Annotated in this window: 45 protein-coding genes, 1 tRNA gene and 1 pseudogene (2 of these 47 only partly in view); 21 read left to right on the top strand and 26 right to left on the bottom strand. The window is 64.9% G+C overall.

Translation table 11 applies throughout. The features are described from left to right. A protein-coding gene (gene tgt, locus AC05QJ_RS06200; protein WP_178392087.1) for a tRNA guanosine(34) transglycosylase Tgt crosses the window boundary here: on the bottom strand, positions 1-923 show its 5' portion. The gene continues 193 nt to the left of window position 1, outside the view; only the first 923 of its 1116 coding nucleotides appear in the window; the start codon lies at positions 921-923; its stop codon lies beyond the left edge, outside the window. A gap of 14 nt (positions 924-937) precedes the next feature. Then, positions 938-1987 (bottom strand): tRNA preQ1(34) S-adenosylmethionine ribosyltransferase-isomerase QueA, encoded by a 1050-nt coding sequence (gene queA / locus AC05QJ_RS06195; protein ID WP_476746083.1) that lies wholly within the window; start codon positions 1985-1987, stop codon positions 938-940. Positions 1988-2099: 112 nt separating this feature from the next. On the opposite strand from queA, the gene AC05QJ_RS06190 reads away from it, so the two are divergent. From AC05QJ_RS06190 to AC05QJ_RS06180, 3 genes are all read left to right on the top strand, one after another. Further along, positions 2100-2184, top strand: a tRNA-Leu gene (locus AC05QJ_RS06190). Between the two features lie 367 nt (positions 2185-2551). After that, positions 2552-2770 carry a hypothetical protein gene (locus AC05QJ_RS06185; RefSeq protein ID WP_476746082.1) on the top strand — a complete coding sequence of 73 codons (219 nt, stop codon included), beginning with the start codon at positions 2552-2554 and terminating at the stop codon, positions 2768-2770. 430 nt (positions 2771-3200) lie between these two features. Beyond that, positions 3201-3443 (top strand): hypothetical protein, encoded by a 243-nt coding sequence (locus tag AC05QJ_RS06180; RefSeq protein ID WP_476746081.1) that lies wholly within the window; start codon positions 3201-3203, stop codon positions 3441-3443. Positions 3444-3726: 283 nt separating this feature from the next. On the opposite strand, the gene AC05QJ_RS06175 is transcribed toward AC05QJ_RS06180, so the two are convergent. Then, positions 3727-3888, bottom strand: a complete 162-nt coding sequence (locus AC05QJ_RS06175) for a hypothetical protein (RefSeq protein ID WP_476748052.1) — start codon at positions 3886-3888, stop codon at positions 3727-3729. 77 nt (positions 3889-3965) lie between these two features. On the opposite strand from AC05QJ_RS06175, the gene AC05QJ_RS06170 reads away from it, so the two are divergent. Next, on the top strand, positions 3966-4685 hold the full coding sequence (locus AC05QJ_RS06170) for an SDR family NAD(P)-dependent oxidoreductase (protein WP_476746080.1): 720 nt from the start codon (positions 3966-3968) through the stop codon (positions 4683-4685). Here AC05QJ_RS06170 and AC05QJ_RS06165 read toward each other — a convergent pair. After that, positions 4626-5144, bottom strand: a complete 519-nt coding sequence (locus tag AC05QJ_RS06165; RefSeq protein WP_476746079.1) for a sterol desaturase family protein — start codon at positions 5142-5144, stop codon at positions 4626-4628. The genes AC05QJ_RS06170 and AC05QJ_RS06165 overlap by 60 nt on opposite strands. A gap of 171 nt (positions 5145-5315) precedes the next feature. On the opposite strand from AC05QJ_RS06165, the gene AC05QJ_RS06160 reads away from it, so the two are divergent. Continuing rightward, complete coding sequence (locus AC05QJ_RS06160) at positions 5316-5720, top strand: RidA family protein (RefSeq protein WP_476746078.1); 405 nt, start codon at positions 5316-5318, stop codon at positions 5718-5720. A gap of 54 nt (positions 5721-5774) precedes the next feature. On the opposite strand, the gene AC05QJ_RS06155 is transcribed toward AC05QJ_RS06160, so the two are convergent. Together AC05QJ_RS06155 and AC05QJ_RS06150 are read right to left on the bottom strand one after the other, a co-directional pair. Beyond that, complete coding sequence (locus AC05QJ_RS06155; RefSeq protein ID WP_476746077.1) at positions 5775-6146, bottom strand: lysozyme inhibitor LprI family protein; 372 nt, start codon at positions 6144-6146, stop codon at positions 5775-5777. A gap of 36 nt (positions 6147-6182) precedes the next feature. Further along, positions 6183-7085, bottom strand: a complete 903-nt coding sequence (locus AC05QJ_RS06150) for a LysR family transcriptional regulator (RefSeq protein WP_476746076.1) — start codon at positions 7083-7085, stop codon at positions 6183-6185. A gap of 95 nt (positions 7086-7180) precedes the next feature. Here AC05QJ_RS06150 and AC05QJ_RS06145 point away from each other — a divergent pair, with 95 nt between their 5' ends. After that, on the top strand, positions 7181-7660 hold the full coding sequence (locus AC05QJ_RS06145; protein ID WP_476746075.1) for a DMT family transporter: 480 nt from the start codon (positions 7181-7183) through the stop codon (positions 7658-7660). 91 nt (positions 7661-7751) lie between these two features. Here AC05QJ_RS06145 and AC05QJ_RS06140 read toward each other — a convergent pair whose 3' ends face one another. From AC05QJ_RS06140 to hmpA, 11 genes are all read right to left on the bottom strand, one after another. Further along, complete coding sequence (locus AC05QJ_RS06140; protein ID WP_476746074.1) at positions 7752-17984, bottom strand: autotransporter-associated beta strand repeat-containing protein; 10233 nt, start codon at positions 17982-17984, stop codon at positions 7752-7754. 250 nt (positions 17985-18234) lie between these two features. Beyond that, positions 18235-18594 (bottom strand): YkgJ family cysteine cluster protein, encoded by a 360-nt coding sequence (locus AC05QJ_RS06135; RefSeq protein ID WP_476746073.1) that lies wholly within the window; start codon positions 18592-18594, stop codon positions 18235-18237. A gap of 172 nt (positions 18595-18766) precedes the next feature. Continuing rightward, positions 18767-20002, bottom strand: a complete 1236-nt coding sequence (alaC, locus tag AC05QJ_RS06130; RefSeq protein ID WP_476746072.1) for an alanine transaminase — start codon at positions 20000-20002, stop codon at positions 18767-18769. A gap of 150 nt (positions 20003-20152) precedes the next feature. After that, entirely contained in the window at positions 20153-21280 is a 1128-nt protein-coding gene (locus AC05QJ_RS06125; protein ID WP_476746071.1) for a hypothetical protein, read from the bottom strand. A gap of 134 nt (positions 21281-21414) precedes the next feature. After that, positions 21415-22302: a heme o synthase gene (gene cyoE, locus AC05QJ_RS06120; RefSeq protein ID WP_476746070.1), complete on the bottom strand. Its 888-nt coding sequence runs from the start codon at positions 22300-22302 to the stop codon at positions 21415-21417. 11 nt (positions 22303-22313) lie between these two features. After that, entirely contained in the window at positions 22314-22652 is a 339-nt protein-coding gene (cyoD, locus tag AC05QJ_RS06115) for a cytochrome o ubiquinol oxidase subunit IV (RefSeq protein WP_476746069.1), read from the bottom strand. Continuing rightward, positions 22653-23276: a cytochrome o ubiquinol oxidase subunit III gene (gene cyoC, locus AC05QJ_RS06110; RefSeq protein WP_476746068.1), complete on the bottom strand. Its 624-nt coding sequence runs from the start codon at positions 23274-23276 to the stop codon at positions 22653-22655. Positions 23277-23279: 3 nt separating this feature from the next. Further along, positions 23280-25298: a cytochrome o ubiquinol oxidase subunit I gene (cyoB, locus tag AC05QJ_RS06105; protein WP_476746067.1), complete on the bottom strand. Its 2019-nt coding sequence runs from the start codon at positions 25296-25298 to the stop codon at positions 23280-23282. A gap of 3 nt (positions 25299-25301) precedes the next feature. Then, positions 25302-26258 (bottom strand): ubiquinol oxidase subunit II, encoded by a 957-nt coding sequence (gene cyoA, locus AC05QJ_RS06100; RefSeq protein ID WP_476746066.1) that lies wholly within the window; start codon positions 26256-26258, stop codon positions 25302-25304. A gap of 559 nt (positions 26259-26817) precedes the next feature. Further along, positions 26818-27324, bottom strand: coding sequence for a disulfide bond formation protein B (locus AC05QJ_RS06095; RefSeq protein ID WP_476746065.1), 507 nt, complete (start codon positions 27322-27324; stop codon positions 26818-26820). 227 nt (positions 27325-27551) lie between these two features. Beyond that, on the bottom strand, positions 27552-28733 hold the full coding sequence (gene hmpA, locus AC05QJ_RS06090) for an NO-inducible flavohemoprotein (protein WP_476746064.1): 1182 nt from the start codon (positions 28731-28733) through the stop codon (positions 27552-27554). 156 nt (positions 28734-28889) lie between these two features. Here hmpA and norR point away from each other — a divergent pair, with 156 nt between their 5' ends. The 4 genes from norR (at position 28890) to AC05QJ_RS06070 (ending at position 32693) form a co-directional block, all read left to right on the top strand. Beyond that, positions 28890-30422 (top strand): nitric oxide reductase transcriptional regulator NorR, encoded by a 1533-nt coding sequence (gene norR, locus AC05QJ_RS06085; RefSeq protein ID WP_476746063.1) that lies wholly within the window; start codon positions 28890-28892, stop codon positions 30420-30422. Between the two features lie 82 nt (positions 30423-30504). Next, on the top strand, positions 30505-31404 hold the full coding sequence (locus AC05QJ_RS06080) for a chemotaxis protein (RefSeq protein ID WP_476746062.1): 900 nt from the start codon (positions 30505-30507) through the stop codon (positions 31402-31404). 237 nt (positions 31405-31641) lie between these two features. Continuing rightward, positions 31642-31953: a hypothetical protein gene (locus tag AC05QJ_RS06075; protein WP_476746061.1), complete on the top strand. Its 312-nt coding sequence runs from the start codon at positions 31642-31644 to the stop codon at positions 31951-31953. Then, entirely contained in the window at positions 31950-32693 is a 744-nt protein-coding gene (locus AC05QJ_RS06070) for a YkgJ family cysteine cluster protein (RefSeq protein ID WP_476746060.1), read from the top strand. The genes AC05QJ_RS06075 and AC05QJ_RS06070 overlap by 4 nt, the downstream gene beginning before the upstream one ends. Before the next feature lie 9 nt (positions 32694-32702). On the opposite strand, the gene AC05QJ_RS06065 is transcribed toward AC05QJ_RS06070, so the two are convergent. After that, a complete protein-coding gene (locus AC05QJ_RS06065; RefSeq protein WP_476747880.1) occupies positions 32703-33731 on the bottom strand; it encodes a methyl-accepting chemotaxis protein in 1029 nt (342 codons plus the stop codon). Between the two features lie 273 nt (positions 33732-34004). Beyond that, positions 34005-34286: pseudogene (locus AC05QJ_RS06060) on the bottom strand (PAS domain-containing protein); the annotation flags it as partial. A 236-nt stretch (positions 34287-34522) separates the two neighbouring features. Here AC05QJ_RS06060 and AC05QJ_RS06055 point away from each other — a divergent pair. From AC05QJ_RS06055 to AC05QJ_RS06025, 7 genes are all read left to right on the top strand, one after another. Then, entirely contained in the window at positions 34523-35701 is a 1179-nt protein-coding gene (locus AC05QJ_RS06055) for an efflux RND transporter periplasmic adaptor subunit (protein ID WP_476746059.1), read from the top strand. Beyond that, entirely contained in the window at positions 35698-38814 is a 3117-nt protein-coding gene (locus AC05QJ_RS06050; protein WP_476746058.1) for a multidrug efflux RND transporter permease subunit, read from the top strand. The genes AC05QJ_RS06055 and AC05QJ_RS06050 overlap by 4 nt, the downstream gene beginning before the upstream one ends. 9 nt (positions 38815-38823) lie before the next feature. After that, positions 38824-39498 carry a heavy metal response regulator transcription factor gene (locus AC05QJ_RS06045; protein ID WP_476746057.1) on the top strand — a complete coding sequence of 225 codons (675 nt, stop codon included), beginning with the start codon at positions 38824-38826 and terminating at the stop codon, positions 39496-39498. Continuing rightward, a complete protein-coding gene (locus tag AC05QJ_RS06040; RefSeq protein WP_476746056.1) occupies positions 39473-40855 on the top strand; it encodes a heavy metal sensor histidine kinase in 1383 nt (460 codons plus the stop codon). Before AC05QJ_RS06045 ends, AC05QJ_RS06040 begins: the two co-directional genes overlap by 26 nt. Before the next feature lie 145 nt (positions 40856-41000). Continuing rightward, positions 41001-41225 (top strand): hypothetical protein, encoded by a 225-nt coding sequence (locus AC05QJ_RS06035; RefSeq protein ID WP_476746055.1) that lies wholly within the window; start codon positions 41001-41003, stop codon positions 41223-41225. Positions 41226-41480: 255 nt separating this feature from the next. Beyond that, positions 41481-42767 carry an OprD family porin gene (locus AC05QJ_RS06030; RefSeq protein WP_476747879.1) on the top strand — a complete coding sequence of 429 codons (1287 nt, stop codon included), beginning with the start codon at positions 41481-41483 and terminating at the stop codon, positions 42765-42767. A 380-nt stretch (positions 42768-43147) separates the two neighbouring features. Next, entirely contained in the window at positions 43148-44680 is a 1533-nt protein-coding gene (locus AC05QJ_RS06025) for a sensor domain-containing diguanylate cyclase (protein WP_476747878.1), read from the top strand. Positions 44681-44720: 40 nt separating this feature from the next. Here the strand turns inward: AC05QJ_RS06025 and AC05QJ_RS06020 are convergent, their stop codons facing one another. Further along, the gene (locus AC05QJ_RS06020; RefSeq protein WP_476746054.1) at positions 44721-45191 is read right to left on the bottom strand and encodes a ferritin-like domain-containing protein; all 471 of its coding nucleotides are present in this window, start codon (positions 45189-45191) and stop codon (positions 44721-44723) included. 202 nt (positions 45192-45393) lie between these two features. Between AC05QJ_RS06020 and AC05QJ_RS06015 the strand changes: the two genes are divergently transcribed. Together AC05QJ_RS06015 and AC05QJ_RS06010 are read left to right on the top strand one after the other, a co-directional pair. Continuing rightward, positions 45394-45624, top strand: a complete 231-nt coding sequence (locus tag AC05QJ_RS06015) for a DUF3820 family protein (protein ID WP_476746053.1) — start codon at positions 45394-45396, stop codon at positions 45622-45624. Positions 45625-45640: 16 nt separating this feature from the next. Then, a complete protein-coding gene (locus AC05QJ_RS06010) occupies positions 45641-46837 on the top strand; it encodes an aminotransferase class V-fold PLP-dependent enzyme (protein WP_476746052.1) in 1197 nt (398 codons plus the stop codon). A gap of 131 nt (positions 46838-46968) precedes the next feature. On the opposite strand, the gene AC05QJ_RS06005 is transcribed toward AC05QJ_RS06010, so the two are convergent. Genes AC05QJ_RS06005 through ptsP form a run of 3 tightly spaced genes read right to left on the bottom strand, consistent with a single transcriptional unit; the run spans position 46969 to position 52513 of the window. After that, entirely contained in the window at positions 46969-48702 is a 1734-nt protein-coding gene (locus AC05QJ_RS06005; protein ID WP_476746051.1) for a fructose-specific PTS transporter subunit EIIC, read from the bottom strand. Next, a complete protein-coding gene (gene pfkB, locus AC05QJ_RS06000) occupies positions 48699-49655 on the bottom strand; it encodes a 1-phosphofructokinase (RefSeq protein ID WP_476746050.1) in 957 nt (318 codons plus the stop codon). The genes AC05QJ_RS06005 and pfkB overlap by 4 nt, the downstream gene beginning before the upstream one ends. Next, positions 49655-52513: a phosphoenolpyruvate--protein phosphotransferase gene (gene ptsP / locus AC05QJ_RS05995; RefSeq protein WP_476746049.1), complete on the bottom strand. Its 2859-nt coding sequence runs from the start codon at positions 52511-52513 to the stop codon at positions 49655-49657. Before ptsP ends, pfkB begins: the two co-directional genes overlap by 1 nt. 288 nt (positions 52514-52801) lie before the next feature. Between ptsP and cra the strand changes: the two genes are divergently transcribed. Further along, a complete protein-coding gene (gene cra / locus AC05QJ_RS05990; protein ID WP_476746048.1) occupies positions 52802-53797 on the top strand; it encodes a catabolite repressor/activator in 996 nt (331 codons plus the stop codon). Between the two features lies 1 nt (position 53798). After that, positions 53799-54587, top strand: a complete 789-nt coding sequence (locus AC05QJ_RS05985) for a TatD family hydrolase (protein ID WP_476746047.1) — start codon at positions 53799-53801, stop codon at positions 54585-54587. Here AC05QJ_RS05985 and AC05QJ_RS05980 read toward each other — a convergent pair. The 3 genes from AC05QJ_RS05980 to ampD form a co-directional block, all read right to left on the bottom strand. Next, a complete protein-coding gene (locus tag AC05QJ_RS05980; RefSeq protein WP_476747877.1) occupies positions 54584-55288 on the bottom strand; it encodes a methyl-accepting chemotaxis protein in 705 nt (234 codons plus the stop codon). The two genes, AC05QJ_RS05985 and AC05QJ_RS05980, sit on opposite strands and share 4 nt — an antisense overlap. Positions 55289-56804: 1516 nt before the next feature. Beyond that, positions 56805-57638, bottom strand: coding sequence for a regulatory signaling modulator protein AmpE (ampE, locus tag AC05QJ_RS05975; protein WP_476746046.1), 834 nt, complete (start codon positions 57636-57638; stop codon positions 56805-56807). Between the two features lie 2 nt (positions 57639-57640). Next, a protein-coding gene (ampD, locus tag AC05QJ_RS05970; RefSeq protein ID WP_476746045.1) for a 1,6-anhydro-N-acetylmuramyl-L-alanine amidase AmpD crosses the window boundary here: on the bottom strand, positions 57641-57671 show its final stretch. It continues 530 nt past the right edge of the window; the window shows 31 of its 561 coding nt (coding positions 531-561); its start codon lies off the right edge, out of view — the gene reads right to left on this strand; its stop codon occupies positions 57641-57643.

The raw sequence follows: 57671 nt of genomic DNA, 5'->3' as shown, positions 1-57671 counted from the left end.
AAGTTCTGGCAGGTATAGCAATCGCAGGTCGGATCCAGGGGCGAGTCGTCGTGACGATGGAACGCATTGCGGATTTTCAGCACGCCGGTATCGATGAACAGATGACCATTTCGCGCATTGCGAGTGGGCATCACGCAATCGAACATGTCGACACCGCGGCGCACACCCTCAACAAGATCTTCCGGCTTGCCAACCCCCATAAGGTAACGAGGTTTGTCAGCGGGCATCTGGCCGGGCAGATAGTCCAGCACCTTGATCATTTCGTGCTTCGGCTCGCCCACCGACAGACCGCCGATGGCCAGGCCGTCGAAGCCGATCTTGTCCAGGCCTTCCAGCGAGCGCATGCGCAGGTCCTGGTGCATGCCGCCCTGGACGATGCCGAACAGCGCCGCGGTGTTGTCGCCGTGGGCGTTCTTCGAGCGCTGGGCCCAGCGCAGCGACAGCTCCATCGACACCCGCGCCACGTCTTCATCGGCCGGGTACGGGGTGCATTCGTCGAAGATCATCACCACGTCCGAGCCCAGGTCGCGCTGGACCTGCATCGACTCTTCCGGGCCCATGAACACCTTGGAGCCGTCCACCGGCGAGGCGAAGGTCACGCCCTCCTCCTTGATCTTGCGCATCGCGCCCAGGCTGAACACCTGGAAACCGCCGGAGTCGGTGAGGATCGGGCCTTTCCACTGCATGAAGTCGTGCAGGTCGCCGTGGGCCTTGATCACCTCGGTGCCCGGGCGCAGCCACAGGTGGAAGGTGTTGCCGAGGATCATCTCGGCGCCGATCGCCTCGATGTCCCGAGGCAGCATGCCCTTGACCGTGCCATAGGTGCCCACCGGCATGAACGCCGGGGTTTCCACGGTGCCACGGGGGAAGGTCAGGCGGCCGCGACGGGCCTTGCCGTCGGTGGCCAGCAACTCGAAGGACATACGACAGGTGCGACTCATGCTTGATCCTCGGGGCCGCGTGGCGCCGGATTGCGGGTGATGAACATGGCATCACCGTAACTGAAGAAGCGGTAGCCGTTTTCCACCGCCGCCGCGTAGGCCGCCATGGTTTCCGGGTAACCGGCGAAGGCCGAGACCAGCATCAGCAGCGTGGACTCGGGCAAATGGAAGTTGGTGACCAGGGCATCGACCACATGGAACGGCCGGCCCGGGAAAATGAAGATATCGGTATCACCACTGAACGGCTTGAGCACGCCATCGCGGGCCGCGCTTTCCAGCGAGCGCACGCTGGTGGTGCCCACCGCCACCACCCGGCCACCGCGAGCACGGCAGGCGGCCACGGCATCGACCACCTCCTGGCTCACTTCGAGCCATTCCTTGTGCATGTGGTGGTCTTCGATGCGCTCGACCCGCACCGGCTGGAAGGTGCCAGCGCCGACGTGCAGGGTGACGAAGGCGGTCTCGACGCCCTTCTCGGCGATCTTCGCCAGCAGCTCTTCATCGAAGTGCAGGCCGGCGGTGGGCGCGGCCACGGCGCCGGCGCGTTCGGCGTAGACCGTCTGATAGCGCTCGCGGTCGGCGCCCTCGTCGGGGCGGTCTATATAAGGAGGCAGCGGCATGTGCCCGACGCGGTCGAGCAGCGGCAGCACTTCTTCGGCGAAGCGCAGCTCGAACAGCGTGTCATGGCGCGCCACCATCTCGGCCTCGCCGCCGCCGTCCACCAGAATCTGCGTGCCTGGCTTGGGCGCCTTGCTCGAACGCACGTGGGCCAGCACGCGATGGCTGTCCAGCACCCGCTCCACCAGAATTTCCAGCTTGCCGCCGGACGCCTTCTGGCCGAACAGCCGCGCCGGGATCACCCGGGTGTTGTTGAATACCATCAGGTCGCCGGGGCGCAGGAAGCCCAGCAGATCGGTGAAATGCTGATGCGCCAGCGCGCCGCTCGGCCCATCGAGGACCAGCAGCCGGCTGCCGCGCCGCTCGGCCAGGGGATGGCGGGCGATCAGGGAATCGGGGAGTTCGAAGGAAAAATCGGCGACGCGCATGGCAGTGGGGTACGGGTTCGACAGGGCCGGGAAGTTTAGCCGAAAGCGGAAAAATTGACCATGAAAGCTGATTGACCAACGGTCAGGCCCTCTCTATACTCCGCCGCCACAAGCCCTGATGGCGGAATTGGTAGACGCGGCGGATTCAAAATCCGTTTTCGAAAGGAGTGGGAGTTCGAGTCTCCCTCGGGGCACCAAGATCCAGAAAAAACCGACTTTTTAGTCGGTTTTTTTGTGCCTGGGATTTGGTGTGCCGCTAGCCTCAACACGATCCCATGCCGTGCGAACAAGGCGGGCAACCATGGCCTGACAGGCATAGGTACGTTGCAAAAAATGTGGGAGCGAGCTTGTCGGTGCGCCGAACCGGCGCGATGCGCCGCGCGGGCGGCGCTCAATCTCATGCGCGACGCACAACCATCGACATGCCCCCAAGCCCCCACTCGCCATCCCGGCAGCCGCTCTACGACGCCTCGTCGTTCCTCTCGATCCTGAAAACCAATGTGCTAGCATCCGCCCCCCGGAACGGAATCACCCGATCATCACTACCTGGCAAGGAACTAGCTCGTGAAAGACTTCGTCATCAGCGTCAACAACATCGTCCTCTATATCTCCCTGGCCGTGATCTGGCTCTTCGCTCTTGTCGCCCTGTTTACCAGTGGCTTCCTGGCAGGCCTGGGTATCTTCGTGGTTGGCAGCCTGAGCTGGTGCATCGTTTCGGGGTTCTGGTTTGTTCAATCGGCTACTTATGAAGAGTTGCGCAAGCTGAACGCCAACAAGAACTGATCTGGCCAACCGCCCGTGTCAGGGGCCGCTTTGCGGCCCTTCGCAGGCTACGCCAGCTCCTACGGGCGGGTGGTGATCCGCAAGATGTGCGCCCGAAAAAACGGACGAAAGTTGTCGCAGAAAGCCATGCAACTTCCTCAATCTCCGACTTTCTTGTAGGCAATTTCCCAAGCATACTCCCGCACCCCGCCTGCTTGTTGCGCTACGTGGAAACGCTGCCTAGTCTGCCCGGGTCGTTGCCAAATCAACGACCGGATTAGCAGTCCGAACGGCTAGTGCACACCAGCGAACCTCTCAATGGCGGCTGTGCGTGTGGGCACCTTTATGGTGCGCCGGGTCACCTAGTCCTCGGTCTGCTAACCCGCGTACAGCTGCCACCCTTTCGTTTAGCGGCGAAGACGTGGCAGCTCCATTGACTAGGAGTTGCACCATGAAAAAGCTCGTCCCCGATCCGCCCCCGTCCTTCTCCATCCGCCCCGGCGTCACCCATGACGAAGCCATCCGCCAGGCGATGGAATTCATCAACAGCGCCCACAAGAAAACCTGGCTGCTGCCCCGACAACCCATCCCCGAACACCAGGAGTTGCTGAGCGCAGCGATGGTGGAAATGGAGATCAGCCGGGCCTATCTGAAGATTGCGCTGGCGGCTTCGACCTCGGCGATGCCTATCTGAAACCGTGAAACGGGAGCTGGCCTTGTCGGGGCGCCGAATCGCAGCGATGAGGCCCGACCAGGCAACGGTGTCGGCTGCAATGACGCCATCGCCGGCAAGCCGGCTCCCACCTGTCTGTGCCTGGCACAAAACGTCGTAGGAGCGGCTTCAGCCGCGATTGGCCGCGCAGCGGCCATAGAACCGGGATCCGAGGTGTATCAGTGCGACTGGGGACTCAGGTTTTACGACGGCTTCGCCGCCGTTCGCGGCTGAAGCCGCTCCCACAGGATCTGCCACAACCGCTTCAGTACTTCGCCCGCACCAGCACAAAGTTGCGCGGCTCGCCATAGAAGTTGCCGTTGTTCGACGTGCTCACCGTCTTGTCGAAGACGTTGTTGGCGTTGAGGGTAACGGGAAGTTGACGCTCTGGGCGGTCACGCCAGCACGGAACTTGAAATTCGGTCACACCCAGAAACACCCAGCCCTTTGCCATCACCCTGCGGCTCTGCTTGCATGCTCCCCCACCAACACAGGAGTGAGCCGATGAACATCATGGTAGTGGGCGCCAGCAAGGGGCTGGGCAAGGCATTCATGGAGGGATTGGGGGATCGCGGCGACCATCTGGTCGGCGTGTCACGCAGCCGCCCTGCGGCGTTGCTGGAGCGAGACGGCATCGCGCTGGACTGGATCGAGGCCGATCTTGGCAACCCGCTCGCAGGCATCGGGCAGATCGACGAGCACCTAGGCAACCGTGGCCTGGACACGCTGATCTACAACCTCGGTATCTGGGAAGACCGCGCCTTCGACGAACGCTACGACTTCCTCGCCGACAACGAAGACCAGTTGCAGGCCATCGTCAGTTGCAACGTCACCGCGCCGATCCTGCTGATCAAGCGCCTGCTGCCGAGGCTTTTGCGCAGTGAAAAACCGCGGATCATTCTCACCGGCTCTACCTCGGGGCTGCCCCAGAGCGGCCGCCCGGAAGTGACCTTCGGCGCCAGCAAGTTCGCCCTGCGCGGCATGGCCGATGCGCTGCGCGAAGGCTACCGCAAGCAGCGCCTGGGCGTGACCTGCCTGAATCTCGGTTATCTGAACACCGACGACCCGCTTGGCACGCCTCGCGCCGTGGCCGAACAGCATGGCGGCGGCGAGCTGATCCCGGTGCATGACGTGGTGCAGGTGGTGCGGATGGCGCTGAGCCTTTCAGCCGCGAGCTTCGTCAAGGAGATCACGTTGCCGGCGATCCTCGACGCGCGTTTCTGAGTCGCGCATCTCGCGCAGTTGGCGCTTGAGTTCGTGCACCGGCGGCGCGTACAGGAAACCGAACGACACGCTGTTGCGCCGGCCCTTCACCGCGTGGTGCATCAGGTGCGCCTGGTACAGCCGGCGCAGATAGGGATGGCGCGGCTTGGGCCTGGCCGGCCAGTGGCGGTGGACGATGCCATCGTGAATTACCACGTAGAGCACGCCGAAGGCCGCCACGCCTGCGCCGATCCATTGCAGCGGATCGTGGCCGGCATTGCCCAGCACGATCAGGGTGATCGCCACCAGCGCGAGCACCAGCAGATACACGTCGTTGGTCTCCACAGCGCCCAGGTGCGGTTCGTGGTGCGAACGGTGCAGGAACCAGCCCCAGCCGTGCATCACGTACTTGTGCGCAAGAAAACCGACACCCTCCATGGCGACCAGGGTGCTGAGGAAAATGGCGAAGTGGATAAGCATGGAGAGTCGGTGACGGTGACGAGGGTGGGCATCAGATTAGGGGAAGTGGCGGTGGGAATCCATGGTGGAATGGCTGAACGGCGGTGTTGACCGCCAGCCCGCGATAGCTGCTTGACCTCTACTTAACTCGAGGTCCGATACTCGCCCGCACGTTTCCCAAGGAGTGTCGCCATGACTGGAGTTTTTCAGCTTTCCAACCCCGAAGGCCTGTACGACCCGAGTGCCAATGCCTATTCCCATGTGGCCGAGGTGCGGGGTGGTTCGCGGTTGTTGTTCATTGCCGGGCAAGGTGGCGAGGATGCAACCGGGACGTTGTCACCCCTGTTCGCCGAGCAGGCACGCCAGGCCCTGGAGAATGTGAAGACGGCGCTGGCGTCGAAGGGGGCCGGGATCGAGCATGTGTTCAAGCTGACGCTGTTGATAGTCGATCATTCGGAGGCCCGCCTGCGGGAGTGGGTGGCCGAGGCGGACCGGGCGTGGGGCGGGCACATGAAGCCGGTGTGTACGTTGATTCCGGTGCCCCGGCTGGCGCTGGACGGGATGCTGGTGGAGGTGGAGGCCGTAGCGGCGGTTTGAGGCTCACAATCGCTGGCAAGCGGGGCGGCGCTCCGCTTGTCAGCGATAAGGCCCTCAGCTCTGCGGCATCTTCTCCAGCTCATCCGCCCGCTGCCGGGTCATGTCCACCTCGCAGCCACTGCCATTGAGCTGGTCGATCGTGCCGCCGGTAAGGCCGTAGTACAGGCCGCAATTGGCATCGCGGTACTTGACCCACTGACGCTGGGCCTCGCGCAGTTTGTCCTGCTGGGGCTTTTCGAGCGTGCCCATGGCGGCCTTGTAGGCCTGGTTCAGGCGGGTGTCCTGGCGCTTGTATTCGGCGCCGCTGCAGTCGCGCATGGCGACGGTGGTGTTGGCGGTCTTCATGCACTGGCTGTAGCTGTCGGCCTGGGCCATCTGGCTGCCCAGCAGCAAGACCACGGCGGTCGCGGCAATTCGAAGGTCCATCGGTAACTCCATGTCAGGGGAAACAGGCTGACTATCTTAGGCCATGCAAGCGTGCATCACCCTCCCCCGCAACCATCGATGCGCGGCATCGCCCTCGCGCCGTTCATGCCAGGCCTGCTGGAATTCGAACGCACGAATCGGCAATGGCGGCTCGAAGCAGCGCAATCCTTGCAACGACAAACGCCCTTCCAGACTGCGCCGGGCGACGGTGAGCAGCAGGTCGGTACCGGCGATGACTTCAGTGGCGGCGGTCCAGTGCGGCAGGGCCAGGGCCACACGGCGCTGTTGGCCCTGAGCGGCCAGAGCCAGGTCGATTTCGTTGTCGGCACCGGGCCGTACCGCGACCAATACATGGGGCCGTGCCAGCCACTCCTCCAGCGTCAGGCCGCCCCGGGCCGGCAGGGTGTCACGGTCGGCGAGGCAGGCGAAGCGCTCTTCGAAAAGGGTTTCGGCGCACAGCGGGGCGGCCAGGGTCGGGAACACTCCCAGCGCCAGGTCGATCTCGCCATCGAACAACTGGCTGAGCATGGCCTCGCGGCTGCCTTGGGTCACCACCAGGTCGATACCTGGCGCCTCTTCCCGCAGGCCTCGCATCAGCCGTGGCAACACCACCCGCGCACCATAATCCGACATCGCCAGGCGAAAGCTGCGGCGCGCCCGGGCGGGGTCAAAACCGGGGCGGCTGAGCAGCGCGTCCAGTTGTTGCAGTGCGTCCTGCAGCGGCTGGACCAGTTCCAGCGCACGGGCGGTGGGCTGCAGACGCCCACCACGGCGTACGAGCAGCGGGTCGGCGAAGAGGTCGCGCAACTGCGCCAAGGCATGGCTGACCGCCGGCTGACTGCGGTGCAGGCGCAACGCTGCGCGGGATACGTGCTGTTCGGCCAGCAGGGCATGCAGGGTCAGCAGCAGGTTGAGGTCGATGCGGCGCAGATCATCCATCGGGCGAATAGTCCCTGTGCGAAATTCGAATTTCCATCGAGCGTATGGATAACCAAGACTGCCTCATGTCCGTTGCGTGTATCAAGGAGTCCGCCATGAACGCTGGTTTTTCCCCCGCCGTCATCCTCTTGCCACTGATCGCCCTGCTTGCCGGTGCAGCCGTGCCGTTCCAGGCCGGCAGCAATGCCGGGCTGGGGCGCTTGCTGGGTCATCCGTTGTGGGCTGCGCTGGTGTCGCTGTCGGTGAGCGTGCTGATGGTGCTGCCGGCGCTGTGGGTGATGAGGGCACCGGCGCCGCACTGGTCGGGGCTGGTGTCGGCGCCCTGGTGGGCGTGGTTCGGGGGTGTGGCCGGGGTGGCCTATATCACGGCGGCGTTGATCCTTACGCCGCGTCTGGGGGCGGCAGGATTCATCGTCTGCGTGATAGCCGGACAGGTGCTGTCATCGCTGGCGATCGACCAGTGGGGGTTGATGGGGTTGCCGGAGCGGCCGGTGAATCTGGCCCGGTTGCTGGGGGTGGGGTTGATCGTGGTGGGGATGCTGGTGGTGCAGTGGGGAACGGCATCGGGCCGATAACGCCCGATACCGGATTCCTGGTTGTTGCCACTGGCCTCATCGCCGGCAAGCCGGCTCCCACAGATGGTGTGCGAGCCGGCCGGCGAGGTCCTCAGAAGCCCATGCTGAAGCTGACGGTCACCGCATGATCGCGGTTGTCGCTTGCCAGTTGCCCGGAGTACCCGACACCCAGCTTGCCCGCCGCGCCAATGCTCACGTCCAGGCCCGCTTCGAGCACCGCCGCATCCTTCGCCAGCGGCACACCCTGGGTGCTGAACGCCGCGCCGCCGTCGACAAAGCGCAGGTCCGCGTCCGGCTTGGTATCACCGAAGGCATGGCGCCAGCCCACACTGCCGCGTGGCGTCACGGTGGTGCCGTTGTCCAGCACGAACTGCTTGCCGGCGCGCAGGCCGACGGTGCTGAAGGTGGCGTCCTGTTTCGAACTGGCTTCCAGCGCCCCGGCCCCGCCTTTCTCGCGGCCGGTGTCGCTGTCGTAGTTGACATAGGCCAGGCCGGCGAACGGTTCCAGCGCCACGCCAGCGGCTTCGAGGGTGTAACCCACTTCACCGAACACCTGAGCGGTGCCGGCCTTGTACTTGGCTTTCAGCTCTTCGTTGTAGCTGCCAGCCGCGACATGGCGCTTGGTGTCGATGTCGTGCCAGCTGTAGCCGGCGCCCACGCGGGCCGCGAACGCGTCGAGCTGGTAGCTCAGGTAGGTCGCCAGGTGGTAACTGTCCACCGAGGCATCCGAGCCACGTTTGTTGGCGTCGAGGCTGGTCTTGGTGTAACCCGCCGCGATACCTGCACGCCACTGGTCGTTCAGGTTGTTGTCGAAACCGAGCATGAAGCCGGACAGGTCGCGATCCACCGCTGCCACGCCGCTGCCACCGTCGTGGTTGGCCCAGCCGCCCAGTGCGGTGATCCAGCCTACGCCCTGGCCCTGGCAGCCGCTGCTGCTTTGCTGGCCGCTGCTCGGTGCGAGCACGCTGCGCGGGTCACCGTTGCCGCAATCGCCCTGGCGCATGCGGTCGTTGACCGTATTGCGCACGTAGCGCGAGTCTTCCAGCAGCACGCTGGCAGTGCTGGCGTGGATTTCGCCGGACAGGCTGTCGAACGCTGCCTGCGCCGAGGCCACGTCCAGGCTGGTGATGGCGCTGCGCAGGCTGGCCGGCGCAGCGGCCGAATCCAGTGCTGCAGCCACGCCACGCTGGTTGTCGCTGAGGGCGACATCGGCGAAAGCGACGTTGTTGCGCGCCACCGACAGGCTCACGTCATTGGCACCGTACTGCAGCGTGGTGTCGATAAAGGCCAGGCTGGAGGCCTGGCCGAGGCTGTCGATGTTGTCGCTGTCGAAGGTGCCGGTGATGCCACCGTCGGCGGTCAGCAGGGTGTAGGTGGTGTCGCCGGTATACGGCGCCACGGCGAACACATTCAACTGACCGGCCAGGGTGGCGGTACCGCCCACGGCCAGGTAGCGGGTCGGCAGCGGGGTCAGGTTGATACTCAGGGTGCCGTCGCTGGCGTTGGTGAAGTTGCCGCTGACGGTCAGGTTGCCGTTGGCACCCGGCTGCACGGTGCCGTGGTTGACCACGCTGCCGACGGTACCGGTACCGGTCAGACCAGCACCGTTGTTGACGGTGATATCAGCCGCCAGGGTGTCGCCCACCGGCACCGAGAACAGCGCCATACGGGCGAACGAGGCGACCACCGGAGCCGGTTCTTCCTCGGCCGTCTCGCCCACCTGCAGCACGCCGTCCTCGACGGTGAAGGTGCCGCTGAAGCCGTTGTAGCCGGTAAACAGCAAGGTGCCGTAGCCACGCTTGAAGGCCTTGCCGGTGCCGCTCAGGTTGCCGGCAAAGCTGCCGTCCACGTCCTGCTGGAAGATCAGGCTGGCGTCGTTGACGATCGAGCCCTGCAGGCTGGTGGTGTTGCCGAGCAAGGTACCGGCGCTGATCTGGGTGCCACCGCTGTAGGTGTTGGCGCCTGTCAGTTCCAGGGTGCCGCCGTCGAGTTTCTCCAGGCCGCCCTCGCCCACCAGCGCCGCGCCGATCCGCGCAGTCGCCCCATTGGCAACGCGCACCGCCGCCAGCGACCCGTCCGCCGCGTTGACGGCTTCGAGCGCGTCGCCCTGCACGAGATAGCCATCGCTGAGGAACTGGATGCCCGAGAAGCGCCGCAGCCCCGACACGGTGACCGTGCCGCTCTGACCGCCGAAGACGGCGAACTGGCCACCGCTCCAGCCATTGCTGTTCTTGCCGCTGGAGTTGGTCCAGTTGGTGTCTGCGCCCCAGGTGCCGGAGCCGCCGCCGATGGTGCCGTCGGCGTTGGTCTTGGTGCCGTTCCAGAACAGCAGGTCGCCATCGCCTTCGTCGACCACCAGGTTGATCTGGTTGGCCAGGGAAGTTTGCAGGGTCATCTGCGCGAGATCGAAGCCGGCCGGCAGGCTGCCGAGGGTCATACCGTCATCCACCAGTACGCCGCCGTAGCTGAACAATTGGTAGACGCCGATGCCGAAGTTGCCGCCGTCGGTGATGTTGAGGGTGCCGTTCAGGTCCAGGTCACCGTTGACTTTGACCAGGGTGGTGGCGGTATCCGGCGCGCCGAGGGTGAAGTTCACGTTGCTGTTCGACGCCAGCGACAGGCTGCCCACGGTCAGCGGCGCGGTGGCGCTGGCCACGTTGAGGTTGGCGCCGTCGGCCAGGCGCGCCCCGCCAGACAAGTGACCGCTGCCCCCCAGGCTGGCGCCGCTGCCGACAAGCACGTTGGCGCTGGCGAAGCTGCCGTCCACGGTCAGGCCGCCGGCGTAGACCAGAGTGGTGCCGGTGTAGCTGCTGTTGCCGGTCAGCCGCAGTTGGCCGCTGCCGTTCTTGACCAGGTCGCCGGTCCCGCTGAGCACGCCGCCCAGGGTCAGGTCGTGGCTGCCGGTGAGGGTCAGTTGCTGGCCGACGACGATGGCGTTGTTCAGTTGCAGGTTGGCCGTGGTATCCAGGCGGGTGTTGCCGAGGATCGTCAGCGCACCGGTGCCCAGTGCGGCGTTGTGGCCGAGGGTCAGGCTGCCGGCGTTGAGTACGGTGCCGCCGCTGTAGCTGTTATTGCCGCTCAGGGTCAGGTTGGCGTTGCCGTTCTTGGCCAGGGCGCCGCTGCCACCGATGTCGCCGGCGAGGCTCAGGTCGTTGCTGCCGGCGAGGATCAGCCCGCCGTCGAGGGTCACGGCATTGCCGAGGCTGACTGCGCGATTGCTGTCCAGGAGGGTGAGGCTGGCGGTGGTCAGGGTGCCAGTGCCCAGGGCGGCATTGCTGCCCACGACGAGGGTGCCGCCATTGAGCAGGGTACCGCCGCTGTAGCTGTTGTTGCCGTTCAGTACCAGGGTGCCGCCTTCGAGCTTGTTGAGGGTGGCGCTGCCAGTGACGTTCACATCGACCGTGGCGGTGTAACCGCTGCCGACCCGCACGCCGGCATAGCCGGTGGAGCCGTTGACCAGGTTCAGCTCACCCGCAGCTCCTGCGACCAGGTTGTAGCCGGTGCTGGCGAATTGCAGGCCGGTGGTGGTCTGCGTGCCTTCGACGGTGACCGTGCCTGCCGTGCCCTGGAATACCGCGAAGCCGTCCTGCCAGGTCTGGCTGAAGTTGCCGGTGGCGTTGGTCCAGTTGCTCGCCGTGCTGCCCCAGCTACCGTTGCTGCCGCTCCAGAACAGCACACTACCGGGGGCGCCGCCGACCAGCAGGTTGACCTGGTTGGCGACGCTGGTCTGCACTTCCAGGTCGCCGCTCAACAGACCCGCCGGAATCATGCCGATCGAAAGGCCGTTATCGGTCAGGCTGCCGGTGTAGTCGATCAAGCGATAGACACCGAGACCGAAACCGCCCGCGTCGGATATATCGAGCGTCCCGTCCAGCAGCAGGTTGCCGTTGACCTTGAGCATGGACGCCGAACCCGCCACGGCCGCGCCGAGCCAGGCATCGAGGTGGGAGTCATTGTTGAGGGTCAGGTCGCCGGTGGTCAGCGTGGCAGTGCTGTCGAGTTGCAGATAAGCGCCATCGGCGATGGTCACAGCGCCATTGACGCTGCCCGTGCCGCCCAGGGTGGCGCCACCTGCAACCGACAGCGAAGACGTCGTCAGCGAGCCATCGACGTAGAGGCTGCCGGAGGACACCGCGGTCGCACCATTCAGGTTGCTGGTGCCGCTCAGGGCGACGCTGCCGAAGTCGATGTTCAGGCCGCCGTTCCCCGTGATGCTGCCGGCAAAGGTGCCGTTGCGCAGGGTCAGGACGCTGTTGTTGTACACCTGCACCGCGCCCTGCCCGCCCAGCGACTGCAGGGTACTGTCGGCACCGACACCCAGGATGCCGGCCGCGCCCACAGTCACCCACGGTGCATTCGTGCCGTTGCTGCCCAGCAGGTTGAGCTGGCCGGCGTCGACCTGATAGGTGCCCAGGAAATTGCTGCTGCCCGTCAGCGCCAGCGTGGCGCTGCCCTGCTTGACCAGGGTGCCGGTCCCCTTCAAGGCGCCACTCAGGTCCAGGTCGCGGTTGCCGGCTATGGTCAGGCGCGAGCCAAGATTGATGGCGTTACCCAGGGTCATTGCAACACTGTTGTCGAGGGTGGACACGCCGCTGACGGTCAACTGACCGTTGCCCAGCGCGCCCCGGTCGCCCAGCACCAGCGTACCGCCGTTGAGTGTGGTCCCTGCGTAGTCGTTGACGTTGTTCAGCGTCAGCGTCGCGCTACCATTTTTCACCAGCGAGCCGTTGCCGAACACCAGACCGTTGAGCGTCAGGTCGTTGCTGCCAGCCAGGGTCAGCGCACCGTCGAGAACCACATCATTGACCAGGCTGACCGCCTTGTTAGTGTCCAGCCTGGTGCCGGCAGAAGTGGTCAGGTTGCCGGAGCCCAGCGCGTCGTCGTTGCTCAGTACCAGCGTGCCGCCTTCGAGGCGGGTGCCGTCGGTGTGGCTGTTGCTGCCGTTGAGCACCAGGGTGCCGTTGTCCAGCTTGGTGAGGATGCCGTTGCCGGTGAGGCTGACGTCGAGGGTGGCGGTCTTGCCGCTGCCGACCCGCACGGCGCTGTAGCCGTCGATGCCATTGACCAGTTGCAACTGGCCCGCGGCGCCGCCGGCCAGGGTGTAGTCGTTGATGAACTGCAGCCCGGTGACGCTCTGGGTTCCGTCCACGGTGACCGTGCCGGCAGCGCCCTGGAACACGGCGAAGCTGTCGTTCCACGCCTGGTTGTAGCCGGCGTTGGTGGTGGTCCAGTTGCCGTTGGTGCCGTTCCAGACACCGTCGCCACCAGCAATGATGCCGTCGCCGGCCACGCCGCTGCCGTCCCAGAAACGGATATCCGCCGCACCGCCGACCACCAGGTTGATCTGATGGGCGACGCTGGTCTGCAGCGCCAACTCATTGGTTGGCGTGCCATTGGGCAATGTGCCGAGGATCAGACCATTGTTGGTCAGCACACCGCCGTAATCAAACAGGCGGTACACGCCGATGCCGAAGCCGCCGGTGTCGGTGATGTTGAGCTTGCCGTCGAGGGTCAGGTTGCCGGTGATGTTGGCCAGGCCGGCAGCACCCGGTGTGGCGCTGCCCAGGGCGGCATCAATGAAGCCTGTGTCATGCAGTACCAGCGAGTCGAGGGTCAGGGTCGATCCGCTGGCAAGGGCGAGATGGCCGTTGCTGGCGATGGTGACGTCGGCATTGACCGCGCCTGTGCCCGTTACTGCCCCGCCGTCATGCACCAGCAGCAGGCCATCGCCGTTGCCGAAGCTGCCGGTGACCCGCAGGAGTCCAGCGGAGACGGTGGTGTTGCCGGAGAAGTTGCTGTTGCCGCTAAGCAGCAACGTGCCAGTACCGTCTTTCTGCAGGCTGCCGCTACCGCTCATGGTGCCACTGAAGTTGCCTTCATTGACCCGCAACATGCCGCTGACCAGGTTGACGTTACCAGCGCCATTGAGCGCGCCCGTCCGGCCACCGAACGCCAGTCGCAAGGTGCCGGCGGCGCCGACGTTGATCGCGGCCGGGGTGCCCAGGCTGCTGGAGAAGCGGGCGGCCAGCGTGCCACCGTCGATGTTGTAGGTGCCCTGCAGGGTGCTGATGCCTTCAAGGCTCAGGACGCCGCTGCCGGTCTTGGTCAGGCTGCCGGCGCCGCTGACGGCGCCGGAGAGGGTCAGGTCGCTGTTGCCCTGCACGGTCAAGGCGCCACTGATATCCAGGGCGTTGCCAACGCTCAGGGCGCTGGTGCTCTGAAGGCTGGCGCTGCCGGTGACATCCACGCGGCCAGTGCCCAGCGCCTGGGCATGGCCAACGGCGAGGGTGCCGGCGCTCAGGGTGGTCCCGCCCTGATAGGTGTTGTTGCCGCTCAGGGTCAGCGTGCCGCTGCCGTCCTTGAGCAGGCCGGCGGTGCCGGACACCACGCCGGAGAGGGCCAGGGCGTTGCTGCCACTGACCGTCAGCTGGCGGTTCAGGGTGACGTTGTTGGCGACCGAGAGGTTCGCGGTCGACTCCAGCGTCGAAGCGCCACCGACCGTCAGGCTGGCGTTGCCCAGCGAACTGGCGTGGCCAAGGCGCAGGGTGCCCTGGTTGAGGGTGACGGTGCCGTTCAAGGTATTGGCACCGGTCAGGCTCAGCGCGCTGTTGCCGCTCTTGATCAGGTTGCCGGTGCCGGACACCACGCCGCTCAGCGCCATATCGAGGCTGCCGAGGAACGTGAGGTTGCCGCTCATGGCCAGGCTGTTGCCAACCTGCACACCCGCCAGACCGCTGTCGAGGGTGGTGTTGTCGAGGGTGTTCAAGGTGCCCGAGCCGAGGGCGGAATGACTGCCCAGCACCAGGCCACCGGCATTGAGCCAGGTATTGCCCAGTTGCGCGTTGCCGCCACTCAGGGCGAGGCTGCCGGCGCCGATCTTGACCAGGCCACCCGCGCCGCTGAGGGCACCGGCCAGGTTCAGGTTGATGCCGCTGTCGACCACCACGTTGGACGCACCGCCGAGGGTCACGTTATTGCTCAGCGTGACATCGCTCGTGTCGCTGCGCAGGGTGGTGCCGATGCCGAGGGTCAGGGCACCGCCGCCCAGGGCGGTGTCACGACGGACGATCAGGGTACCGGTGGTCAGCGTCGTCCCGCCGCTGTAGAGGTTGTCGCCGGCCAGGATCAAGGTACCGGCGCCGGTTTTTTCCAGCGTGCCGGTACCGCCGATCTGCGCGTCGACCAGGGCGCTGACCCCAGCCTCGGCACCCACGGTGGCCGAGCCGCCGCTGCCATTGACCAGATTGAGCACGCCGGCCGTGCCGCTGCTCAGGCTGTAGCCATCCGTCTTGAACAGCAGGCTGCCGGTGCTCTGGGTGCCTTCGAGGGTCACCTGGCCCGCCGTGCCCTGGAACACCGCCGCCACGCTGTTCCAGGTGCCGACGGGAATGCCGCTGGCCTTGGTCCAGTTGGTGGAGGCGCTGTCCCACAGGCCGCTGCCGCCATTGACCACGCCATCGCCGAGCGGGCCGGTGCCGTCCCAGTACTGGGTGGCCAGGCTCAGCGAGTTGACGATGGCGTTGACCCCGCCTGCCACGTATTGCAGGGTGATTTCGCCCGGCAGGAAGTCAGTCGGCAAAGCGCTGATGCTGGCGCCGAGGTTATTCAACGAGCCGCCGTAGTTGAACAGGCGATAAATGCCGTTATCGATGCTGGCCAGGCTGCTGAAGCTGAACTGGGTGGATTGCAGGGTCAGGTTGTTGCTGACGCTGACCAGTGGCGTCAGGGACGGTGCGCCGAGGGCGACGTCCACCGTGCTGCCGGCGGCCAGGTTCAGCGAGCCCGCCGACAATGTGCCGCCCGAGCTGACGACCAGGTGCGCGCCGTTGTTGATGCTCACACTGCCGCCGAAGCTGCCGGTACCGCTGACGGTGGCGCCGTTGAGCACGGACACGTTGCTGCTGGCGAGGCTGGCGGTGCTGTTCAGATGCAGGCGACCGGCACTGACCACCAGGCTGCTGGTAAAGGAGTTGACCCCGGCCAGGGTCAGGGTACCGCTGCCGACCTTGGACATTCCGGAACTGGTGCTGCCGGTGATGGCACCGGAGAAGGTGGAAGTGGCGTTACCGTTGCCAAGGCTGATGGCGCCGCTGGTGACTTGCAGTTGACCACTGCCGGTCAGGGCGCCGAGCGCCGTATCCGCCGCCAGGTTGAGGGTGGCGCCACTGGCGATGTTCACCGGAACGCCGCTGCCCAGGGCATTGCTGGCCAGGGCGGTGAGCTTGCCGGCCTGTATATCCACCTGCCCGCCGAGGCTGCCGGTCTGGAACAGGGTCACTTCGGCAGTGCCGGTCTTGGTCAGGTTGCCGCCACCGGAGAAGGCGCTGAACAGCAGGACGTCCTGATTGACCCCAAGGTCCAGGGTCGTGCCGCTGTTGATCACGATGGGCGTGCTGGTATTGAGCGGCACATCGAACGCCAGGCGGCTGTTGCCGGTGACCGTCAGCGTACCGCTGCCCAGCACGCCACTGTTGGTGGCCAGGGTCAGGGTGCCACCGTTCAGATCGATCCCCCCGGTGAAGGTATTGGCGGCCGCCAGGGTCAGATTGCCGCTGCCGGTCTTGATCAGCTTGAAGGCGCCGGTGCTGCCGATCACACCATTGAGCCGCAGGTCGTTGGCGCCGGCGACGGTCAGGTTGCTGGCCAGGCTGACGGTGTTGGCCAGGGTCACGGCCTGGCTGCTGGCCAGGGTCGAAGCGCTGGCAACGGCCAGCCCGCCACTGCCCAGCGCCTGGTTGTTGCCCACTACCAGGGTGCCGCCCGACAAGGTGGTGCCGCCCTGGTAGGTGTTGGCGTTGGCCAGGATCAACTGGCCGCTGCCGACCTTGGCCACGGTGCGGCTGGTGGTGTTGCTGATGACGCCGGACACGGTCAGGTTGCCGGTGCCGCCGAAGGTGCCGTTGGCGCTCAGGCCGATGTCGTTGGTCAGGTTGACCGTACCCGAGGCATCGATGCGGGCACCCGTGGAGCCGATGGCGATAGCGCCCGTACCAAAGGCCTGGTCGGTGCTGACCACGGTGGTGCCGCCGTTGAGCGTGGTACCGCCGGCGTAGGTGTTGACGCCATTGATGCGCAGGATGCCGCCGTTGCTCTTGGTCAGGCGGCCTCCCCCAACGCCGGAGATCACACCGTTGAGCACGATGGTGTTGGTGCCGCTGAGCGCCATCCCGCCACTGCCGATCAGAAAATTGTTGGCCAGGTTGACGGTGGCGGTGTGGGTGGTGAGGTTGGCGCTGCTGACACTGACATCACCGCTGCCGAACACGGCGTCGTTGTTCACCGACAGCGAGCCACCGACCAGGCTCGTGCTGGTGACGGCGCCGCTGAGCAGCGCACCACTGACCAGCCAGGTACCGCTCTGGACCAGCAGGTTGCTGAAGTTGATGAAACTGCTCGCCGTAATCGAGGTCGTGCCCGCAGTGCCGGCCCCCCCGCCGATAGCGTTCTGCAGGGCCAGGGTGTTGAAGCCACCGGCGCCGCCGTCGACGATGCCGGGGGCAGCGAACACCAGGTTCGGGTTGGAGTCGACGGTCACGGCATTGCTGCCGGTCACCCCACCCGAGACCACCGAAGAGTTGATGATCGCGTTGAACCGGTTGGACCCACCCCCCGCCCCCAGGGACACGCTGCCCGCCAGCGTCCCGGCATTGGTGAAGATGTTGCCCTCGCTCGATGCCTGGAACGCGATCCGGCCGTAGACCTCGTTCATGTTGGTCATCTCGACCTGGGCACCACCGTAGACCGCCACCACGGGCATGTCCGCGAACAGCAGGCTTGCCCCGAGGAGCCGCTCACTCTGGATAGTCCCGCTGTTGACGAGGGTGACCTTGCCGCCCGCGCCGGCCTGGGCATCCAACGCCATGCCCTTCAGGTCGAGCAGGGAGGCGCCGAGGTTGGCACTGGTGCCGGACAGGCGAGCAACGGTGTCGTTGGTGATGGCGATGTTCTGGGTACTGGCATTACCGACTTGCAGGCCGGTGGTCAGCACCGTCTGCAGCCCGATGTAGGACGGGTTGATCCAGCCTTGGCTGTTGATGGTGTTGTTGCTGCCGGTGAGCTGCATCACCGGGTTGCCAGAGCCATCGGAGCCCACCTGGTCACCGTAGGCGACGTTGACCGTGAGGTTGCTGGCCGTGCTGCTGAAGTTCCGCTGGTCGGTTCCGCTGCAGGTCACTGTGACGCCGTTGGTCGGGACGCCCGGGGTACAGGCGGCGAGCACCTCCGTGCTGCTGAAGCTGGCCAGCAGGCCCAAGGCTGCGAGACTGACGGAAAGGGCCAGCGGACTACGACGTACACGAATGGATGAGGCTGAGCGACTGTCCACACACAACTCCTGATGTGGATCAGGCGACTCCTCCTTGAGGCCGCAGGCATCGACCGAATAGACGATGTTTCCAGCAGCTATTCAGTCGAATGGCCTGACCTTGGCGATGTAAAAATCCGGATGGGGGAGTTTTACAGCAAAAGGCCATCACCTGAACAGAAAGTCTTGCGCACAAATTGCCTTGTGCGCTTAGCAACCTTTTCGCCGCAATGAGCCGCTTGTTTGCTGGCAGGATTCCGACGTTCGCGAATCAGGCCGCCGTCGCACCGAAGTCGAACGGCTGCAGCGGCGCCAGGCCATGGGCCGCCCTCGCGTCATCGCAGCGCGGGTTGTGCTCGCCGTTTTCCCAAGAGGCCTCGAACTCCCGGCACGGACTGGAGCGTTGTTCATACATGGTGCAGGCGACGCCTTTGCCCACCTCGCCAGACAGGGAAATGCAACGGGCCGGTTTGGCGTCGGTGCCGATCATGGCCACGCGGCTCGGAGTGATCTGCACCACCAGGTCGTCCGGCACGCAGCCGCCGGCCGAGGTGCACTCGCCCCAGAAGAAGGACACACGAAAATGCGCGCAGCAGGCGCCACAGCTCAAGCAAGGATGGGTATCGGACATGATGTCGGGAGGGCGCGGGAAGAATTGTTATGGGGAGAATCCCGCCGCCAATTCTATGCAACGGCACGCCGTTGAGAAGGGGGTGAAGAAAAGAAAGTTCGGCGCCCGACCAGCGGAACGAAAACGCCCCGAGCGCCCGTGAAACGGGGGCATCGGGGCGTCTGGCAAAGGCTCAGCCGCGCGGTGATTTAACCGGAGCCTTAGGCGCCTCGATACCATCGGCGCGGAACATCTGGCGGATACCACGCACCGCCTGGCGGATACGGTCCTGGTTCTCGATCAGGGCGAAGCGCACATGGTCGTCACCGTAGTCACCGAAGCCGATCCCCGGCGACACGCAGACCTTGGCCTCGGCCAGCAACTTCTTGGAAAACTCCAGGGAACCCAGGTGGGCGTATTGCTCCGGAATCTTGGCCCAGACGTACATGGACGCCTTGGGATTCTCGACCATCCAGCCGATCTCGTGCAGGCCCTTGACCAGCACGTTGCGGCGCTGGCGGTACTGCTCGGCGATGTCCCGCACCGGCTGCTGGTCGCCTTCCAGCGCAGCGATGGCCGCAACCTGCAACGGCGTGAAGGTGCCGTAGTCGTGGTAGCTCTTGATCCGCGCCAGGGCGCTGACCAGCTCCGGGTTGCCGACCATGAAGCCGATCCGCCAGCCCGCCATGTTGTAGCTCTTGGACAGGGTGAAGAACTCCACCGCGATGTCCTTGGCACTCGGCACCTGCATGATCGACGGGGCTTTCCAGCCGTCGTAGACGATGTCGGCGTAGGCCAGGTCGTGGATCACCAGCACGTCGTACTGCTTGGCCAGGGCCACCACGCGCTCGAAGAAGTCCAGCTCGACGCATTGGGCAGTAGGGTTGGACGGGAAGCCGAGGATCATCATCTTCGGCTTCGGGATCGACTCGCGGATCGCCCGTTCCAGCTCGGTGAAGAAATCCACGCCCGGAATCAGCGGTACCGAACGCACCTGGGCGCCGGCAATCACGGCACCGTAGATGTGGATCGGGTAGCTGGGGTTGGGCACCAGCACGGTATCGCCGTGGTCCAGGGTGGCCAGCATCAGGTGAGCCAGGCCTTCTTTGGAACCGATGGTGACGATGGCTTCGCTTTCCGGGTCGATCTCGACCTCGTAGCGGTCCTTGTACCAGCGCGAAATCGCGCGGCGCAGACGGGGGATGCCTCGGGAGGTGGAGTAGCCGTGGGTGTCTTCACGCTGGGCGACCTGCACCAGTTTCTCGACGATGTGCGGCGGCGTGGCCCCGTCGGGGTTGCCCATGCTCAGGTCGATGATGTCCTCGCCACGACGGCGCGCAGCCATCTTGAGCTCGGCGGTGATATTGAAGACGTAGGGGGGGAGACGATCGATGCGCGCAAAGCGGCGCGGCGAACTGGAGTCGGCCATGCTTTCCTCGGAGACGTAAGCGCCCGGAACCGTCCGAGCGACGTTGGCCACTGCGGTGGCCGAGTCGGAAGATAATCCGCGCCGGGGCAGCTGTAAAGCCCCCCGACGCTGTGCGCAGCGCAACCGGGCGCACAGCGCCATGGATACGGCCTAGCGAAGCAGCCGGTAAGAGGTCATGTCCCAGGCCTTCACTGCCAGCCCGATCGCCGGCTTCCAGCGATCACCCGTGACTTTGCTGAACACGGAACCATCGCTGCCGACATGCACGAAGCGATCGTTGGCATCACCTTCGGTCATCAGTGTGTAGGACCTGGAGCGCATCGCCAGGTAGCGCTGCTCGTCCTTGAGCATCTGCTGGTGATGGTTCATCAGTTCCCGGTCGGTCAGTTGCAGGCGGTTCCTGAGCGTTACCCCCCAACGCGTCAGGCACACTTCGGCGAAGTGCCGCACGATCAGGCCCGGCTGGGTGACCTCCTCGCCTGGCGACGCGCCATCGAGCGAGGCATTGCCCACCAGCGTGGCATGCCGGCCCGGCAGCGGATACAGATGCACCTGAGTACTGGCAGCGGTTCGAGGAATCACGCACGCGAAGCCTTTGGAGCGCTCGTCCCGTGAATAGAAACCCACGTACTCCCTGACGTTGGCGTCGAGCGCGACGCGATGGGGCTGCAGATTGAATACACCCGGAACCGGATCGACGGTGAAGATGTTGACCGGCACCTGCTTGAGCTGTGCATCGCGGAACATTGCATTGGCCAGCATGTGACAACTGATGCCGCCGCGGCTCCAGCCCACCAGGTTGACCTGGGACGGAACAAGGCCGCCCTTGCGGAACATCCTGATGATTTGTTCCTGCAACTGCTGCGGTGTCACCTTACGGCTGCCGTAGTTGTAACGGCGCCAGAACCAGGAGCCGGTCCGCTCGACATCCTCGATGGGGACGCCGGCCGCCTTGAGCCGGTCGTACTCGCTTTTCGTCAGTTCGGTGCGCTGCCAGTCGCAGCGCCCCTTGATGATCTGCAACGCATGGCCCACGTTCTCCTCCCAGCCGCTGCCAAACAGCGTACCGGAGAGGCCGTACGCCTTGTTTTCGACGAAAAGGTCGTCAGCTTGCAGATTGCCGCTACCCGGCCCGTCGATCGCGATCCAATGGGCGAACTCCCTGCCCTGGTCGTTGCTCGCCAGGGTGGAAACCAGCTCGCCGCGCCAGAAACTGGGGTTGGTGTCATCGAAACGGTGGGAACCTGTGCCACAGAAGTACACGGTCAGGATGCTCATCAAAAGCGCTCCTCGTTGAGAGTGGAGCCTCAGACTAGCCGTGCAGGGGTGGTGCTTTTCAGCGGGAAAACGCACGCCCATGAAAAACGCCCCGGACCTTGCGGTGCGGGGCGTTCGGGTCAAACCATTCGCGCTCAGTGGATGTAGGTCATCAGCACTTCGGCAGGGCTGCGGGTATCCAGCGACATCATCACGCTCAGGGCGGTGATGGTGAAGATGGAGAAGGCGAACACCTTGCGCGCCCACAGGCGATCATCGACCGCCTTGTTGCCGCGCCAGGCCATGTACAGCCAGTACAGGCCCATGCTCGCCGCGACGGCCAGGTAGCCCACACCCGCGTAACCGGCAAAGGTGAGCATCAGGGTAGCGACGATGAAGGCGACGATGTACCAGATGATCTGCTTCTTCGCAGCCTGCACGCCACGGGCGACAGGCAGTACCGGAATCGAGGCGGCGCGGTAGTCGTTGAAGCGGAAGATCGCAATCGCATAGGAGTGCGGCATCTGCCACAGGCTGAACATCACCAGCAGGGTCAGCGCAGCCAGGTCGAAGGTACCGCTCACGGCGCAGTAGCCGATCACCGGAGGCATGGCACCGGACAGGCTGCCAACCAGGGTGCCGTGCACCGATTTGCGCTTCAGGTACAGGCTGTACAGACCCACGTAGATCACGAAGCCGATCAGGCCGAACAAGGCCGCCAGGGCGTTGGCCTTGAAGTACAGCAGGCCGAAGCCACCCAGGCCAAGCAGGGTGGCATAGGCCAGCGCGACGTTCGGCGAGATCAGGCCCTGGACCATCGCACGGTTCTTGGTGCGTTCCATCTTGATGTCGATGTCACGGTCGATCCAGTTGTTGAAGACACAACCGGATGCGACTACCAGCGAGGTACCAATCACCGTGGCGAGGAACAGCATGAAGTCGACATGCCCTTGAGCAGCGAGGAAGAATCCGCCCGCTACCGACAACACGTTGCCGAAGATGATTCCCGGCTTGGTGATCTGGATAAAGTGCTTCAGGGACATGCCGTATTACCTCACTTCGCCATCATGCTGGTGTGGATGCTGAACATGATCCACAGCGACAGGCCAACCAGCAGTGCAATGACCAGGCCTGTGAACAGGAACGAGGTCACGTTGGAACGTGCTGCTTTCGAGCTGTCCAGGTGCAGGAAGTAGTACAGGTGCACCACGATCTGGATCACTGCGAAGGCAACGATGATCAGCAGGGTCATGTCCTTCGGCAGGGTCGGGTACATCACCAGGCCGAACGGAATGATGGTCAGGATCACCGACAGGATGAAGCCGATGGCGTACGACTTGACGCTGCCGTGGTTGGCTTCGTCGTGGCCGTGGCTGTTGTGTGCGTTAGCCATTTACAGAACTCCCATCAGGTACACGACGGTGAACACGCAGATCCAGACCACGTCCAGGAAGTGCCAGAACAGGCTCAGGCAGCTCATGCGGGTCTTGCTGGTGTTGGTGATGCCGTGCTTGTTGATCTGATACATCAGGATCGCCATCCAGATCAGACCCGCGGTCACGTGCAGACCGTGGGTACCGACCAGGGCGAAGAAGCCCGACAGGAAGCCGCTGCGGCTAGGGCCGAAGCCTTCGCTGATCAGCAGGTGGAACTCGTTGACTTCCATGCCGATGAAGCCGGCACCGAGCAGCCAGGTAACGGCCAGCCAGCCCAGTACGCCGGCCTTGTTGCCTTTGTACATCTGCAGCATGGCGAAACCGAAGGTGATACTGGAGAACAGCAGCAGCGCGGTTTCGCCCAGTACGTAGTTCAGCTCGAAGATGTCATGACCCGACGGGCCGCCGGCGAAGTTGCCGGACAGCACCGCGTAGGTGGCGAAGATCGACGCAAACAGGATGCAGTCGGTCATCAGGTACAGCCAGAAACCGAAGACGGTCATCTGGCTCGAGTCGTGGTGGTGATCGTCATGCCCATGGTCGTGACCATGAGCATCTGCGTTGATTACATGACTGGACATTGATTAAACCCGCTCAAACGATTCGACACGTGCACCGGCAGGCGCACCCGTGGCCAGGCCCAGGGCTTTCATGCGCTCACCTTCGATGCGCGCCACTTCCTCGGCCGGAACCATGTAGCCCTGGTCGTCACGGGCAGCGTGGCGAACGAAGACTGCAACGGTGGCGAACAGGCTGACGCCAACCAGCCACCAGATGTGCCAGATGAAGGCGAAACCGAAGATGGTCAGGAACAGGCCCATGAACACACCGGTAGAGGTGTTGTTCGGCATGTGGATCGCTTCGTACTTGGCCGGAACCTTGTACGCAACGCCTGCTTCCTTGGCTTCCTGCCAGGCGTCCAGGCCCACTTTCTCAGGCATGGTGGCGAAGTTGTAGAACGCAGGTGGCGACGAAGTCGACCATTCCAGGGTACGGCCGCCCCATGGGTCGCCAGTGACGTCCATGTTGTCCTTGCGGTCGCGGATCGAGACGTACAGCTGGATCAGCTGGCAAGCGATACCGAACAGGATCAGCACGGCGCCGACGACGGCAACGTACAGGTACGGTTCCCAGGCCGGGTTGTCCGAGTGGTTCAGACGACGGGTCATACCCATGAAGCCCAGTGCGTACAGCGGCATGAAGGCCACGTAGAAACCGGAGATCCAGAACCAGAAGGCAGCTTTGCCCCACTTCTCGTTCAGGGTGAAACCGAAGGCTTTCGGGAACCAGAAGGCGAAGCCTGCCACGTAGCCGAATACCGCACCGCCGATGATCACGTTGTGGAAGTGGGCGATCACGAACAGGCTGTTGTGCAGAACGAAGTCAGCACCTGGAACAGCCAGCAGAACGCCGGTCATGCCACCGATCGAGAAGGTAACCATGAAGCCCAGGGTCCAGAGTACTGGCGCGGTGAAGCGCAGACGGCCCTGATAGATCGTGAACAGCCAGTTGAACAGTTTTACGCCGGTCGGGATCGAAATCAGCATCGTCGCCAGACCGAAGAAGGTGTTGACGCTGGCGCCAGAACCCATGGTGAAGAAGTGGTGCAGCCATACCGCAAAGCCCAGTACCGCGATCGCGCCCGATGCGTAGATCATCGAGTGGTGACCGAACAGGCGCTTGCCGGTGAAGGTCGAGGTGACTTCCGAGAACACGCCGAAGGCCGGCAGGATCAGGATGTAAACCTCAGGGTGACCCCAGGCCCAGAACAGGTTGACGTACATCATCGGGTTCCCACCAAGCTCGTTGGTGAAGATGTGGAAGTCCAGATAACGGTCAACAGTCAGCAGAGCCAGTGCAGCAGTCAGGATCGGGAACGAAGCGACGATCAGGACGTTGGCCCAGGTGCAGGTCCAGGTGAAGATCGGCATGTCCATCAGTTTCATGCCAGGGGCGCGCATTTTCAGCACGGTCACCAGGAAGTTCACACCGGTCAGCGTTGTACCCAGGCCGGACAGCTGTAGCGCCCAGATGTAGTAGTCAACCCCGACACCAGGGCTGTACTGGATACCCGACAGCGGCGGATACGCAACCCAGCCGGTCTTGGCGAATTCGCCGACGCCCAGGGAGATGTTGACCAGCGCAACGCCGGACACCAGCAGCCAGAAGCTCAGGGAGTTCAGGAACGGGAAGGCAACGTCACGGGCGCCGATCTGAAGCGGCAGCGCCAGGTTCATTAGGCCGGTGAAGAATGGCATCGCCATGAAGATGATCATGATCACACCGTGGGCGGTGAAGATCTGGTCATAGTGTTCAGGCGGCAGGTAGCCCTCGGCACCGCCGGTGGCGGCCGCGAGCTGGGTACGCATCATGATGGCGTCGGCGAAGCCACGGATCAGCATGAGCATGGCGACGATGATGTACATCACGCCGATTTTCTTGTGGTCAACCGAAGTCAGCCACTCGGACCAGAGGTAGGTCCACTTCTTGAAATAGGTGATTGCCGCGAACAACGCGATACCGCCGAGCGCGATCATGGCGAGGGTCACCATGACGATCGGCTCGTGATACGGGATCGCGTCCAGACTTAATTTACCGAACATCTCTTACTCCTCTGCCCCGGCAGCTGAATGCATACTCACGTCCATCCCTTCGGTACCGGTAGTGACCGCTGCTTCTTTGTGCTCGGCCTTCTCGTGTACCACCGGCTTGCCGCGGTTCATGCCTTCGTACTTGTCGACGATGGACTGGAACTGGTCGGCCGGCGCCACGCTGTACAGCGCGACTGGATTGTTTTCGCTCGGTTTGGCCAAGGCCTCGTATTCAGCTTTGTCCAGCTGCTTAGGCGATTGCTTGACTTCGTTCACCCACGCCTCGAAATCGGCCTGGGAGGTGGCGACTGCCTTGAACTTCATACCGGTGAAGCCGGCACCGCTGTAGTTCGCGGAGATACCGTCGAACTCGCCGTTCTCGTTGGCGATCAGGTGCAGCTTGGTGGTCATGCCGGCCATCGCGTAGATCTGGCCGCCCAGCGCAGGGATGAAGAACGAGTTCATCACGGCGTCGGAGGTCACGCGGAAGTTGACCGGGGTGTTGGCCGGGAAGACGATCTTGTTGACGGTGGCGATGCCTTGTTCCGGGTAGATGAACAGCCACTTCCAGTCCAGGGCGACCACGTCGATCTGCACCGGCTTCACGTCGGAAACCAGCGGACGATACGGGTCCAGCTCATGGGTGGTTTTGTAGGTGACGATACCCAGGGCGATGATGATCAGGACCGGGATGGTCCACACGGCCACTTCGATCTTGGTCGAGTGCGACCAGTCCGGGGTGTACTTGGCGGCCTTGTTGGAAGCGCGGTACTTCCAGGCGAACGCCAGCGTCATGCAGATAACGGGAACGACCACCAACAGCATGAGGCCGAAGGCGATCAGGATAAGGTTCCTTTGCTCAATGCCGACCTGACCTTTCGGGTCGAGCAGGGTCCAGTTGCACCCACTGAGTAAAAGCATGCCTAAAAAGGGCAGAATGCCAAACAGTCTGGGGTAACGCTTTTTACTCATCTCACGACCTCTAGATCAGCTTGCTTCAATGCAATTTGTGTTTTGGTCGCCAACACTTCGTCCTGCCTAGTGTCAGCATTTACGGGCGAATAAGGTCATACCTTGAGAAGCGGCGCTGCTCGGCATGAACCAGGGTGGTGCGTGGTTATTGTTCTGACTTCGTGGGCAACAGGCCTGTATCTCAGACCAAGTCCATTTGGTGCGGAAAATCACGGAGAGGAGTCAGCCCTGCATCACCGTGGGCGATGCTCGTCGAAGTCAGCGAAAAAAGCCTCGAAGGCCTTTGTTACTGCGACTTGCAAGCAGTGCCGAACGGAAATTGGGGGCGATTGTAGATAGGTCGCCCCCCCTTGACTATGACTTATTGAGCAACAGTCTTTTACCGATTGTGTAACAATCCAGCCTGATAAATCAGCTTCGCGACAGTTTGTCGCACCCTCTCCAATAGCCTTGGAACGCCCGTTCTACAAGGGTTTACCCTTGATTCAGATCAAGCCGGGTGCACGACTCGTGGGAAACTTCACTCAACAAGAGACTTGCGTCAACACATGACTTTTGTCTAACCCTGGCGGCGGTTGCGCCAGATGCCGAACGGTACCAGAACGGCGGTCAGAATGAACGCGATAAGTGCCCACTGCGCAAGGGAAAGTCCCAATACAGGAGGGTATGGCGTGGAGCAGAAGCCGTCGACCTGGAACACCAGGGGCAGCACCGAGGCCAGCGGAAGTCCGTCGACGATCGGTTGCAGGGTATCGATGCCGCAACTGACCGCCGGGTTGGCAAGAATGTAGACATGGTTGCCGGCGGCGGCGACGCCACCGAGGGCGCTGAGCACCACCAGGCCCTCAAACAGGGTCAGGCTACGCTTGCCGGGCATGGCCGCACCGATGAAGGCGAACAGGGCGATCAGCAGCAGCGCATAACGCTGCAGGATGCACAACGGGCAAGGGGCTTCGCCGAGCACGATCTGCATATAAAGCGCACCGCCGATCAGCGCAATACAGATGACGCCCAACAGGACCAGAAAGCGCCGTTCCCGATTCAGGCGCTGGTTTTGCTCGTTCATTGCCATTCCCTTCACTAGGTAATTCGGACTCAAGGCGGCCTCGCGAAAGCCGCGGGGCGCACAAGATGACGGTGCGCCGGCGGAAAGTCTACAGGCAGACCGCGGATCAAAGGTGAAGTCCGTGTGAAAAGGCAGGCGCAGGAAAGGAGTGAAGAGGAAGGGGATTAAAGCAGGATTAATGTGTTGAACTGCAGGAGCGGCTTCAGCCGCTCCCACAGGGTGGAGGATTACTCCAGCGCCGACGCCGGCCCGAAGAACTCGTAGCGGCTCTGCCCTTGCGGCACACCCAACGCCTCCAGGTGACGCTTCACCGCTGCCATGAACGGCTTCGGTCCGAGGAAGTAGGCATCCAGATCGCGCTCCTGCGGCAGCCAGCGCTCCAGTTGCGCCTGGTCCAGATAACCCAGGGCATCGGCCGGCAGGCTCACGCCGTCATCTTCGTCATAGCAATAGAAGCGCTTGAGCTGCGGGTTGCGCGCCGCCAGCCCGTCGACATGCTCGCGGAACGCATGCACGCCGCCGTTGCGCGCGCAGTGGATGAAGTGGATCTGACGCCCCGAAGCCAGCGCTGCTTCGAGCATCGCCAGGGTCGGCGTAATACCCACGCCACCGCTGATCAGCACCAGCGGCTTGTCGCTGGCAGCCAGGGTGAAATCGCCGGCGGGCGGGAACAGGTTGATGCTGTCGCCGACCTTCAACTGGTCGTGCAGGTAGTTGGACACCTTGCCATCCGCCTCGCGCTTGACGCTGATGCGGTACAGGCGGCCATCACCGAGGGTGGACAGGGAGTAATTGCGGCGCTGCTCGGCGCCGTCGATCACCAACTGCAGGCCGATGTACTGGCCCGGCTCGGCCACCAGCACCGGCTGGCCGTCCACGGGAGCGAAATAGAAGGAAACGACCTCGCGGCTCTCCTCGACCTTCTCCACCAGTGTGAAGGCCCGCGCGCCACGCCAGCCGCCCTTGGCCGTTTCCTTCTGTTGATACAGCCCCTCTTCGGCACCGATCAGGATATCGGCCAGTTGCTGGTAGGCCGCGCCCCAGGCCTTGAGCACTTCGGGGGTGGCGATGTCGCTGCCGAGCACTTCCTCGATGGCGCGCAGCAGGCAGCGACCGACGATCGGGTAATGCTCCGGCAGGATCTGCAAGGCCACATGCTTGTTGACGATCTGGCCGACGAGGCCACCCAGTTGTTCCAACTGGTCGATATGCCGGGCATACATCAGCACGCCGTTGGCCAGCGCACGAGGCTGGTCACCGCTGGCCTGGTGGGCCTGGTTGAACAGCGGGCGCACCTCGGGGTACTCGCTGAGCATCATCTTGTAGAAATGGGTGGTCAGAGTTTCGCCGCCGCTTTCCAGCAGCGGAACGGTGGCCTTGATGATTGCACGGTCTTCGGCGGTAAGCATGGAACGACTCCTGAGCCTTGGGCTTCTGTTAAACACTGCCCAGGACATTTCAGTTTCCGTGCCAATCATAAAACCCAATGAAATCGGGCACTTGAGCGTAAAAGAGTCAAAATGACACAGAACCTGCTAGAGTCATAAAGACCAACAGGAGTCATTATGACCGCAAAATCCCTGCTCACCGCCCTCCTGCCGCTGGTCAGCGACCTGTCCCGCGACCTGCCCGAGCGGGAGCGCTACCGCCGCCTGCTGCAAGCCATGCGCGCCCTGCTGCCCTGCGATGCCGCTGCACTGCTGCGCCTGGACGGCGAGTGGCTGGTGCCGCTGGCGGTGGATGGCCTGAGCCCCGACACCCTCGGGCGGCGTTTTCGGGTCAGCGAACATCCGCGCTTCGCCGCCCTGCTCAGCCGCACCGGCCCGACCCGCTTCGCCAGCGAGAGCGAGCTGCCCGACCCGTACGACGGCCTGGTGGAGGGCCTGCACCAGCAACTGGAAGTCCACGACTGCATGGGCTGCCCGCTGTTCGTCGACGAACAGGCCTGGGGCCTGATCACCCTCGACGCACTGGCGCCGGAGAGCTTTCGCCAGGAAGAACTGGACGCCCTGCAAGCCTTCGCCAGCCTCGCCGCCGCCACGGTCAACGTTGCCCAGCGCATCGAGGGCCTGGCCCTGCGCGCCGAGGTCTATCGCCAGGCCAGCGACCAGCAGCAGAAGGAACTGATCGGCCAGAGCAAGGCCCACAAGCGCCTGATGGAGGAAATACGCCTGGTGGGCGGCAGCGACCTGACGGTGCTGATCACCGGTGAAACCGGGGTCGGCAAGGAGTTGGTGGCCCAGGCCATCCACCAGGCCTCGCCTCGCGCCGACAAGCCGCTGGTCAGCCTCAACTGCGCCGCCCTGCCCGACACCCTGGTGGAAAGCGAGCTGTTCGGCCATGTGCGCGGCGCCTTCACCGGCGCTGTGGGCGAACGACGCGGCAAGTTCGAGCTGGCCAACGGCGGCACGCTGTTCCTCGATGAAGTCGGCGAATTGTCCCTGGTGGTCCAGGCCAAGCTGCTGCGGGTGTTGCAAAGCGGCCAGTTGCAGCGGCTGGGCTCGGACCAGGAACACCGGGTGGACGTGCGCCTGATCGCCGCCACCAACCGCGACCTGGCCGAGGAAGTGCGCGCTGGCCGCTACCGTGCCGACTTCTATCATCGCCTGAGCGTCTATCCGCTACCGGTGCCGGCACTGCGCGAGCGCGGCCGTGATGTGCTGCTGATCAGCGGTTACTTCCTTGAACAGAACCGCTCGCGGCTGGGCCTCAACAGCCTGCGCCTGAGCGCCGAGGCCCAGGCGGCGCTGCTCGCCTACCCGTGGCCGGGCAATGTGCGCGAACTGGAACACCTGATCGGCCGATCGGCGCTCAAGGCCCTCGGGCAGCACCAGGACCGTCCGCGCATCCTCACCCTGGAAGCCGGCGATCTCGACCTGCCCGGCGTTGCCACAGCGCAGGCGCCGGCCGTCGCCCCGGCGGCGATCACCAGCGCCGAAACCGGCGGCGACCTGCGCCAGGCCCTGGACCAGTACCAGCGCCAACTGATCCAGGCCAGCCTGGAGCGTCACCAGCACAACTGGGCCAGCGCCGCCCGCGAGCTGGGGCTGGATCGCGCCAACCTCTCGCGCCTGGCCCGTCGCCTGGGCCTGCGCTGAATCGCGGCCGGGCTAAAGCCCGGGCCGCTCGGGTCGATAACCCGGCACAAGCCTCTGAATTCCATCTGCCACGAAGGTCCTTATGTTCTCGCAAAAAGCCCGCGCGGACTCGCTGTCGCTGCTGCTCTTCACCTTGCGCAGCGGCAAGCTGATGGCGATCAACCTGCTCAAGGTCAGCGAGATCATTCCCTGTCCGCCGCTGACCCGTCTGCCCGAGGCCCATCCCCACGTCAAAGGCGTGGCCACCTTGCGCGGCAACCCGCTGCCGGTGATCGACCTGTCCCGCGCCATCGGCGAACGACCGCTGGCCGACCCGAATGGCGGTTGCCTGATCGTCACCGACATCAGCCGCTCCAAGCAGGGCCTGCACGTCCAGGCGGTGAGCCGCATCGTGCATTGCCTGAGCACCGACATCCGGCCGCCGCCCTATGGTTCCGGCGAAAAGTCCTTCATCACCGGTGTGACCCGCATCGACGACACCCTGGTGCAGGTGCTGGACATCGAGAAAGTCATCCACGGCATTGCCCCGGCGCACCACGAAAACGCCCCGGCGCAGTTGAACAGCGAGGACGCGGCGATCCTGGCGGCGACCAACATACTGGTGGTGGATGACAGCCAGGTTGCGCTGCAGCAGTCGATCTACACCCTGCGCAGCCTGGGCCTGGAATGCCATACCGCGCGCAGTGCCAAGGACGCCATCGCCACCCTGCTGGAACTGCAGGGCACCGACCAGGAGATCAACGTGGTGGTCTCGGACATCGAGATGTCGGAGATGGACGGCTACGCCTTCACTCGCACCCTGCGCGAGACGCCGGACTTCCAGCATCTTTATGTGTTGCTGCACACCTCGCTGGACAGCGCGATGAACAGCGAAAAGGCCAGGGCCGCCGGCGCCAACGCGGTGCTGACCAAGTTTTCCTCGCCGGAGCTGACCGACTGCCTGATCGTCGCGGCGCGGGCGGTGGCGTTCGCCGAACGCTGAGCGCCGCCCAGCCTTGTGGGAGCGGCTTCAGCCGCGATTGGCCGCAAAGCGGCCATAAAACCGGTATTCCCGGCATTCCAGAAGAATCACAGATTCAGGTTCTACGACGGCTGCGCCGCCGATCGCGGCTAAAGCCGCTCCCACTGGATCGCCGCAGATCTGCCGCTCCGGGTTCAAACATTCCACCTGGCACTCGGGCATAATCCAGCCCTTCACCCCCGCGAGGAGCCATTTCCCATGAAAGCGCAGATCCTCACGCTCGCCGCCGCCCTGCTGCTGGCCAGCACCGCCCACGCCTCCAGCGACCAGGCTTGGGCCGAGCACGACCGGCAACTGCTGCGTGCCTGCACCAAAGCCAGCCAGTTGAAAGAGGTCCGCGCCCTGGGCAAAAGCGCCGAGTTCGACGACCGCTCCGGTTACTCCGCGCTGCTGCTGCAAGGCCGCTACCCGCAGAAGCACATGAACAACCGCAAGGGCACCGAGCTGTGCCTGTACGACCGGCGCCAGAAGAGCGCCTACGTCACCGAATGGACACCGGGCAAACCGTGAACGACACCCTCCGCTTCAACTGCACCGGCTGTGGAGGCTGCTGCACCGGCCACCACGTTCCCCTGACCCTCGGCGAAGCCCGCCAATGGGTCGACGACGGCGGCCAGGTCATCGTCCTGGTCGAGGCCTTCCATGCCAGCGGCCTGGGCATCCCCAGCGGGCAGCACGAGCATGTGCGCCGCCGCGCCTGCGCAGTGCCCTGCGGCGACACCGAAATCCACGTCGCCATCACCTTCGCGGCGTTCAACCCGGGCCCGTGCCGCAACCTCGACGCCGAGTTGCGCTGCCTGATCTACGAACGTCGGCCACTGGTGTGCCGCATCTATCCGATGGAGATCAATCCGCACATCCCGTTGCGTCCCGAAGCCAAGGACTGCCCGCCGGAAGCCTGGGGCAACGGCGAAGCGCTGATCCTTCGCGATCGCGTGGTCGATCCGCACCTGCTGGAACTGATCGAACGCTCGCGCCAGGCCGACCGCGAGGACATCCGCAACAAGGCGCTGATCTGCCAGCGCCTGGGCATCGACACCAGCGCCCTCAAGGGCAACGGTTTCACTGCCTACCTGCCGGACACCAACGCTCTGCGCCAGGCCATGATCGACACGGCCAGCGAAACGGACACGGCTCTCGCCGCCTGGACATTGCATGTGGAGGATGGCGACCTGGCCGGAAAACTGGGCTCGGCAGGTGCCAGAGTCACCGGCGTGGGCGCCGGCTACTACAGCTTCATCGGATTCTGAACCGGCGCGCTATTGGCGCCGGCACCAGAACTCTTCGGCAAGACGGCGCAGGTCTTCGGCAAGACCGGCCACGTCGCTGGCGGTGGAGTGACCGCGCTGGCCGGCAGTGACACTCTGCTCGCTGGCCTGGCGAATGCTGATGATGTTGCGGTTGATGTCTTCGCTGACCAGGCTCTGCTGCTCCACCGCCGAGGCGATCTGCAGGCTCATTTCACTGATCTGGTTGACCCGCTGGCTGATGCCGTGCAGCGCCTGGGTGGCATGCTGGGCCTGCTCGACGCTCTGCCCGGCGTGGTCACTGCTCTGCTGCATGGCCACCACCGCGTCGCGGGCGCCGCTCTGCAGCACGCTGATCATGCGCTGGATCTCGCCGGTGGACTGGGCGGTGCGCTGGGCCAGGCCACGAACCTCGTCGGCCACCACCGCAAAACCGCGACCATGATCCCCGGCCCGCGCCGCTTCGATCGCCGCATTCAGGGCCAGCAGGTTGGTCTGCTCGGCGATGCTGTGGATAACCTCCAGCACCCCGGAGATTTCCTCGCTGTGGTTTTCCAGGGTGTGGACAACTTCGGTGGCCTCGGCCAGCACATTGGCCAGTTGCAGGATAGTGCTGCGGCTCTGGTCCACCAACTGATGGCCGATCTGGGTTTCATCCTCCGCCTGGTCCGCCGCACGTGATGCCTGCTGGGCGCTGTCGGCCACCTCGGCGACCCGCGCCGCCATGCGGTTGATCGCATCGGCTACCTGATCGGCATCGCCCTGCTGCCCTACCGTGGTGGTATGGCTGTGCTGCAGGTGACTGGCCAGGTCGGCGGTGTGCCCGGCCAGGCGCTTGGACGTGTCGCCGATACGTCCCACCACCGCGCCCATCTGCGCTTCGAGCATCTGCAGGGCGAACTCGATCTGCCCCACTTCATCGCGGCGACCGGTGTAGAGCTGCTGGCTCAGCGGATTGTCGGCCACCTCGCGGGCACGGTGATGCAGGCGCTGCAGCGGGCTCAGGGTACGGGCGATCAGCAGCGCGCCAAGCCCGAGCACCACCACCCACTCCACCACGCCCTGATAGGGAAACGCCGGCACCAGCAGGCGACTGCCGCCCAGCACCAGCGCCAACACGCCACCGAGGCCGAGGGTCAGGCGCTGGGCCAGGCTCAGTACCGGCAGGCGGTCGCGCCAGGTCAGCTCGCCGTTGCGCAGCTTCGCGTAATGCCGCTCGGCGGCGGCGACCTGGGCGCGGGTCGGCTTGGTGCGCACTGATTGGTATTCCACCGTCTCGCCATGGCTGGTGATCGGTGAAACGAAGGCACTGACCCAATAGTGATCGCCGTTCTTGCAGCGGTTCTTCACCAGCCCCATCCACGAGCGGCCTTTCTTCAGGGTCTGCCACATATGCTCGAACGCCGCAGGCGGCATGTCCGGGTGACGGACAATATGGTGGGCGCTGCCCAGCAGTTCTTCGCGGGAAAAACCGCTGATCTTTATGAACTCATCGTTGGCGTAGGTTATGGCGCTGGTGAGATCAGTAGTGGAAAGAATGTTAGCGTCACCACGGTAATCCACATTGCGACCGGTCACAGGCAGATTGCTCTTCATCGAGAGGCGCTCGTCGTTCGGATGGAGGGGGTTATAAAGCAGGGCGGGAATACTACGGGCGACCCCTTGCGCCGGCCTTGACCCAGGACAGCATTAAGGCCAATTGCCAGCACCGGTGGTCGGCACTACCTTGTGCTTGCTGACAGCCGTGACAGCTAGCCGTCACGCTGCTGACCGGTGCTGTTCTATATAAGAGTAAAAACCCTCTCTCCCCTCTGTTCCGGCACCTCTGACGCATGCGAATTTCCAGCCCCCGAACGCTGCTTGTCCTGCTTGCCATTCTTCTGCTCGCGGCGGCCGCCTGGTTCGTTGCCGAGCGCCCGCGCGCCGCCAGGCCGAGCCAGCCCAGCGCCGTGCCGGTCAGCGTGATCGAGGTCAAGCGCGAGGACGTGCCGCGCCTGCTCAGTGCCATCGGCACCGTGCAGTCGCTGCACAGCGTGGTGATCCGCCCGCAGGTGGAAGGGGTGCTGACCCGCATTGCCGTGCAGGAAGGCCAGTCGGTGCAGAAAGGCGATCTGCTGGCGACCCTCGATGACCGCGCCATCCGCGCCAGCCTCGACCAGGCCCGTGCCCAGCTCAAGCAGAGCCAGGCGCAACTGCAGGTGGCCCAGGTCGATCTCAAGCGCTACCGCTTGCTCAGCGAAGACAACGGCATCTCGCGCCAGACCCTCGACCAGCAACAGGCGCTGGTCAACCAGTTGCAGGCCACCCAGCTCGGCAACCAGGCCAGCATCACCGCCGCCGAAGTGCAGTTGTCGTACACCAGGATCTATTCGCCGGTCAGCGGCCGGGTCGGCATCCGCAACGTCGACGAAGGCAACCTGGTGCGCACCACTGATACCCAGGGTCTGTTCAGCGTCACCCGACTGGACCCCATCAACATCGAATTCTCGGTGCCGCAGCAATGGCTGCCGACCCTGCAGCAACTGGTGGCCAGCAGCGAACCCGCCCCAATCAAGGCCTACCTCGAAGGGGACGGCGACAGCGGCGGCACCCTGCTCGGCGAAGGACGGCTGAGCCTGATCGACAACCAGATCGCCGCCGGCACCGGTACCCTGCGGGCCAAAGCCACCTTCAACAACCCGGACGCCCGCCTGTGGCCGGGACAACTGGTCAGCCTGCGGGTGCAGACCGGGGTCGAGCGCAATGCACTGGTGGTGCCGCCGGGCGTGGTGCGCCAGGGTGTCGACCGGCATTTCGTCTACCGTATTGACGGCGACAAAGCCGAGGCGGTGCCGGTCAAGGTGCTCTATCAGGACAGCCGCCTCAACGTGATCAGCGGCGTGCAGGACAACGACCGCCTGGTTGCCGACGGCCAGTCGCGGCTCAAGCCCGGCGCGAAGGTGGAAATCCTCGAGGCCGCACCGCCACCGGCTGAAGACGTGGCCCGCGCCGACACGAGCGTGCAGCCATGAACGCGGCCCTGCCCGATGGCCGTCGCGGCCTGTTCGGCTGGTGCATCGACCGGCCCATCGCCACCCTGCTGCTGACCTTCGCCCTGGTCCTGCTCGGCGTGGTGGCCTTCCCGCGGCTGCCGGTGGCGCCCCTGCCCGAGGCAGACTTTCCGACCATCCAGGTCACCGCCACCCTGCCCGGCGCCAGCCCCGAGACCATGGCCTCGTCGGTGGCGACACCGCTGGAGGTGCAGTTCAGCGCCATCCCCGGCATGACCCAGATGACCTCCAGCAGCGCCCTGGGCTCCACCACCCTGATCCTGCAGTTCACCCTCGACAAGAACATCGACACCGCCGCCCAGGAAGTCCAGGCGGCGATCAATACCGCCTCCGCCCGACTGCCCCAGGACATGCCCAGCCCGCCCACCTGGCGCAAGGTCAATCCGGCCGACAGCCCGGTGCTGATCCTCACCCTCAGCTCCGACCAGATGCCCGCCAACGAGCTGAGCGACTACGCCGAAACCCTGCTGGCCCGGCAAGTCAGCCAGATCGACGGCGTCGGCCTGGTCAATATCACCGGCCAGCAACGCCCGGCGATCCGCGTCCAGGCGCAGCCGGAAAAGCTCGCCGCCATCGGCCTGACCCTCGCCGACCTGCGCCTGGCGATCCAGCAGACCAGCCTCAACCTGGCCAAGGGTGCACTGTACGGCGACAACAGCGTCTCGACCCTGGCCACCAACGACCAGTTGTTCCACCCAGAGCAGTACGCGCAACTGATCGTCTCCTACCGCGACGGCGCGCCGGTACAGCTCAAGGACGTGGCCAAGGTCATCAGCGGCTCCGAGAACGCCTACGTCAAGGCCTGGTCGGGCGACCAGCAGGGCCTCAACCTGGTGATCTTCCGCCAGCCAGGCGCGAACATCGTCGACACGGTGGACCGGGTCATCGACGCCCTGCCGCAGCTCGAAGAAATGCTTCCGGCCACGGTCAACGTCTCGATCCTGCAGGACCGCACCCAGACCATCCGCGCCTCGCTGCACGAAGTGGAACTGACCCTGGGCATCGCCGTGCTGCTGGTGATCGCGGTGATGGCGCTGTTCCTGCGGCAGTGGTCGGCGACCCTGATCGTCTCGTCGGTGCTGGCGGTATCGCTGGTGGCGAGCTTCGCCATGATGTACGTGTTCGGTTTCAGCCTGAACAACCTGACCTTGGTGGCCATCGTCATCGCCGTGGGCTTCGTGGTGGACGACGCCATCGTTGTGGTGGAGAACATCCACCGCCATCTGGAAGCCGGCGACAGCCGCGTCGAGGCGGCGCTCAAGGGCGCCCGGGAGATCGGCTTCACCGTGGTGTCCATCAGCTTCTCGCTGGTGGCAGCGTTCATTCCGCTGCTGTTCATGGGCGGCGTGGTGGGCCGGCTGTTCAAGGAGTTCGCCCTGACCGCCACCAGCACCATCCTGATTTCCGTGCTGGTGTCGCTGACCCTCGCGCCAACCCTGTGCGCGCTGTTCATGAATGCCCCGGCCCATGACGCTGACAAAAAGCCCGGCTTCGGCGAGCGCCTGCTGGCGGGGTACGAGCGGGTGCTGGACAAGGCCCTGGCGCACCAACGGCTGATGCTCGGCCTCTTCGGCCTCAGCCTGGCGCTGGCGGTGGCCGGCTACGTCGCCATTCCCAAGGGCTTCTTCCCGGTTCAGGACACCGGTTTCGTGCTCGGCACCACCGAGGCGGCCGCCGATGTGTCCTACCCGGACATGGTCGCCAAGCACCAGGCCCTGGCCGAGATCGTCGGCGCGGATCCTGCGGTGCGCGCCTTCTCCCATGCCGTGGGCGTCACCGGCAGCAACCAGACCATCGCCAACGGGCGTTTCTGGATCTCCCTCAAGGACCGCGGCGATCGCGATGTCTCGGCCAGCGAGTTCATCGACCGCCTGCGGCCGAAACTGGCCAAGGTGCCGGGCATCGTCCTGTACCTGCGCGCCGGCCAGGACATCAACCTCAGCGCCGGCCCCAGCCGCAGCCAGTACCAGTATGTGATGAAGAGCAACGACGGCCCGGCGCTGAACCTGTGGGCCGAACGCCTGACCGAAAAACTCAAGGCCAACCCGGCGTTCCGCGACCTGTCCAACGACCTGCAACTGGGCGCCAGCGTCACCCGCATCGATATCGACCGCCGTGCCGCAGCCCGCTTCGGCCTGACCACCACCGATGTCGACCAGGCGCTGTACGACGCCTTCGGCCAGCGGCAGATCAGCGAATTCCAGACCGAGACCAACCAGTACAAGGTGATCCTCGAACTGGACGCCCGCCAGCGCGGCCGCGCCGAGAGCCTGAACTCGTTCTACCTGCGCTCGCCACTGACCAACGACATGGTGCCGCTGGCCGCCGTGGCCAAGGTCGCGCCGCCGAGCACCGGCCCGCTGTCCATCGCCCACGACGGCCTGTTCCCGGCCGCCAACCTGTCGTTCAACCTGGCGCCGGGCGTGGCCCTGGGCGACGCGGTGGCGATCCTCGAGCGGACCCAGCGCGAGCTGGGCATGCCGGCGTCCATCACCGGCTCGTTCCAGGGTGCGGCGCAGGCCTTCCAGAGTTCGCTGTCGAGCCAGCCGTGGCTGATCCTTGCCGCACTGGTGGCGGTGTACATCATCCTCGGCGTGCTCTACGAGAGCTTCGTCCATCCGCTGACCATCATTTCCACCCTGCCGCCCGCCGGGCTCGGCGCCCTGGCACTGCTGTGGCTGATGGGCCAGGACTTCACCATCATGGGCCTGATCGGCGTGGTGCTGCTGATCGGCATCGTCAAGAAGAACGGCATCCTGCTCATCGACTTCGCCCTCGATGCCCAGCGCACCCGTGGACTGAGCCCGGAAGCGGCGATCCGCGAAGCCTGCCTGACGCGCTTCCGGCCGATCATCATGACCACCCTCGCCGCCCTGCTCGGCGCCGTGCCGCTGATGCTCGGCGCCGGGGCCGGGGCCGAGATGCGCCAGCCACTAGGGATCGCCGTGGTCGGCGGGTTGCTGGTCAGCCAGGCGCTGACACTGTTTACCACCCCGGTCATATACTTGGCCCTGGAGCGTCTGTTCCACCGACGCCAGCGCGCTGCCGAAGCGCCCCGGCCCATCGTTCACTGAGAGCCGACCATGCGCGTGCTGATTATCGAAGACGAAGAAAAAACCGCCGACTACCTGCACCGGGGCCTCACCGAACAGGGCTTTACCGTGGACCTGGCGCCAGACGGCATCGAGGGCCTGCACCTGGCGCTGGAGGGCGACTACTCGGTGATCGTCCTCGACGTCATGCTGCCCGGCCTCGACGGCTACGGCGTACTGCGGGCACTGCGGGCGCGCAAGCAGACGCCGGTGATCATGCTCACCGCCCGCGAGCGGGTCGAAGACCGCATCCACGGCCTGCGCGAAGGCGCCGACGATTACCTCGGCAAGCCGTTTTCCTTCCTTGAGCTGGTGGCCCGCCTGCAGGCCCTGACCCGCCGCAGTGGCGGCCACGAGCCGGTGCAGATCCAGGTGGCCGACCTGTGGGTCGACCTGATCAGCCGCAAGGCCAGCCGTGCCGGCCAGCGCCTGGACCTGACCGCCAAGGAGTTCTCCCTGCTCAGCGTGCTGGCTCGCCGCCAGGGCGAGATCCTGTCGAAGACGGCGATCGCCGAGCTGGTGTGGGACATCAATTTCGACAGTGACGCCAATGTCGTCGAAGTTGCTATCAAGCGCCTGCGGGCCAAACTCGACGGGCCATTCGAAACCAAGCTGCTGCATACCATCCGAGGCATGGGTTATGTCCTGGAAAACCGTGCGGACTAACGCCCTGGCCCTGCGCCTGAGCGCACTGTTCACCGGCGTGGCGCTGCTGGTGTTCCTGCTGATCGGCTGGGCGCTGTACAAGCAGGTGGACCGCAGCCTCGACCTGCTGCCCTCGGCTGAACTTGAGGCGCGCTACAGCGTGCTGGAGTCGAGCCTGACCCGCTTCGGCAACCTTGAGCACTGGGGCAAGATGGTGCGCAAGCTCGACCAGCTCAGTGAGGAAGACCGGCGCATTCGCTTCTGGGCCATCAGTTCCGACAGCCACTACGAATACGGCAATCCCGACGCCAGCATCCGCCGCATCGCCGAGGGCAAGCCGGGCATGCGCGACGTGCGCCTGGCCGACAGTCCCTTCCCGTACAAGGTGATGCTCAGCGAACTGCCAGCGCTGGAGCAGCGCCCGCCCCTGCGTTTTCTGATCGGCATCGACACCGAGACCTTCTGGAACACCCAGCACACCCTGCTGATCGCCCTGGTCAGCCTGGCAGTGGTCGGCGTGCTGCTGGCCTCGGTGCTGGGCTACTGGGTGGCGCGGATCGGCCTGCGCCCCATTCGCGAGCTGTCTGCCGAAGCCCAGCAACTGGCGCCGCCGCGCCTGAGCGGCCGGCTGCGGGTGTCGTCGCTGCCGCCGGAACTGGAACAGTTCGCCCAGGCCTTCAACGCCGCGCTGGAGCGGGTCGATCAGGCTTACTCACGCCTGGAAGCCTTCAATGCCGACGTTGCCCACGAACTGCGCTCGCCGCTGACCAACCTCATCGGCCAGACCCAGGTCGCCCTGACCCGCGGGCGCAGCGCCGAACACTACTTCGAAGTGCTGCAGTCGAACCTGGAAGAACTGGAACGGCTGCGCAGCATCATCAATGACATGCTATTCCTGGCCAGCGCCGACCAGGGCAGCAAGGCCACGGCGCTGATCAGCACGTCGCTCGCCGAAGAAGTGGCGACTACCCTCGATTACCTCGACTACATCCTCGAAGACGCGCAGGTGCGGGTGGAAGTGAGCGGCGATGCCCAGGCGCGCATCGAGAAAGCCCATCTGCGCCGCGCACTGATCAACCTGCTCAACAACGCCGTGCAACACACCGAACCAGGCCAGGTGATCCGCGTCACCATCCACCACGAAGAGGGACAGGTGCGCATCGCGGTCAGCAACCCCGGCCCGGCCATCGCCGATGAGCACCTGCCACGGCTGTTCGAGCGCTTCTACCGCGTCGATGCCGCCCGCAGCAACAGCGGCAGCAACAACCATGGCCTGGGCCTGGCCATTGTCAAAGCCATCGCCGTGATGCACGGCGGCAGCGTGTTTGCCCGCAGCCAGGCGGGCGACAACACCTTCGGCATCCTGCTTCCTGCCTGAATGCGCGGGCTCTAACCCGCGCCCTTCCCCGACTGTTACTTTTTCCGCAACAGTCCATCTCCGAAACATGGCTTTTTCGTTCGCTTCCTAACGATTAATTTAGCCGCACCGAATAGATACTTGCTCTGCAAGAAGGTTGTTTGAAATGTCCAACAGCATGGGTATTGCCAGCGTTTTCGTCCTGTCTTCCGTGTTGCTTTCCCCTCTGGCCATGGCTGAAGAATCCCAGGCCTTCGTCGCCCAGACCGCCCGCCATCAGGCCACCATGGTCCAGGCTCAGGAAGCTTACGCCAAGCAACAGCAGGACGCCGCCAAAGGCTCTGAACAGACAGCATCCAAGGTTGACTCGAGTGCCAGCAAAGATAGCTGAGCCACTGCTCGCAACCTCCGCTTCTCCCTCGACTTTCGCGCCGGTAGCGCATCTGCCCGCGCGCCTGTCGTTTAAAGCCGCTGCTTGTCAGCGGCTTTTTTTCGCCTGGTGAAAAGTACCGGAATACGGCCCATTTCCTACAAGAAAATACCGCTTCACAGAATAAAAACTGCCGTCAAAAAGCACCCAAAGGAGTCCACCAAGGTGACCATCAGCACGCGCTTGACCCCACTCTTCGTTGCACTGGCTGCAACGATGCCCTTCCATGCCCAGGCCGACGACGCGCCGGCCGAAGGCTTCATCGAGGGTTCCCACCTCGATGTCCTGGCACGCAACTACTACTTCAACCGCAACCAACTGCTGCCCGGCGTGCGCGACATGCGCGAGTGGGGCCAGGGTTTCGTCGGCAAGTTCGAATCGGGCTTCACCCAGGGCACGGTCGGCTTCGGTCTCGACGCCTACGCCATGCTCGGCCTCAAGCTCGATGGCGGTGGCGGCACCGCCGGCACCAGCATCCTGCCGATCAACAGCCCGAGCAAGGAGGGCTACGACTACGGCAAAGCCCCGGACAGCTTCTCCAGCGCCGGTGCTTCGGTGAAAGTGCGGGCCTTCGACACCGTGCTGCGCGCCGGTGACCTGTTCCTCAGCAACCCGGTGATCGCCGGCGGCGAAACCCGCATGCTGCCGCAGACCTTCCGCGGCGTGAGCCTGACCAACAACAGCATCGAAAACCTGATGCTCGAAGGCGGCCAGGCCAGCTTCACCAAGCCTTACAACCAGAGCGGCCACCGCCGTATCGACACCTTCTACGGCTCGCTGCCCGAAGGTCGCGAAAGCCGCCACCTGAACTGGGCCGGTGCAGTCTGGGCGCCGACCGAAGGCCTGACCACCAGCCTCTACGGTGCTGAACTCAAGGACATCTGGAACCAGTACTACTTCAACCTGGACTACACCTGGCAGCTCAACGACCAGGTCAGCCTCAACCCGGGCCTGAACTACTACCACACCCAGGACACCGGCCAGGCGCTGCTGGGCAACATCGACAACAACACCTACAGCCTGCACTTCACGGTGAACGTCGGTTACCACGCGATCACCGCGGTGTACCAGCGGGTCAACGGCAATACGCCGTTCGACTACATCAACCAGGGCGACAGCGTGTTCCTCGACAACTCGCAGATCTACTCGGACTTCAACGGCCCCAACGAACGCTCGTGGAAACTCAAGTACGCCTACGACTTCGCCGGCCTCGGCATCCCCGGCCTGACCGCCAATGCCTCCTACTCCAAGGGTGAGCTGGACCTGACCAAGGCCGACGCCGACAGCAGCGGTTATGGAAGCTGGTACAGCGAAGAAGGCAAGAACGCCCAGCACTGGGAACGCGACGTCGACCTGGCCTACGCCTTCCAGGAAGGCCAGTTCAAGGACCTCAGCGTGCGCCTGCGCTGGGCCAGCCATCGCGGCAGCCAGGGCTATTCGGCGGTGGACAACGACATCGACGAGTACCGTGTGATCGTCGACTATCCGGTGAACATCTTCTAACCCTGTAGGAGCAGCTTCAGCCGCGATTGGGCGCGCAGCGGCCACAGAACCAGAATCCCGGATGCATCAGTCCGATCGGGGGCTCAGGTTCTACGACGGCTGCGCCGCCGATCGCGGCTGAAGCCGCTCCTACCGGTGAATGTGCGCATCAAGATTCCGAGTGCCGGCGATGACCGCACATCCGCCTTGTGCACTAAATTCTTGTCCTACAATCCGCCCCACCCTAGAATACGCGCCGCCGCGCCGGCCCCTTTCGCGCGGCGACTACCGTTTTCCATCGCCAGAGCCCGCCCCGGAGCATGCCACCCTTGCCTCCGACGCCCGGTTCTACCCGTTTCCCGGCCTAACCTGACGGTCAGAACACCTTCGCGACCATGAACGTGCACACCACGCCCCCGCGTGCCGGCCTTTACCGCACGCATCCGGAGTTGATCCTCAACCTGGGCAGCTGTCTGGCGGTGCTGGCGATCGTCGCGATCGTCACCTTCCTGCTGATGCGCGAGCGGATGAACGTCGAACAGACCGCCACCCGCTCGGCGCGCAATATCGTCAAGCTGATCGAGACCGACATCGTGCGCAATGTCGAGCTCTACGACCTGTCCCTGCAAAGCCTGATCTGGGCAGTGCAACACCCGGAATTACTGGGCATCCCGGCAGAAATGCGCCAGCAGGTGCTGTTCAACCAGGCGTTCAGCAGCCCGGCCCGCGGCGATATTCTCTGGCTCGACCGTGACGGCAACGTGGTCGCCGACTCCGCCAGCACCACGCCGCGCACCGCCAATTTCGCCGACAGCCAGATTTTCCAGGAACACCAGCGCAATCCCGACCAGGGCCTGGTCATCAGTCCACCGTTCAGGGCCCGGCTGGGGGATCTGGACTGGTGCATCAGTTTCAGCCGGCGCATCGACGATGCCGAAGGCAATTTCGCCGGCGTCGCGGGCGGCGCGCTGCGCCTTTCGCACTTCAACGAGGTGTTCCGGCGCCTGGACATCGGCCATGACAGCAGCGTCAACCTGATGAACACCGACGGCCAGTTGCTGGCCCGCAACGCTACCGGGCAAGGTGCCGAGAGCAACGAACGGGTCGGCAGCAACTACTCGACCCGCCCCAACTTCAAGCGTCTGCTGGCCGAGGGCAACGGCAGCTTCACCGCGCCGTCCGGCCGCGATGGCCGGTTGCGCCTGTACACCTTCGCCCGGGTCGCCGACCTGCCGCTGGTGCTGGTGGTGACGCAATCGGTGGATGAGGTCTACAGCGCCTGGAAACGCACGGCGATCCTGGTCAGCGCGGCTACCGGCATCCTGTGCATCGGCATTCTCTGGCTGAGCCTGCTGCTTGGCCGCGAATTGCGCCGCCGCCATAGCGCCGAGCGCAGCCTGCAGGAACTGGCCGCCACCGACAGCCTCACCGGCCTGCCCAATCGCCGCCAGCTCGATCAGGTGCTGCGCCGCGAGTGGGCCCGCGCCCAGCGTACGCAGCGACCGATCGCGGTGTTGATGATCGATGTCGATCACTTCCGCGGGTTCAACGAGCGCCATGGTCATCACGGGGGCGACGAAGCGCTGCGCCGGGTGGCCACCGCCATCGGTCACAGCCTGCTGCGGCCTGCCGATCTGGCGGCCCGCTACGGCGGCGAGGAATTCGTCGCGGTACTGCCGGACACCGACCTGAACGGCGCGCTGATCCTCGCCGAACGCATCCGCCAGTCGGTGCAGGCACTGCCGCCCTACGGGGGCGACCTGAAACCGGTCAGTGTCAGCGTCGGCGTAGGGGTACAGGTTCCGGGCGGCGTCCAGAGCCTGGGCGAGCTGATGGCCGGGGCTGACGAGGCGCTGTACCGGGCCAAGCGCAACGGCCGCAACCGGGTGGAAATCGCCACCGACCCGGCGCCGGAAACGGCCGAGCCCCGCTGACCTCAGGCCAGCGGGGCTCGGTTGAATCCGCAAGGCGGAATCAGGACTGGGCGCGAGCGCTATTACGCAGCACTTTCACCTGGTCATGGTTGCGCTGTACACCGTGGTATTGACGCTCGACCAGACTGTAGGCCGCAGAAGCCGGGGCGACTTTCGCCAGTTTCTCCAGTGCTTCCTTGTACGCCTTCAGCGCGTGGTCTTCGCCGCGCTCGGCTTCGTTGAGCACGGCTTCCTCGTCCTTGCCGGTGACCATGGCCTTCAGATTCACCCAGCCGCGGTGCATGTCGCCGCTCAGGCTGGTGGAGGTTTCCGGGTCACCTCCCAGGCTGCGCACATGCTGTTGCAGCTCGGCAGCCGCCGCGGCGCAATCGCTGGAGCGCTGGGCGAAGTAGGTTTTCAGGTCGGTACGCTTGACGTCCTCGGCGCAGGTTTTGAAGCCTTTCTCGCCATCCTTGCTGAACTCGATCAGGTCGTTGAGAACAGAAATGACTTCTTTGTTGGTATCGGTCATGACACAGCTCCTTTTGCATGAGGGAAGTTTCAAGGACTAACGCAGCCTTCATGCCAAACCGCCAACGAATTAAATTTATATATTTTTCAATAGGTTATGAAAGAGGCAAAAAACTGTACTCGCGCTTTCTGCATGAACTGTCCTTTGGCCTTCATGCAGATTGCCTGTATCGTCCGGCCATTCTCAGCCTTTGCCGTACGCCATGAACCCCGAAGCCCTCGAACTGCTGGTCACCCATGAAATGCCCTACGGCAAGTACAAGGGCCGGCTGATCGCCGATCTGCCCGGCCATTACCTGAACTGGTTCGCCCGCCAGGGCTTTCCCAAGGGCGAACTTGGCGGTTTGCTGGCGCTGATGCACGAGGTCGATCACAACGGCCTGGCCGATCTGCTCGAACCTTTGCGCAAAAAGCATCCCCGTCCCCGTCCCTGAACACGCGAGAACGCCCATGAATCAGTTGCCTTCGTCCGAGTCCTCCCTCCTGGCCCGCGATGAGGGCTACTGGCAGCGGGTCGCCGCCAGGTACGACGTCGAGCCCGGCCCGGTGAACCTGGAATACGGTTACTTCGGGCGCATGACACGCACCGTCGCGCAAACCTATCAACAGCACATCGACGTCATCAACCGCTGCAACTCGCTGCCGGTGCGCCAGCACTTCGAGCAGATCGGCAGCGTGCAGATCCGCAACGCGGTGGCCGGATTGCTGGGCGTGCCGGACACCAGCGTTGCTATCGCCCAGAGCGCGTCGGGTGCGCTGCAATCGCTGATCCGCAACTACAACCGCCTGCAGCCGGGCGACCAGTTGCTGGTCAGCGACCTGGAATACGACAGCGTGCAGAACGCCATGCGCTGGCTGGCCACACAACGGGGGCTGGAACTGATCGAGATCAGCCACCCGCATCCCGCCACCTTCGAGAACCTGCTGCAGAGCTACCGCGACGCCTTTGAGCGCCATCCACGAATTCGCCTGATGCCGCTGACCTGGGTTACCCACCGCACCGGGCTGGTGATGCCAGTGGAAGCCATCGCCGCCTGTGCCCGCGAATTCGGCGTGGAAGTGATCCTCGACGGCGCCCATGCCCTGGGCCAGATCGACTTCGACCTGAAGCGGCTGGGCATCGACCTGGCCGGCTTCAACCTGCAGAAATGGATCGGCGCACCGCTGAGCCTCGGGGTCATCTACGTGGCGCCGGACAAGATCGCCGCCATCGACCCGGACATGGGCGAGTTGCGTTATCCCCAGCACGACATCCGCTCCCGTGCGCCCTATGGCACGCCGAACATTCCGGCGTGGATGACGTTGCCGACGGTATTCGAGGAACATCGCGCCATGGGCGGCGCGGCAGCGAAAGGTGCACGGCTGAACTATCTGCGGGACCTGTGGGTGGCGCCGGCACGGGAAATCGCCGGCATCGAGGTGCTGACCCCGGACGACCCGCGCTTGTACTGCGGCATCACCTCATTCCGCTTCACCCGGCATGCGGATCAGGTGGCGATGGCCGAACGGTTGCTTAAGGAATTCAACCTGTTCACCGTGGCCCGCGAGGGCTCGGCGTGCGGGCCGTGCATTCGGGTGACACCGGGGTTCACCACAACGCCGGCAGAGGTGGGGATGCTGGTGGAAGCGCTGCAGCGGTTGGCCTGAGAAAAACGGTGCTTGTGCCGGCCTCATCGCTGGCAAGGCCAGCTCCCACAAATTGTGAGCCTGGCCTTGATGGTGCGGTTGGCCCAGAACCTTGTGGGAGCTGGCCTTGCCAGCGATGAGGCCCTCCAGCCTTACCCCTTGACGGGCTCCACCGCCAATTCCACACCTTCGCCCCGCTTCACCAGCGCATACACCGCCGCCGTCAACAGGCTCCCCGCGACGATCGCCAGCAGGTACAGCAGCGCATGGTTGATCGCATTCGGAATCAGCATCACGAACAAGCCGCCATGGGGCGCCATGAGCTTGCAGCCGAAGTACATCGACAGCGCACCGGTCAGTGCACCACCGGCGATGCTGGCCGGGATCACCCGCAGCGGGTCTTTCGCGGCAAACGGAATCGCGCCCTCGGAGATGAAGCACAGCCCCAGTACCAGCGCCGCCTTGCCCGCCTCGCGCTCGCTCTGGGCGAACTTGCGCCGGGCGAGGAAGGTGGCGATGCCCAGGCCGATCGGCGGCACCATGCCCGCCGCCATGGTTGCCGCCATCGGCGCGTAGCTCTGCGACGCCAGCAGCCCCACCGAGAACGCATAGGCCGCCTTGTTCACCGGGCCGCCAAGGTCCACGCACATCATCGAGCCGAGCACGATGCCCAGCAGGATGGCGTTGGTGGTGCCCATGCTGTCGAGGAAGTGGGTGAGCCCGGCAAGCAGGCCGGCCACCGGCTGCCCCACCACGTAGATCATCACCAACCCGGTGAACAGGCTGGCGAACAATGGGATCAGCAGGATCGGCTTGAGTGCATCGAGACTGGCCGGCAACGTCACCCAGCGGCTGATGGCCTTTGCGCTGTAGCCGGCGAGAAAGCCGGCGATGATGCCGCCAATGAAGCCCGCACCCAGCGTGCTGGCCAGCAGCCCGCCAATCATCCCCGGCGCCAGGCCCGGGCGGTCGGCGATGGAGTAGGCGATGTAGCCCGCCAGCAACGGCACCATCAGTTTGAACGCCGCCCCGTCGCCGATCTGCATCAGCGCCGCCGGCAAGGTGCCCGGCTCCTCGAACGCCTTAATACCGAACACGAACGACAGGGCGATCAGCAACCCGCCGGCCACCACCATCGGCAACATGAACGACACGCCGGTGAGCAGGTGTTTGTAGACCCCGGTCTTTTCCTTCTTCGCGCTAGCGGTCGGTGCGCTCGCGGCGCTTTCCTCGCGGGCTTCGGCCAGGGCCTTGGTCAGCGTGGCCCTGGCCTGCTTCAACGCCACGCCCGTACCACAGCGGAAGATGCGCTTGCCGGCGAAGCGATCGGTGGGCACATCGATATCGGCGGCCAACAGCACCACGTCAGCCTCGGCGATGGCGGCAGCGCTCAGCGGAGTGCGCGCCCCTACCGAGCCCTGGGTTTCCACGCTCAGTTGCAGGCCCATCTGTTGCGCAGCCTGCTGCAACGCCTCGGCGGCCATGAAGGTGTGCGCCACACCGGTCGGGCAGGCGGTGACGGCAACGATCTTGCCGGGGGTGGCAGGCGCCGCTGCGGCTGGCTTGTCACTCTCGACATGGACCGCCGCGTTTTGTTGCGCGTGACGCAAAAAGTTATCCACATCCTGCAGCGCCTTGGCCGGCGTGCTGAGGAACAGGCGCTTGCCGACAAAGCGCGCCAGGTCCAGCGGGCCGCTGCTGACCACCAATACCCAGTCGGCATCGGCGATGGCCGCCGGTGACAGTTGCCGCTCCGGTCGCGCCGGGTCATGGATTTCGACGCTGGTGCTCCAACCCAGGCGTTGGGCGGCGGCGTCCAGCAGGCGAGCGCTGAGGACGCTCGACACCTGCCCGTTGGGGCAGGCGGTGATGATCGCGAGTTTCATGGTTCACCCTCTTGTTCTGCGCTGGGGGTCTGAATGCGGACCTGCGTTTCGAAGCGCGCCAGTTGCGCGCGGTCGTTGATGCCAAAACCGATCTGGCTCACCGCCTGGGCAGCGATGGCGGTGGCGCGGCGTAGCGTCTGCGGCGCCGGTTCGCCCGCGAGCAAACCGTGAACCATGCCGGCCAGCAGCGAATCGCCGGCGCCCACCGTGCTGGCCACGGTGACCTGTGGCGGCAGTGCGCTCAGTACTGCGTCCCGGCTGAACCAGTTGACGCCCTGCTCACCCTGGGACACCACCACATGCTCGATGCCCCGGTCGAGCAGAGCCTGGGCCGCCTCGCGCTGTTCGGCAAAACCGTGCAGCGGCCTGCCCACGACCTCGCCGAGTTCGTCGGTATTGGGCTTGACCAGCCAGGGCACTGCCCGCAGACCGGCCTCCAGGGCGGCGCCGCTGCTGTCGAACGCGACCTTCAGGCCCATGCCCTTCAACCGCGTCACCAGCGCCTGCAGCCATTCGGGGCTGACGCCACGGGGCAGACTGCCGGCCACCACCACAGCGTCGTGGCCGGGGGCAAGCTGGTCGAGGCGGTCGAGCAGCGCCTGGCGTGCCGCTTCGTCCACCACCGGCCCCGGTCCGTTGAGGTCGGTGACCTGCCCGCCGCTCTCCACCAGCTTGATGTTGCTGCGGGTTTCACCCGGCACGCGGATAAAGCCGTCGACAAAGCCGCGCCGCTGCATCAGCCCTTCGAACGGGCCAAGGTTATCCACACCCAGAAAGCCGCTGACCGTCAGCGAATGGCCGAGATCGGCCAGCACCTGGGCCACGTTCAAGCCTTTGCCTGCAGCGTGGCTGTGCTGCGCCGAGGCACGGTTGACCGCGCCGATGCGCAGGGCGTCAAGGCTCACGGTCACGTCCAGCGCCGGGTTCAGGGTCAGGGTCAGAATCTTCGCCATTACTGCATCTCCACCAGTGCCCGCACTTCGCCGGCACTGCCCAGCACCAGCGCTTGGCGCGCCAGTGTCCGGGCCTGTTCAATACTCAGGGCGCGCACCTGTGCCTTCACTTCGGCAATGCTGCGCGCCGCCACGCTCAATTCATCCACGTCCAGCCCGATCAGCAGCGGCACTGCCTGGGCATCGGCGGCCAGTTCGCCGCACACGCCCACCCATTTGCCGTGGGCATGGGCCGCGCGCACGGTCATGTCGATCAGGTTCAGCACCGCCGGGTGCAGGCCGTCGGCCTGGGCCGACAGGCTCGGGTGACCACGGTCGATGGCCAGGGTGTACTGGGTCAGGTCGTTGGTGCCGACGCTGAAGAAGTCCACCTCCGCCGCCAATACCGGCGCCAGCAAGGCCGCCGATGGGACTTCGATCATGATGCCGACCTGCAGGTCGGCCACCGGAGTCTCCTGGCGCAGGCGCTCGACCATGCGCCGGGCTTCGCGCCACTCTTCCACCTGGCCGACCATCGGGAACATGATCCGCAGCGGACGATCGTCGGCGGCGCGCAGCAGAGCGCGCAACTGGCTTTCCATCACCTGCGGACGCTGCAGCGTCAGGCGGATGCCGCGTACGCCGAGGAAGGGGTTCTCTTCCTTGTCGATGGGCCAGTAGGGCAACGGCTTGTCGCCACCGACATCAAGGGTCCGCACCACCAGCGGCCGCCCGCCCAGACCGTCGAGCACGCGCCGGTATTCGGCTTCCTGGGTGGCCTCGTCCGGCAGTTGCGGATGGGCCATGAAAATCAGCTCGGTGCGCAGCAGGCCGACACCTTCGGCGCCCTGCTCCACCACTTTTTCGATGCCGGCGCTTTCGCCGATGTTGGCGAACACCTCCACCGCGTGACCGTCAGTGGTGACGGCCGGCTCGAGGCGCCGGGCCTGGGCGGCGCGCAGGCGTTGTTCGCGCTGGTCGCGCTCGGCCAGGGCCTTGTCCAGTTGCGCGGTGGTCGGGGCCACGGTGACCCGCCCGCGCTGGCCGTCCAGCAGCAACGACGTCCCCGGCTCGATCAGCAGCACGCTGTCACCGGCGCCGACCACCGATGGAATGCCCAGCGCCCGCGCGACGATCGCGCTGTGGGCAGTGGCGCCTCCGCGGGCGGTGAGGATGCCGGCAACCCGTGCCGGATCGAGCCGCGCCACGTCCGACGGACCGACCTCGCCCATCACCAGCACATAGGGCAGTTCGGGCTCCGGCGTCTCGACCACGCCGCACAGGTGCGCCAGCACCCGGCGACCGACGTCGCGCAGGTCTGCGGCACGCTCGGCCAGCAGGGTGTCCTGCAAGGCTTCCTGTTGCCGGGCAGCGGCGTCGATCACGGTCTGCCAGGCGGCCGGGGCGCTTTCGCCCTGGCGCAGGCGCAGTTCCACTTCGTCGGCCAGGCCCGGGTCGGCGAGCATTTCCTGATGGGTGACGAAAATATCGCGAATGGCGCTGGCCCGGCTGCGCTGGATCAAGGCTTCGATCTCGTCGCGCACCCGCTCCAGCGCCTGTTGCAGGCGTTGCCGCTCCACCGCCGGCGACTCGCCGCGCAGCGGGTAGTCGAAGCTGTGCAGCAGTTGCACATGGGCCGGCCCGCTGGCAATGCCGGGAGCCGCCGCCACGCCCTGCAGCGTGACACCGTTTTCCGGTCGGGTGGGGGTCACTGCGGGCCGGGCATCCTGGGCCGCCACCGGCGCGACGCTCGGCAACGCCTCGACCTCCTCGCCCAGGCCACTTTCCACCGCGGCGAGGATCGCCGGCAGCGCATCGACGATGCCCGGCTCAACGCTGAACTCCAGCACCTGCCCACGCCGCGCGCCGAGGCTGAGCAGCTTGCTCAGGCTCTTCACCGATACCGCGGCGGCAGCACCGTCGACCACCCGCACCCGCACTTCGCCGGCATATTCCTTGGCCAGTTGCGCCAGGATCTTCGCCGGGCGGGCATGCAGGCCATGGGGATTGGCCAATGCGATGCGGGCGCTGGGCCAGTCGGCCGGGACGTCGCCGCCGAGGATCGACAACACCGTGCGCACGTCGCCGGCACGCAACAGGTCCTGGCCACGACCTTCGATCAGCAGGGTACACAAGCGGTCCAGCCATACCTGCTGTGCATCGCCCTGGCTGGCCAGGCAGAACAGGCCGTTGACCGGTTGTCCGTGATGGCGCAGCGGCTGTTGCGGGGTGACGAAGGCCAGCCCCGGCTGGCGCACCGCCGCGTCGCTGTGCAGCAGCCACAGGCCATCGCCCAGGGACAGCGGCTCGATCTGCTGCAGGCGGGCGGCAAAACCGCTGTCCACGCAGTCGGCGCGGCGTAGCAGGCGCACGCCCTGCCACAGCAGGTCGTCGAAGTCATCGGCAGGCTGGCCGAGGCCGACGGTTCGCTCGTCCAGCAATAATTCCCGTGGCGCGCCCTGCAACAGCTGCATCACGGCTTCGGCGCTGTCGGCGCGGCTCAGGGCCTGCGCCATGTCGGCATCGCCCAAGGCACGGGTGAGTTGCTGCAGCAGTTGCAGGTGTTCGTCGGAACGGGCGGCGATGGCGATCGCCAGGTAGACGCGCTGGCCGTCGCCCCAATCGACGCCGGCAGGAAATTGCATCAGACGCACGCCGGTGGCATGCACCAGGTCACGGGTCTGCGGGGTGCCATGGGGAATGGCGATACCCTGGCCGAGGAAGGTCGACCCCTGTGCCTCGCGCGCCTGCAAACCGGCGAGGTAGCCCTCGGCGACCAGACCATCAGCGACTAGCCGCGCGGCCAGTAGCGACAGGGCCGCGGACTTGTCCACAGCCACCTGGCCCACGGAGATTTGCAGGGGATCGAGCTCTAACATCACCGTCTCCTTTGCGACGCCACTGCGGCGTCGAGGTATTGTTGTGAAGGTACAAGCATAGGGCCAGTCAGCATCTGATCCCTTGGCAAGCGCTTGGTGCGGCAGCAAAATCGCCTGCTGAAACGTTTAATCTCAAGATTGCGAGCACGTTACTCGATAACCTGCGAACAAAGAAGCCCTTTGGTGTCGGACAATTGCGACAATGGTCGCCTGCGCCAACAGCCCGGGATCGGCGACAATGCCGGGTCAGCCAAGCCGTCCGTCCCGGCATATAACAAGGAAAATACGGTGAAACTCAGCGATATAGCCCGTCTGGCCGGTGTCTCCGTGACCACCGCCAGCTACGTCATCAATGGCAAGGCCGAACAGCAACGCATCAGCAATGCGACCGTCGAGCGTGTCCGCGCAGTGGTCGAGGCCCACGGCTTCACCCCCAACCCGCAGGCGGCCGGTCTGCGCAGCCGCCACACCAAGACCCTCGGCTTCATTCTTCCCGATCTGGAAAACCCCAGCTACGCACGCATCGCCAAGCAACTGGAGCAAGGCGCCCGCGCCCGTGGCTACCAATTGCTGATCGCCAGCAGCGACGACCAGCCCGACAGCGAACGGCAGTTGCAGCAACTGTTCCGCGCCCGGCGTTGCGACGCGCTGTTCGTCGCCAGTTGCCTGCCGCCGGAAGACGACAGCTACCGTGAACTGCAGGACAAGGGCCTGCCGGTCATCGCCATCGACCGCAGCATGGACCCGAAGGCGTTCTGCTCGGTGGTCAGCGACGACCAGCCGGCCAGCCTGCAACTGACCCGCAGCCTGCTGGAGCTGTCGCCCGGCAATATCGCCCTGATCGGTGCGCGGCCTGAACTCAGCGTCAGCCAGGCGCGGGCCAGCGGCTTCGACCAGGCCCTGCACGCGTTCAGCGGCAAGGTCAGCCAATACCAGGGCGATGCGTTCAGCCGCGAGTGTGGCCGTCAGTTGATGAACCAGGTGCTGGCTGATCTCGGCCGCCTGCCAGACGCCCTGGTGACCACCTCCTACGTCCTGCTGCAAGGGGTGTTCGACGTGCTTTCGACCCGCCCCGCCGATTCCCGCGCCTTGCACCTGGGCACCTTCGGCGACACCCAGTTGCTCGACTTCCTGCCGCTGCCGGTCAACGCCATGGCCCAGCAGCACGGCCTGATCGCCGAGACCGCGCTGGAACTTGCCCTCGCCGCCGTGGAACAAAAGCAGTACCAGCCAGGGGTGCATGCCGTGGCGCGGACCTTCAAACAGCGGATCTTCAAGGGCTGACATGCGCCTGATCGACACCCACACCCACCTCGACTTCCCCGACTTCGACGCCGACCGCCGCGAACTGCTGGCGGCCGCGGCCGAAGGCGGGGTCGAGCGGATGGTGGTGCTGGGGGTGCATGAGGCCAACTGGCAGCGGGTGTGGGATCTGGTCAAGGCCGAGCCGGCGCTGCATGCGGCGTTCGGTCTGCATCCGGTGTACCTCGACGAACACCGGCCCGAACACCTCGTAGCGCTGGGCGACTGGCTTGGCCGGCTGCGCGGGGATCCGCAACTCTGCGCCGTGGGCGAATTCGGGCTGGATTACTACCTGGCGGAACTGGACCGCGAACGCCAGCAGACGCTGTTCGAGGCGCAACTGCAACTGGCCGTGGACCTCGACCTGCCGGCGCTGCTGCATGTGCGCCGCAGCCACGCGGCAGTGATCGCCACCCTCAAGCGCTTCAAGCTGCCACGGGGCGGGATCGTCCATGCCTTCGCTGGCAGCTATGAAGAAGCGCGGGAGTACATCCGGCTGGGGTTCCGCCTCGGGCTCGGCGGTGCTGCAACCTGGCCGCAGGCACTAAGATTGCACAAAGTGCTGCCACGGTTGCCGCTGGACAGCGTGGTACTGGAAACCGATGCGCCGGACATGGCGCCGGCGATGTTTCCGGGGATCCGCAACAGCCCGGTGCATCTGCCGCAGATTGCACGGGCGCTGGCGGGAATCATGGGGATCGAGGTGGAGGTGCTGGCCGAGGCCAGCACCCGCAATGCCTGTGAGATGTTTGGCTGGAACACGCCTGCCTAAACCCTGAACGCCCCGATCAACTGCTTCAGCTCCATCACCTGCGCGCTCAGTTGCCGGCTGGCATCCTCGGTCTGGTGTGCGCCCTGGGTGGTGTGTTCGGCGGCGCGGTTGATCTGCACGATGTTCTGGTCGATGTCGTGGGCCACCGCCGTCTGCTGCTCCACCGCCGCAGCAATCTGCTGATTCTGGTCGACGATCATGCCGATCGCGCCGAGGATGTTTTCCAGCGCCTGCTGCACCTGCTGCGACTGACTGACCGTGCCCGCCGCCATCTGGTGGCTGCTGTCCATCGCCCGCACCGCCGCGCCGACGCCACTCTGAAGGCGCGAGATCATTTCGTCGATCTCGCCGGTGGACTGCTGGGTGCGCTTGGCCAGGGTGCGCACTTCGTCCGCGACCACCGCGAAGCCCCGACCCTGTTCGCCGGCCCGCGCCGCTTCGATGGCAGCATTGAGCGCCAGCAGGTTGGTCTGCTCGGCAATGCTCTTGATCACTTCCAGGACCCGGCTGATGGCCTGGCTGTCGCTGACCAACTGGTTGATCACCGCCACCGACTGGTCGATCTCCGCCGCCAGCCCGGCAATGCTGCCCTGTTGCGACTCGACCAGCCCGCGTCCGGTCACCGTCTCCTGGTTGACGCTGTGGGCGCTGCTGACCGCGGCGGCAGCACTGCGCGCCACTTCCTGGGCGGTGGCGGACATCTGGTTCATCGCCGTGGCGACCTGTTCGATCTGCCCGCGCTGGCCGCTCACCGCCTGGTTGCTGCGGGACGACACTTCATGCACCTGCTCGGCCTGGCGCTCCACTTCGACGACCGTCTGGCCTACCCGCTCGATCAGGTCGTGAATGCGCTGTACGGTGCCGTTGAACACCTGGCCCAGCTCGCCCAGTTCGTCGCGGCTCTGGGCATGGAAGCTGACGGTCATGTCTCCGGCAGCCACACGGTCCATCACCGCGCCGAGGTTACTGAGGGTGTTGCGCGTCGAGGCATAGAAACCACTGTAGAGGTAGACAATCAGCAGGAACACCGTGGCCAGCGCCGCCACCAGCAGGATCATGTGGCTGCGGTATTCGCCCAGGCGGGCCTGCAGCTGTTCGTCGAGAAAGGCCACGGTGCCGTCGTTGAGCTGCCAGGTCAGGGCCATCAGGTCGCTGGTCTGCTGGTAGAAGGCAGTCCACGGCGTATCGAGGGTCTCGGCCACGACCACCTTGTCCTCGAACAACGTGCTGGCCTGTTTCAGCGAGGCCTGGCTGGCGCTCGCCAGGGTGCCCAGCCGCGCCTGCGCCTGCGGGTCGCTGGCAAGCGCATCCTGGAGCTTGAGGCCATAGTCGGCGGAGAGCTTGTCCAGTTGCTGCAACAGGTCTTCGAAGCGGGTGCTGGCGGTGGAGTTGATGAACCCCTGGCCCAGCGAGTACGAGCCCATGGCACGGCCCTCGCCGAGGGTCTGGGTCACCTGGGAGGTCACGGTTGTCACCAGTTCGCTCAGCTGACGCATGGCGCTGTCGCTGTCCTGGCTCAGGCCGGCCTGGCTGGCGACCAGCCGAGGCAGCGTCTGGGCCTGGGTCTGCAGCTTGTCGAACAGCGCGACCTGGGCTTGCAGCGAGGTTTCGCCCTGGGCGGCCTGCAGGGCAGTGGCCAGCTCATCGCGCTTGTCGATGAACACCTTGGCCTGGGCCTCATCGCCGGTCACCGGCTGCAGCTTGCCCAACTGGCTCAGCGCCTGCTGACCCAGCGTGGCGATGCGCGCCTCGACGTCTTCGGCCTTGCCCGACTGACCGAGCACGGCGTTGATCTGCACCAGGTTGCCGAGGGTTTCCAGGTCATTGCGCAGGGCCAGGCTGCCGCGCAGCAAATCGAGGCTTTGCAGCTCGACGCGGGTTGCGTGGAATTTGGCGTAGGAGTCGCTGACCAGATAGAAGTTGGTCACGAGCATGGGCAAAAAGAACATGACGCTGATCAAACTGAACTTCATCCCGAAGCTCAGGCGGTTCATCAGCGCGATGGACGGACGGAGCAGGCTCTTCACTGGGCGTCTCCTTCGATTCTTATTGTTGTCAGGTGCAATGGCAGATAGCCATTTACCGAGCTTCTGCACCTGTATAACGCATATCGATCAGGAGGTTTGTAACTTAAGGTAAAGCGACTTGCCGGTCATATTTCGCCCCGCGGGAGCTGGCGTTCCAACTCCCGCAAGGGGTTCAGACCGCTTCAGGTCGTCAGCCCAGCACCGTCCACAAGGCGAAGAAGGCATACCAGAGCACTGCAGAACGCAGCAGCAGTTCCCACAGGTGATCCAGTCCTGCCAAGCCTTCGGCACCCGCCGGCGCGGTGGCCGGCAATTCTGCGGCCGCATGGCCGACGATGCTGACCAGGCGCGGCGCGGTGATATGCCAGTTGAGCAGCTCGGGCAACACCACCCGGCTGACCGCGACGAAATTGCCCACCAGCGCGAAGCTTGCCGCCAGTATTCGCACCGGTGCCCAGTCAAAGGCATGCCGCAGTTGCCGGGCGCGTTCCTGCAATGCCGGGTTGCGCGCATGCTCGGCGGTCAGCGCCAGCAAGCGGTACGCCAGCGCCGCAGCCGGCCCGAGCAGCACATACCAGAAGATCACCGCGAAGAAGCTTTGCAAAGCATCCCACAGCAGGTGGCCCTGGACCTTGTGCAGCAGGCTTTGCTCGTCTTCGGCGACGACCTTCAGGTCGCGCTCGGCCACATGCACCGCAGCCTGCTCGTCGCCCCGCCGCCAGGCGTCGCGAAACGGCCCGAGGGACGCCTTCACATCACCGCGGCCCAGGCTGTAGATCAGCACCAACAGGTGCACCGGCAAGGCCAGCAGGCCGTAGGCGACCGGGTCCAGCACATGCAGCAGCAAGGCCAGCAACGCCACCGGCGCCAGCACCAGGATTGCCAACGTCCACCACGGATGGGTCTTGCCGGAGCGTTCCAGACGCGCAAGCTCAGCCAGGAAAAAACCGTCACGTTGCAGGCGACCGCGCAGAGCGGAAAACTTTTCCACCCACAACACCAGCAGCAACACCAGAAAGCTCATTGTCAGTCCTCCTTTTCCCGCAGGGCCGCACGG

The organism is Pseudomonas sp. TUM25319 (assembly GCF_056388475.1).
The sequence above is the reverse complement of the archived record's forward strand: the minus strand, read 5'-3'. Positions and strand labels throughout refer to the sequence as shown.

What these genes read in the sequence shown, in the direction of transcription:
- ptsP (WP_476746049.1), bottom strand. Translation starts at nt 52,513, where the DNA reads ATGTTAGAGCTCGATCCCCTGCAAATCTCCGTGGGCCAGGTGGCTGTG.
- AC05QJ_RS06135 (WP_476746073.1), bottom strand. Translation starts at nt 18,594, where the DNA reads ATGTCCGATACCCATCCTTGCTTGAGCTGTGGCGCCTGCTGCGCGCAT.
- AC05QJ_RS06020 (WP_476746054.1), bottom strand. Translation starts at nt 45,191, where the DNA reads ATGACCGATACCAACAAAGAAGTCATTTCTGTTCTCAACGACCTGATC.
- AC05QJ_RS06080 (WP_476746062.1), top strand. Translation starts at nt 30,505, where the DNA reads ATGTTCTCGCAAAAAGCCCGCGCGGACTCGCTGTCGCTGCTGCTCTTC.
- queA (WP_476746083.1), bottom strand. Translation starts at nt 1,987, where the DNA reads ATGCGCGTCGCCGATTTTTCCTTCGAACTCCCCGATTCCCTGATCGCC.
- cyoE (WP_476746070.1), bottom strand. Translation starts at nt 22,302, where the DNA reads ATGTCCCTGAAGCACTTTATCCAGATCACCAAGCCGGGAATCATCTTC.
- AC05QJ_RS06045 (WP_476746057.1), top strand. Translation starts at nt 38,824, where the DNA reads ATGCGCGTGCTGATTATCGAAGACGAAGAAAAAACCGCCGACTACCTG.
- AC05QJ_RS05980 (WP_476747877.1), bottom strand. Translation starts at nt 55,288, where the DNA reads ATGTCCGCCACCGCCCAGGAAGTGGCGCGCAGTGCTGCCGCCGCGGTC.
- AC05QJ_RS06030 (WP_476747879.1), top strand. Translation starts at nt 41,481, where the DNA reads ATGCCCTTCCATGCCCAGGCCGACGACGCGCCGGCCGAAGGCTTCATC.
- pfkB (WP_476746050.1), bottom strand. Translation starts at nt 49,655, where the DNA reads ATGGCGAAGATTCTGACCCTGACCCTGAACCCGGCGCTGGACGTGACC.
- AC05QJ_RS06170 (WP_476746080.1), top strand. Translation starts at nt 3,966, where the DNA reads ATGAACATCATGGTAGTGGGCGCCAGCAAGGGGCTGGGCAAGGCATTC.
- cyoC (WP_476746068.1), bottom strand. Translation starts at nt 23,276, where the DNA reads ATGTCCAGTCATGTAATCAACGCAGATGCTCATGGTCACGACCATGGG.
- alaC (WP_476746072.1), bottom strand. Translation starts at nt 20,002, where the DNA reads ATGGCCGACTCCAGTTCGCCGCGCCGCTTTGCGCGCATCGATCGTCTC.
- AC05QJ_RS06035 (WP_476746055.1), top strand. Translation starts at nt 41,001, where the DNA reads ATGTCCAACAGCATGGGTATTGCCAGCGTTTTCGTCCTGTCTTCCGTG.
- AC05QJ_RS06160 (WP_476746078.1), top strand. Translation starts at nt 5,316, where the DNA reads ATGACTGGAGTTTTTCAGCTTTCCAACCCCGAAGGCCTGTACGACCCG.
- AC05QJ_RS06095 (WP_476746065.1), bottom strand. Translation starts at nt 27,324, where the DNA reads ATGAACGAGCAAAACCAGCGCCTGAATCGGGAACGGCGCTTTCTGGTC.
- AC05QJ_RS06125 (WP_476746071.1), bottom strand. Translation starts at nt 21,280, where the DNA reads ATGAGCATCCTGACCGTGTACTTCTGTGGCACAGGTTCCCACCGTTTC.
- AC05QJ_RS06180 (WP_476746081.1), top strand. Translation starts at nt 3,201, where the DNA reads ATGAAAAAGCTCGTCCCCGATCCGCCCCCGTCCTTCTCCATCCGCCCC.
- AC05QJ_RS06145 (WP_476746075.1), top strand. Translation starts at nt 7,181, where the DNA reads ATGAACGCTGGTTTTTCCCCCGCCGTCATCCTCTTGCCACTGATCGCC.
- ampE (WP_476746046.1), bottom strand. Translation starts at nt 57,638, where the DNA reads ATGAGCTTTCTGGTGTTGCTGCTGGTGTTGTGGGTGGAAAAGTTTTCC.
- AC05QJ_RS05985 (WP_476746047.1), top strand. Translation starts at nt 53,799, where the DNA reads ATGCGCCTGATCGACACCCACACCCACCTCGACTTCCCCGACTTCGAC.
- cyoB (WP_476746067.1), bottom strand. Translation starts at nt 25,298, where the DNA reads ATGTTCGGTAAATTAAGTCTGGACGCGATCCCGTATCACGAGCCGATC.
- AC05QJ_RS06005 (WP_476746051.1), bottom strand. Translation starts at nt 48,702, where the DNA reads ATGAAACTCGCGATCATCACCGCCTGCCCCAACGGGCAGGTGTCGAGC.
- hmpA (WP_476746064.1), bottom strand. Translation starts at nt 28,733, where the DNA reads ATGCTTACCGCCGAAGACCGTGCAATCATCAAGGCCACCGTTCCGCTG.
- AC05QJ_RS06015 (WP_476746053.1), top strand. Translation starts at nt 45,394, where the DNA reads ATGAACCCCGAAGCCCTCGAACTGCTGGTCACCCATGAAATGCCCTAC.
- AC05QJ_RS06010 (WP_476746052.1), top strand. Translation starts at nt 45,641, where the DNA reads ATGAATCAGTTGCCTTCGTCCGAGTCCTCCCTCCTGGCCCGCGATGAG.
- AC05QJ_RS06155 (WP_476746077.1), bottom strand. Translation starts at nt 6,146, where the DNA reads ATGGACCTTCGAATTGCCGCGACCGCCGTGGTCTTGCTGCTGGGCAGC.
- AC05QJ_RS06040 (WP_476746056.1), top strand. Translation starts at nt 39,473, where the DNA reads ATGTCCTGGAAAACCGTGCGGACTAACGCCCTGGCCCTGCGCCTGAGC.
- AC05QJ_RS06150 (WP_476746076.1), bottom strand. Translation starts at nt 7,085, where the DNA reads ATGGATGATCTGCGCCGCATCGACCTCAACCTGCTGCTGACCCTGCAT.
- cyoD (WP_476746069.1), bottom strand. Translation starts at nt 22,652, where the DNA reads ATGGCTAACGCACACAACAGCCACGGCCACGACGAAGCCAACCACGGC.
- cyoA (WP_476746066.1), bottom strand. Translation starts at nt 26,258, where the DNA reads ATGAGTAAAAAGCGTTACCCCAGACTGTTTGGCATTCTGCCCTTTTTA.
- AC05QJ_RS06165 (WP_476746079.1), bottom strand. Translation starts at nt 5,144, where the DNA reads ATGCTTATCCACTTCGCCATTTTCCTCAGCACCCTGGTCGCCATGGAG.
- AC05QJ_RS06075 (WP_476746061.1), top strand. Translation starts at nt 31,642, where the DNA reads ATGAAAGCGCAGATCCTCACGCTCGCCGCCGCCCTGCTGCTGGCCAGC.
- AC05QJ_RS06055 (WP_476746059.1), top strand. Translation starts at nt 34,523, where the DNA reads ATGCGAATTTCCAGCCCCCGAACGCTGCTTGTCCTGCTTGCCATTCTT.
- AC05QJ_RS06050 (WP_476746058.1), top strand. Translation starts at nt 35,698, where the DNA reads ATGAACGCGGCCCTGCCCGATGGCCGTCGCGGCCTGTTCGGCTGGTGC.
- norR (WP_476746063.1), top strand. Translation starts at nt 28,890, where the DNA reads ATGACCGCAAAATCCCTGCTCACCGCCCTCCTGCCGCTGGTCAGCGAC.